The sequence below is a fragment of the Azohydromonas caseinilytica genome (genome assembly GCF_012927045.1).
Classification (GTDB): Bacteria; Pseudomonadota; Gammaproteobacteria; order Burkholderiales; family Burkholderiaceae_C; genus Azohydromonas; species Azohydromonas caseinilytica.
Window position 1 is genome coordinate 1 of sequence record NZ_JABBFW010000029.1, and the last position, 56,560, is coordinate 56,560.

47 protein-coding genes and 1 pseudogene (1 of these 48 cut by a window edge) are annotated in these 56,560 nt (G+C 69.1%); 17 read left to right on the forward strand and 31 right to left on the reverse strand.

From position 1 onward, the window contains the following. Positions 1-335 precede the first annotated feature (335 nt). Positions 336-785 (forward strand): carboxymuconolactone decarboxylase family protein, encoded by a 450-nt coding sequence (locus tag HHL10_RS24980; RefSeq protein WP_169163128.1) that lies wholly within the window; start codon positions 336-338, stop codon positions 783-785. A gap of 190 nt (positions 786-975) precedes the next feature. Here HHL10_RS24980 and HHL10_RS24985 read toward each other — a convergent pair whose 3' ends face one another. Then, the gene (locus HHL10_RS24985; RefSeq protein ID WP_169163129.1) at positions 976-1,527 is read right to left on the reverse strand and encodes a hypothetical protein; all 552 of its coding nucleotides are present in this window, start codon (positions 1,525-1,527) and stop codon (positions 976-978) included. A gap of 650 nt (positions 1,528-2,177) precedes the next feature. On the opposite strand from HHL10_RS24985, the gene HHL10_RS24995 reads away from it, so the two are divergent. Next, entirely contained in the window at positions 2,178-2,702 is a 525-nt protein-coding gene (locus HHL10_RS24995; RefSeq protein ID WP_169163130.1) for a hypothetical protein, read from the forward strand. A 193-nt stretch (positions 2,703-2,895) separates the two neighbouring features. Here HHL10_RS24995 and HHL10_RS25000 read toward each other — a convergent pair whose 3' ends face one another. Further along, positions 2,896-3,966, reverse strand: a complete 1,071-nt coding sequence (locus tag HHL10_RS25000) for a tartrate dehydrogenase (RefSeq protein ID WP_169163131.1) — start codon at positions 3,964-3,966, stop codon at positions 2,896-2,898. Between the two features lie 113 nt (positions 3,967-4,079). Between HHL10_RS25000 and HHL10_RS25005 the strand changes: the two genes are divergently transcribed. The 3 genes from HHL10_RS25005 (at position 4,080) to HHL10_RS25015 (ending at position 7,301) form a co-directional block, all read left to right on the forward strand. After that, positions 4,080-5,009: a LysR family transcriptional regulator gene (locus HHL10_RS25005; RefSeq protein WP_169163132.1), complete on the forward strand. Its 930-nt coding sequence runs from the start codon at positions 4,080-4,082 to the stop codon at positions 5,007-5,009. Positions 5,010-5,019: 10 nt separating this feature from the next. Next, positions 5,020-6,003, forward strand: a complete 984-nt coding sequence (locus HHL10_RS25010) for a LysR family transcriptional regulator (protein WP_169163133.1) — start codon at positions 5,020-5,022, stop codon at positions 6,001-6,003. Between the two features lie 98 nt (positions 6,004-6,101). After that, positions 6,102-7,301, forward strand: a complete 1,200-nt coding sequence (locus tag HHL10_RS25015; protein ID WP_169163134.1) for an MFS transporter — start codon at positions 6,102-6,104, stop codon at positions 7,299-7,301. A gap of 136 nt (positions 7,302-7,437) precedes the next feature. On the opposite strand, the gene HHL10_RS25020 is transcribed toward HHL10_RS25015, so the two are convergent. The 8 genes and pseudogenes from HHL10_RS25020 to HHL10_RS25050 all read right to left on the reverse strand — a co-directional run bounded on the left by HHL10_RS25020 (position 7,438) and on the right by HHL10_RS25050 (position 16,685). Further along, positions 7,438-7,923 carry an acyl-CoA thioesterase gene (locus tag HHL10_RS25020; RefSeq protein WP_169163135.1) on the reverse strand — a complete coding sequence of 162 codons (486 nt, stop codon included), beginning with the start codon at positions 7,921-7,923 and terminating at the stop codon, positions 7,438-7,440. Between the two features lie 114 nt (positions 7,924-8,037). Beyond that, entirely contained in the window at positions 8,038-8,517 is a 480-nt protein-coding gene (locus HHL10_RS30750; RefSeq protein ID WP_310734673.1) for a universal stress protein, read from the reverse strand. Further along, positions 8,509-9,192 (reverse strand): annotated as a pseudogene (locus tag HHL10_RS30755) (TerC family protein); the annotation flags it as partial. The gene HHL10_RS30750 and the pseudogene HHL10_RS30755, both read right to left, overlap by 9 nt. A 78-nt stretch (positions 9,193-9,270) precedes the next feature. Further along, complete coding sequence (locus tag HHL10_RS25030) at positions 9,271-11,982, reverse strand: CoA-binding protein (protein ID WP_169163137.1); 2,712 nt, start codon at positions 11,980-11,982, stop codon at positions 9,271-9,273. A 17-nt stretch (positions 11,983-11,999) separates the two neighbouring features. Beyond that, positions 12,000-13,280 (reverse strand): ATP-grasp domain-containing protein, encoded by a 1,281-nt coding sequence (locus HHL10_RS25035; RefSeq protein ID WP_169163138.1) that lies wholly within the window; start codon positions 13,278-13,280, stop codon positions 12,000-12,002. A gap of 488 nt (positions 13,281-13,768) precedes the next feature. Next, a complete protein-coding gene (locus tag HHL10_RS25040; RefSeq protein ID WP_235971788.1) occupies positions 13,769-14,845 on the reverse strand; it encodes a porin in 1,077 nt (358 codons plus the stop codon). A gap of 51 nt (positions 14,846-14,896) precedes the next feature. Beyond that, positions 14,897-15,694, reverse strand: coding sequence for a substrate-binding domain-containing protein (locus HHL10_RS25045; protein WP_169163139.1), 798 nt, complete (start codon positions 15,692-15,694; stop codon positions 14,897-14,899). 52 nt (positions 15,695-15,746) lie between these two features. Next, positions 15,747-16,685: a tripartite tricarboxylate transporter substrate binding protein gene (locus HHL10_RS25050; RefSeq protein WP_205833209.1), complete on the reverse strand. Its 939-nt coding sequence runs from the start codon at positions 16,683-16,685 to the stop codon at positions 15,747-15,749. Between the two features lie 132 nt (positions 16,686-16,817). On the opposite strand from HHL10_RS25050, the gene HHL10_RS25055 reads away from it, so the two are divergent. Beyond that, a complete protein-coding gene (locus HHL10_RS25055; RefSeq protein WP_169163141.1) occupies positions 16,818-17,747 on the forward strand; it encodes a LysR family transcriptional regulator in 930 nt (309 codons plus the stop codon). 141 nt (positions 17,748-17,888) lie between these two features. On the opposite strand, the gene HHL10_RS25060 is transcribed toward HHL10_RS25055, so the two are convergent. The 8 genes from HHL10_RS25060 to HHL10_RS25095 form a co-directional block, all read right to left on the reverse strand. Next, a complete protein-coding gene (locus HHL10_RS25060) occupies positions 17,889-18,668 on the reverse strand; it encodes a ZIP family metal transporter (protein ID WP_169163142.1) in 780 nt (259 codons plus the stop codon). A gap of 74 nt (positions 18,669-18,742) precedes the next feature. Further along, a complete protein-coding gene (locus tag HHL10_RS25065) occupies positions 18,743-19,852 on the reverse strand; it encodes a porin (RefSeq protein ID WP_169163143.1) in 1,110 nt (369 codons plus the stop codon). A 138-nt stretch (positions 19,853-19,990) separates the two neighbouring features. Continuing rightward, positions 19,991-20,962 (reverse strand): Bug family tripartite tricarboxylate transporter substrate binding protein, encoded by a 972-nt coding sequence (locus HHL10_RS25070; RefSeq protein ID WP_169163144.1) that lies wholly within the window; start codon positions 20,960-20,962, stop codon positions 19,991-19,993. 33 nt (positions 20,963-20,995) lie between these two features. Then, complete coding sequence (locus tag HHL10_RS25075) at positions 20,996-22,087, reverse strand: CobW family GTP-binding protein (protein WP_169163145.1); 1,092 nt, start codon at positions 22,085-22,087, stop codon at positions 20,996-20,998. A 4-nt stretch (positions 22,088-22,091) separates the two neighbouring features. Further along, complete coding sequence (locus HHL10_RS25080) at positions 22,092-22,460, reverse strand: hypothetical protein (RefSeq protein ID WP_169163146.1); 369 nt, start codon at positions 22,458-22,460, stop codon at positions 22,092-22,094. An 8-nt stretch (positions 22,461-22,468) separates the two neighbouring features. After that, entirely contained in the window at positions 22,469-24,277 is a 1,809-nt protein-coding gene (locus tag HHL10_RS25085; RefSeq protein WP_235971789.1) for a hydantoinase B/oxoprolinase family protein, read from the reverse strand. Next, on the reverse strand, positions 24,277-26,352 hold the full coding sequence (locus HHL10_RS25090; protein ID WP_169163147.1) for a hydantoinase/oxoprolinase family protein: 2,076 nt from the start codon (positions 26,350-26,352) through the stop codon (positions 24,277-24,279). Before HHL10_RS25090 ends, HHL10_RS25085 begins: the two co-directional genes overlap by 1 nt. Positions 26,353-26,380: 28 nt before the next feature. Beyond that, positions 26,381-27,232, reverse strand: coding sequence for a fumarylacetoacetate hydrolase family protein (locus tag HHL10_RS25095; RefSeq protein WP_169163148.1), 852 nt, complete (start codon positions 27,230-27,232; stop codon positions 26,381-26,383). Between the two features lie 157 nt (positions 27,233-27,389). Here HHL10_RS25095 and HHL10_RS25100 point away from each other — a divergent pair, with 157 nt between their 5' ends. Together HHL10_RS25100 and HHL10_RS25105 are read left to right on the forward strand one after the other, a co-directional pair. Further along, positions 27,390-28,388 (forward strand): LysR family transcriptional regulator, encoded by a 999-nt coding sequence (locus tag HHL10_RS25100; protein ID WP_169163149.1) that lies wholly within the window; start codon positions 27,390-27,392, stop codon positions 28,386-28,388. A 388-nt stretch (positions 28,389-28,776) separates the two neighbouring features. Beyond that, positions 28,777-29,844, forward strand: coding sequence for an NAD(P)-dependent alcohol dehydrogenase (locus tag HHL10_RS25105; RefSeq protein ID WP_169163150.1), 1,068 nt, complete (start codon positions 28,777-28,779; stop codon positions 29,842-29,844). A 43-nt stretch (positions 29,845-29,887) separates the two neighbouring features. Here HHL10_RS25105 and HHL10_RS25110 read toward each other — a convergent pair whose 3' ends face one another. The 6 genes from HHL10_RS25110 to HHL10_RS25135 form a co-directional block, all read right to left on the reverse strand. Then, positions 29,888-30,472, reverse strand: a complete 585-nt coding sequence (locus tag HHL10_RS25110) for a chromate transporter (protein WP_169163151.1) — start codon at positions 30,470-30,472, stop codon at positions 29,888-29,890. Then, the gene (locus HHL10_RS25115) at positions 30,469-31,065 is read right to left on the reverse strand and encodes a chromate transporter (protein WP_169163152.1); all 597 of its coding nucleotides are present in this window, start codon (positions 31,063-31,065) and stop codon (positions 30,469-30,471) included. The genes HHL10_RS25110 and HHL10_RS25115 overlap by 4 nt, the downstream gene beginning before the upstream one ends. Beyond that, positions 31,062-32,042, reverse strand: coding sequence for a Bug family tripartite tricarboxylate transporter substrate binding protein (locus HHL10_RS25120; RefSeq protein ID WP_169163153.1), 981 nt, complete (start codon positions 32,040-32,042; stop codon positions 31,062-31,064). The genes HHL10_RS25115 and HHL10_RS25120 overlap by 4 nt, the downstream gene beginning before the upstream one ends. 159 nt (positions 32,043-32,201) lie before the next feature. Continuing rightward, complete coding sequence (tcuB, locus tag HHL10_RS25125) at positions 32,202-33,368, reverse strand: tricarballylate utilization 4Fe-4S protein TcuB (protein WP_169163154.1); 1,167 nt, start codon at positions 33,366-33,368, stop codon at positions 32,202-32,204. Further along, entirely contained in the window at positions 33,355-34,767 is a 1,413-nt protein-coding gene (tcuA, locus tag HHL10_RS25130; protein WP_169163183.1) for an FAD-dependent tricarballylate dehydrogenase TcuA, read from the reverse strand. Before tcuA ends, tcuB begins: the two co-directional genes overlap by 14 nt. A gap of 75 nt (positions 34,768-34,842) precedes the next feature. Continuing rightward, positions 34,843-35,778, reverse strand: a complete 936-nt coding sequence (locus tag HHL10_RS25135; RefSeq protein ID WP_169163155.1) for a LysR family transcriptional regulator — start codon at positions 35,776-35,778, stop codon at positions 34,843-34,845. Positions 35,779-35,951: 173 nt separating this feature from the next. On the opposite strand from HHL10_RS25135, the gene HHL10_RS25140 reads away from it, so the two are divergent. Beyond that, on the forward strand, positions 35,952-36,494 hold the full coding sequence (locus HHL10_RS25140) for a DUF5625 family protein (RefSeq protein WP_169163156.1): 543 nt from the start codon (positions 35,952-35,954) through the stop codon (positions 36,492-36,494). Positions 36,495-36,557: 63 nt separating this feature from the next. On the opposite strand, the gene fliB is transcribed toward HHL10_RS25140, so the two are convergent. Next, a complete protein-coding gene (gene fliB / locus HHL10_RS25145) occupies positions 36,558-37,796 on the reverse strand; it encodes a flagellin lysine-N-methylase (protein ID WP_169163157.1) in 1,239 nt (412 codons plus the stop codon). Between the two features lie 909 nt (positions 37,797-38,705). On the opposite strand from fliB, the gene HHL10_RS25150 reads away from it, so the two are divergent. Then, positions 38,706-39,044: a hypothetical protein gene (locus tag HHL10_RS25150; RefSeq protein WP_169163158.1), complete on the forward strand. Its 339-nt coding sequence runs from the start codon at positions 38,706-38,708 to the stop codon at positions 39,042-39,044. Here HHL10_RS25150 and HHL10_RS25155 read toward each other — a convergent pair. Then, the gene (locus HHL10_RS25155) at positions 38,954-40,858 is read right to left on the reverse strand and encodes a SagB/ThcOx family dehydrogenase (protein WP_169163159.1); all 1,905 of its coding nucleotides are present in this window, start codon (positions 40,856-40,858) and stop codon (positions 38,954-38,956) included. The two genes, HHL10_RS25150 and HHL10_RS25155, sit on opposite strands and share 91 nt — an antisense overlap. Positions 40,859-41,164: 306 nt before the next feature. On the opposite strand from HHL10_RS25155, the gene HHL10_RS25160 reads away from it, so the two are divergent. Next, positions 41,165-41,536: a hypothetical protein gene (locus HHL10_RS25160; protein ID WP_169163160.1), complete on the forward strand. Its 372-nt coding sequence runs from the start codon at positions 41,165-41,167 to the stop codon at positions 41,534-41,536. 64 nt (positions 41,537-41,600) lie between these two features. Further along, entirely contained in the window at positions 41,601-41,921 is a 321-nt protein-coding gene (locus HHL10_RS25165; RefSeq protein ID WP_169163161.1) for an antibiotic biosynthesis monooxygenase family protein, read from the forward strand. Positions 41,922-41,930: 9 nt separating this feature from the next. Here the strand turns inward: HHL10_RS25165 and HHL10_RS25170 are convergent, their stop codons facing one another. The 5 genes from HHL10_RS25170 to HHL10_RS25190 all read right to left on the reverse strand — a co-directional run bounded on the left by HHL10_RS25170 (position 41,931) and on the right by HHL10_RS25190 (position 47,813). After that, entirely contained in the window at positions 41,931-43,025 is a 1,095-nt protein-coding gene (locus HHL10_RS25170; protein ID WP_169163162.1) for a hypothetical protein, read from the reverse strand. A gap of 70 nt (positions 43,026-43,095) precedes the next feature. Further along, complete coding sequence (locus tag HHL10_RS25175) at positions 43,096-44,166, reverse strand: hypothetical protein (RefSeq protein WP_169163163.1); 1,071 nt, start codon at positions 44,164-44,166, stop codon at positions 43,096-43,098. Between the two features lie 340 nt (positions 44,167-44,506). Continuing rightward, positions 44,507-45,490: a M48 family metalloprotease gene (locus HHL10_RS25180; protein ID WP_169163164.1), complete on the reverse strand. Its 984-nt coding sequence runs from the start codon at positions 45,488-45,490 to the stop codon at positions 44,507-44,509. Positions 45,491-45,502: 12 nt separating this feature from the next. Further along, the gene (locus tag HHL10_RS25185) at positions 45,503-46,243 is read right to left on the reverse strand and encodes a hypothetical protein (RefSeq protein ID WP_169163165.1); all 741 of its coding nucleotides are present in this window, start codon (positions 46,241-46,243) and stop codon (positions 45,503-45,505) included. Positions 46,244-46,451: 208 nt separating this feature from the next. Beyond that, a complete protein-coding gene (locus HHL10_RS25190; protein WP_169163166.1) occupies positions 46,452-47,813 on the reverse strand; it encodes a lytic murein transglycosylase in 1,362 nt (453 codons plus the stop codon). Positions 47,814-47,955: 142 nt separating this feature from the next. On the opposite strand from HHL10_RS25190, the gene tssJ reads away from it, so the two are divergent. From tssJ to HHL10_RS25215, 5 genes are all read left to right on the forward strand, one after another. After that, on the forward strand, positions 47,956-48,462 hold the full coding sequence (gene tssJ / locus HHL10_RS25195; RefSeq protein WP_169163167.1) for a type VI secretion system lipoprotein TssJ: 507 nt from the start codon (positions 47,956-47,958) through the stop codon (positions 48,460-48,462). Between the two features lie 61 nt (positions 48,463-48,523). Next, complete coding sequence (gene tssK / locus HHL10_RS25200) at positions 48,524-49,861, forward strand: type VI secretion system baseplate subunit TssK (protein WP_169163168.1); 1,338 nt, start codon at positions 48,524-48,526, stop codon at positions 49,859-49,861. 128 nt (positions 49,862-49,989) lie between these two features. Beyond that, positions 49,990-51,333: a DotU family type VI secretion system protein gene (locus tag HHL10_RS25205; protein ID WP_169163169.1), complete on the forward strand. Its 1,344-nt coding sequence runs from the start codon at positions 49,990-49,992 to the stop codon at positions 51,331-51,333. A 3-nt stretch (positions 51,334-51,336) separates the two neighbouring features. Continuing rightward, positions 51,337-54,915, forward strand: coding sequence for a type VI secretion system membrane subunit TssM (gene tssM / locus HHL10_RS25210; RefSeq protein WP_169163170.1), 3,579 nt, complete (start codon positions 51,337-51,339; stop codon positions 54,913-54,915). 153 nt (positions 54,916-55,068) lie between these two features. Next, positions 55,069-56,560 carry the 5' portion of a patatin-like phospholipase family protein gene (locus tag HHL10_RS25215; protein WP_169163171.1) on the forward strand. It continues 1,145 nt past the right edge of the window, so 1,492 of the gene's 2,637 nt are visible here — the first part of the coding sequence; its start codon is at positions 55,069-55,071; its stop codon lies off the right edge, out of view.

Sequence of the window (56,560 nt, forward strand, 5' to 3'; positions counted from 1 at the left end):
ATTGCAGCGTAGGCCCTCGGGCCGGCGAACACCGGCGGGGAAAAACCAAGTCGGTACAGCGGCGACCTCCATGCCGCACGTGGCCATGCCTCTTCAAGGCTACGTGGCGCTGTTTTCACACGGCCTCGGCTGAAATCGGGCATACCGCCCTAAAGACAGGATTGGAACGGATCAGGTGTTCGAGTTCGACGGCGATCGAATTCTGCGTGTGCGGATACAGCGCAATCCCGACAAGTTAGCGGCCCTGTCACAGCTTCATCGTTCCAAACGTCTTGTTGGTTGGGGAGGTCATGCCGGCCCCCTCGCAACCCCTTTCATCTAAGGAAACTCGACACATGGATCGCGCTGTTTGGTACCAAGCATCTCCCGAGGGCGGCAAGGCTATGACCAGCCTGCACCATTTCGTCACGAAAGGCACCGAACTGCCAAGTTTGCTGACGCACCTTGTATTTCTGCGCGTCTCTCAGATCAACGGCTGCGCCCACTGCATCGACATTCATACCCGCGACCTCATAGCTGAAGGGATGTCCGTCGACAAGCTCGTGCTCATTCCAGTATGGCGCGAAGCGGAATACCTGTTCTCCGAGCAAGAGCGCGCTGCGCTGGCTTGGTCCGAGGAAGTGACGCTTGTAAGCGAAACACACGCCTCCGATGCGGCCTATGCAGCTGCGTTGGCTGTATTCGGCGAGAAGGATCTGGTGGACCTAACGCTTACCGTCGCTGCCATGAACGCGATCAATCGCATGGGCATCAGCTTCCGCATGAAGCCGCGGGCTAAGGCTTGAGCTTGGGTGTTTCTGCAAGCGTACGGCTGAAAATCTGCCACCAGAAAGCGTCGGCATGATTCTTTGCTCCACGAAGAATCATGGGAGGAGACAGCGCGGCCTGTAATGTCTGCTTCCGCTGCAGAGCGGTCACAGAGTAATCATTCAGCGGCCGCGACCAGACGGCCAGCAGACCGCGGCTTAAAAGCAACTACCTAACATGCCCCCAATTCTTTTGGAAGTTTTCTCGGAATGTATTATATATTTTTTCATAGCGATCATTATCACTGATAGTTTTCGGTTGCGGCGCCATGGCAAAAACAATAGCCATATTTGCCTCTGACTCGCAAACCACTCCAATATGAGTTCCATCTTTTTCCCCTCTGGCTGATGTTTTTCTCTGAATTGACACCAGAGACAAACCTGATTCGTGCAATGTTTTAGATGAATAAGCAGCACACCGAAGATCCCACTCCTCATTCTCCTTGTCATTGCGCTTGCCAGGCGAGGTGGAGCCGGGCATCAACTCCATTTGGAAGAAAATATCGCTTCCTTTTATTTCTTGCAGCGGAGACTTCTGTTGTTCAGGTGATTTTTGTTGTGCATTTTGAGCGACGGACTCGTTTAATCTTGCCTTCAGTGGGGCAACCGCAACATAATACTGTGCCACACTTGTAATCAGTGCGGTTATTACTGTTGCGGCAGCCGGAATAGCTATTGAAACATAAGAGTTGTGTTGTTTCGCTTGTTGATCTTTTTCCATTTTGAGTTTTGATCCGTTTTAAGTCGACTGATGTGGTACCGAGCAGGTAGCTCGGCATTACAGGGGATCTCTCATCTTGCTCGTGGTCGCCTCGGCCTTCGGCCATGAAGTCCGGCGAAAATCAAGCGAATTTTCTCAGCACGCCAGAAAGCGAGCGGTGTGCAGGAAGAATGCAAAGTTTTTCGCCAACCTGCTCGATCTCAAGATCGATATCCGTGCACTCTTAGACCAGATCGAACGGAATTCGGACGGCTTGGGAATTGCCGTTCCTGGAACACCCGGGTTGTATGCATTGCGGCTCCAGCATGGATGTACAGCGTGTGTACTTTGGCGCCATCTTGATGCAGCCGCATGTCGTGCCGTCCCTGAGGCAGGACGCCGCCAGCGTCGTCTACAGCCGCGTCGATCTGGAGCTGCGGCTCCACAGAGTGGCAGCCGACACCCGGGATCGGACCTTGAAGGCCAGTGGTACCGCTGATCTGTCCGGCCGCCTCACCCAGGCCCGCACTGGCAACCGTGTCCTGCAACACAAGGCCGGGCACGCAACCATCCCGGCATCGTCGAGCACTTGGCTCGTTGGGTACATGACTTGCCAAATCCTCGCAGTCCCATCGTCATGGCGGGACACCCAACCAAGAAAGGAACATCCCATGAGCGCTCAGGACGACATTCGGAATCCAGCTGGCAAGGACGGCTCCCACCCGGTGGCCACGGGCACCGGAGCCGTGGTGGGTGGAGCGGCCGGTGGCATTGCCGGCGCGGCGGCCGCGGGCGCCGCGGTCGGCGGCATGACGGGTCCGGTGGGCGCGGCGGTTGGTGCCGTGGCGGGCGCGGTGGTGGGGGCCCTGGCCGGCAAGGGCATCGCGAACGCCGTCGACCCGGCAGCTGAAGACCAGTATTGGCGCGACAACTACTCGAGCCGCCCATACGCGAGCGGCGGGAGCTATGACGACTACGGGCCGGCCTACCGCTATGGCGTGGATGCGTATACCCGCTACCCCAACCGGTCCTTCGACGACGTGGAGAGCGACCTGAGCAGGGACTGGAGCACCAACCGCGGGAGTTCGAGTCTTGAGTGGGAACGCGCGAAACATGCCTCGCGCGACGCGTGGCACCGTGTGAGCAATGCGGCTGAGCGCGCCATGCCGGGCGACTCGGACCGCGACGGCCGCTGAACGAGCCAGGGCGCGGGCTCCCGCGCCATGCGCAGCGCCGAGCAGCCGGCGCTGGTGCAGGCCACCCTGGCGGTGGCCTGCAGCAAGTCCGTGACATGCCGCATGGCAAAGCCGGTGGCGTCCTGGCGGCGGAGGCCTTGCCGGCACCGCTGACCACCAGCCGGCCGATGGCGCCTCAGGCGTCAGGCGCGCGTCACGCCTTGGTGATCGCGTCGCACGCGGCCTGGGTCACCTGCGCGGTGGTGGCCTTGCCGCCGAGGTCGCCGGTGTGCAGCGCCGGGTTGGCCGTCACCTGTTCGATGGCCTTCATCACGCGCGCCGCGGCTTCATGCTCGCCCAGGTGCTCCAGCAGCATCACCACGGACCAGAAGGTGCCCACGGGGTTGGCGAGGCCCTTGCCCATGATGTCGAAGGCCGAGCCGTGGATGGGCTCGAACATCGACGGGTAGCGGTGCTCGGGGTCGATGTTGCCGGTGGGCGCGATGCCCAGGCTGCCGGCCAGCGCCGCGGCCAGGTCGCTGAGGATGTCGGCGTGCAGGTTGGTGGCGACTATGGTGTCGAGCGTGGCGGGCTTGTTGACCATGCGCGCCGTCATCGCGTCCACCAGCTCCTTGTCCCACTTCACGTCCGGGAACTCGGCGGCGATCTCGGCGGCGATCTGGTCCCACATCACCATGGCGTGGCGCTGGGCGTTGCTCTTGGTGACCACGGTGAGCTGCTTGCGCGGACGCGACTGCGCCAGCCTGAAGGCGAAGCGCAGGATGCGCTCCACGCCCACGCGGGTCATCAGGGTCACGTCGGTGGCGGCCTCGATGGGGTGGCCCTGGTGCACGCGGCCGCCCACGCCCGAGTACTCGCCTTCCGAGTTCTCGCGCACGATGACCCAGTTCAGGTCCTCGGGCTTGCAGCGCTTGAGCGGCGCGTCGATGCCGGGAAGGATGCGCGTGGGGCGCACGTTGGCGTACTGGTCGAAGCCCTGGCAGATCTTCAGGCGCAGGCCCCACAGCGTGATGTGGTCGGGGATGTCGGGGTCGCCGGCGGAGCCGAACAGGATCGCGTCCTTGTCGCGCAGCGCGTCCAGGCCGTCGGCGGGCATCATCACGCCGTGCCGGCGGTAGTGGTCGCCACCCCAGTCGAAGTTCTGGAATTCGAAGCGGAAGTTGCAGTTGGCCGCGGCGAGCGCTTCCAGCACCTGCTGGCCGGCCGGAACGACTTCCTTGCCGATGCCGTCTCCGGGAATGGTGGCAATGCGATAGGTCTTCATGGCTTGTCTTGCGTCGCGGATGGGTTGATGGCCGGACTGTAGGAACACGGACCCCACCGCGCACGGCGCTAAAGTGAAGCCAGCGTTAACCTGGGCTCAACAATCGAACCGCCATGGCCACAGACATCCTGCCCGAGGACCTGGGCTTCTTCTCGGCCCTGGCCTCGGCCGGCAGCCTGAGCGCCGCGGCGCGCGAGCTGGGCATCACCACCCCTGCCGTGAGCAAGCGCCTGGCGCAGATGGAAGCGCGGCTGGGCATCGCGCTGGTCATCCGCACCACGCGGCGCATGAGCCTCACGCCGGAGGGCGAGCTCTACCTGGAGCATGCCCGGCGCATCCTCAGCGAGATCGACGACATGCAGGAGCTGCTGGGCGTGTCCAAGGCCGTGCCCAAGGGGCTGCTGCGCGTCAATGCCACGCTGGGCTTTGGCCGCAGCCACGTGGCGCCGCTGATCTCGCGCTTCGTGCGCAAGTACCCGCAGGTCGAGGTGCAGCTGCAACTATCGGTGAACCCGCCACCGCTGACCGAGGATGCCTTCGACGTGTGCATCCGCTTCGGCGCGCCGCCGGACACGCGCGTGATCGCGCGGCGCATCGCGCCCAACCGGCGGCTGCTGTGCGCCTCGCCGGCCTACCTCGCCAAACACGGCACGCCCAAGGTGCCCAATGACCTGGCGCAGCACAACTGCATCGGCATCCGCCAGGGCGAGGAGGCCTACGGGGTGTGGCGGCTGCTGAGCGGGCGCGGCCGCAACGCCGTCACGGAGTCCGTGAAGATCCGCGGCAACCTCACCACCAACGACGGCGAGATCGCCGTGAACTGGGCGCTGGACGGCCACGGCATCCTGATGCGCGCCGAGTGGGACATCGGCCGCTACCTGCAAAGCGGGCGGCTGGTGCAGGTGCTGCCGCAGTACCACACGCCCGACGCCGACATCCACGCGGTCTATCCGCAGCGCCACCAGACGGCGGTGCGCGTGCGGGCCTTCGTGGACTTCATCGCCCTGTCGTTCGCGCAGCAGACGACGGCCGGCAAGCCCTGACTGCGGCGCCATGAAGACCACCCTCGACGAGCTCCAGGCCTTCACGGCGGTGCTGGACACCGGCTCGATCACGGCCGCGGCCGACCGGCTCGGCCAGACCGTCTCCGGCATCAGCCGCGCCCTGGGCCGGCTGGAGCGCAAGCTGGACACCACGCTGCTGCGGCGCACCACGCGCCGCATCGAGCTCACCGAGGAAGGCGCCACCTTCCTGAGCCACGCCCGGGCCATCCTGGCCGCCGTGGACCATGCCGAGGAGCAGATGGCCAGCCGCCAGCGCCAGCCCGCGGGCCGCCTGCGCGTCAATGCGGCAACGCCCTTCATGCTGCACGCCATCGTCCCGCTGCTGCCGGCCTTCGGCGCGCAGTTCCCCCAGATCCGGCTGGAGCTGGACACGGACGATCTCAACATCGACCTGCTGCAGCGGCGCACCGACGTGGCCGTCCGCATCGGCGCGCTGCAGGACTCGACGCTGCATGCCCGGCTGCTGGCCAGCAGCCGCATCCGCGTGCTGGCCAGCCCGGCCTACCTGGAGCGCCACGGCGCACCCGACAGCGTCGCCGACCTCGCGCGCCACGTGCTGCTGGGCTTCACGCAGCCCGAGTCGCTCAACCGCTGGCCGCTGCGCGGCGAGCATGGCGAGGAGTGGCCCATCGTGCCCACGCTCAGCGCCTCCAGCGGCGAGACGCTGCGCCAGCTGGCGCTGCAGGGCGCGGGCATCGTCTGCCTCTCGGACTTCATGACGCAAGCCGATCGCCGCGAGGGCCGCCTGGCGCAGGTGCTGGCGCCGCACACCGCGGAGGTGCGCCAGCCGATCCACGCCGTCTACTACCGCAACGTCCAGCTCGCCGCGCGCATTGCCTGCTTCCTGGACTTCGTGGCGGAACAGCTCTCGCGCAACGAGGAGCTGCGGCTCGGTCCTTCGGGCAGGCCCCGCGCCGCCGCGCCGCGCAGGACCACGGCTGCCGCCAGCACGCGCACGCGCCGCTCCGGCTGATTGTTGAGCGCCGGGCAAGAATCATCTGTCCGGCGACGGCTGTTTCCGCGACGCTGCGGCAAGCACAGTGGCGCCCAACTCGTTTGTTGGAGCTTTCCATGCCGCTTGCACTGCTCGCGCTCACCGTCAGCGCCTTCGCCATAGGCACGACGGAGTTCGTCATCGTCGGCCTCATCCCGACCATCGCCACCGACCTGGCGGTCAGCCTGCCCTCGGCCGGACTGCTGGTCAGCCTCTACGCCCTGGGCGTCGCCGTGGGTGCGCCCGTGCTCACCGCCCTGACCGGCCGCGTGCCGCGCAAGGCACTGCTGCTGGGCCTGATGGCGTTGTTCACCGCCGGCAACCTGCTGGCCTGGCAGGCGCCGGGCTACGGGCCGCTGATCGTGGCGCGCGTGCTCACCGGCCTGGCGCACGGCGTGTTCTTCTCCATCGGCTCGACCATCGCCACCAGCCTGGTGCCCAAGGACAAGGCCGCCGGCGCCATCGCCACCATGTTCACCGGCCTGACGGTGGCGCTGGTCACCGGCGTGCCGCTGGGCACCTTCATCGGCCAGCACTTCGGCTGGCGCGAGACCTTCCTGGCCGTGTCGGCGCTGGGCCTCGTCGCCTTCGTCGCCAGCCTCATTGCCGTGCCGCGCGGCATCCCCCACGCACCGCCAGCCTCGCTGCGCCAGCAGGCCCGGGTGCTGACGCAACCACGCCTGCTGCTGGTCTATGCGAAGACGGCCATCGGCTACGGCGGCTCGTTCATCCCCTTCACCTTCCTGGCGCCGATCCTTCAGGACGTGGCCGGCTTCAGCCAGGGCGCCGTGGCCTGGGTGCTGCTCGCCTATGGCGTGTCGGTGGCGGTCGGCAACGTCTGGGGCGGCCGGCTGGCCGACCGGCAAGGCCCGATCCCGGCGCTGCGCCTCATCTTCGCGGCGCTGGCCGGCGTGCTGTTCCTGCTCACCTTCACCGCGCACAGCCCCTGGCTGGTGGTGCTGACGGTGCTGGCCTGGGGCGCCGTGGCCTTCGGCAACGTGCCGGGCCTGCAGCTCTACGTGGTGCGGCAGGCCGAGCGCTTCGAGCCGCAGGCGGTGGACGTGGCCTCGGGCCTGAACATCGCCGCCTTCAACCTCGGCATCGCCGGCGCAGCCTGGGGCGGTGGGCTGATCGTGCAGCACCTGGGCCTGCTGCACACGCCGTGGATCGGCGCAGCCGTGGTGCTGCTGGCCCTGGCCCTCACGCAGCTCAGCGGGCGCCTGGACGGACGCGGCAGCCCGTCCCGCAGCGCGGTAACCGTGGCGTCGTCCTGCTGATTGCTTCCAGCACTGAAAGAGCCGCGCCCCGACGCTCCTGTGCAGGCCCGCCCGCGCGGCCATGAGGTGTGTGTGAGCCCGCAGCCATCGCGCGCTCTGGAATGAGGGCGGCGGTCCTGGAGCTGGAGCGGCGGCCCTACTCCAGCAGCAGCCGCATGCCCTGGTAGCGTTGCTCCAGCTCCTGGCGCAGTTGCCGCCGCACCTTGGCCTGTTCGTAACGGCGCTTCTCTTCCGGCGTGAACGGGCGCAGCGGCGGCACCGGTGCGGGCTTGCGCTCGTCGTCCACCGCCACCATCGTGAAGAAGCAGCTGTTGACGTGGCGCACCACCTGGGAGCGGATGTCTTCGGCGATGACCTTGATGCCCACCTCCATCGACGAGGTGCCGGTGTGGTTGACGCTGGCCAGGAACGTGACGAGCTCGCCGACATGGATGGGCTGGCGGAACATCACCTGGTCCACCGAGAGCGTGACCACGTAGCGCCCGGCGTAGCGGCTGGCACAGGCGTAGGCCACCTGGTCCAGCAGCTTCAAGATCGTGCCGCCATGCACGTTGCCGGAGAAGTTGGCGGTGTCGGGCGTCATCAGCACCGTCATCGTGAGCTGATGGGCGGGCAGGTCCATGAAACGGGTCCTTCGAGAAAGGTTGAGCATCGGCGGTCGCAACGGCCGTGGCCGCCGCGCCTGCCTGGAATTGAAAGGCTGAAGAAGGTGCCGCCGGTCTTGTCCCGGCGCCTCTCAGGAGCGCACCACCAGCACGGGCATGCGGGCCGTCTGCAGCGTGCGGGCCGCCACGGAGCCCAGCAGCCCGCCGGTGTGCGAGCCCAGGCCCTGGGCGCCCATGACGATCAGGTCGCAGCCGGTGGCCGAAGCAAGCTCGGCAATGGTCGGCCCCGGGTCGCCCACCCGCAGATGCTCCTGGAAGGGCATGCCCGCGGCCTTCAGGGCCTCGCGCGTGGACTGCAGCGCCTGCTCCGCACGCTCATGGTGGTAGTCCTCCAGCGAGGTCTTCGGCACGAACGAGGCCACGTCGCCGGACACCGGCCGCTGCACGTTCACCACGTGCAGCTCCAGCGCCGCCGGGTCACGCAGTTGCCCGCGCAACGCCAGCAGCCGCTGCAGCGCCAGCCCCGCGCCGGGCGAACCGTCCGAGGCCAGCAGGATGCGCTGCAGCGGCGCCGGGCCGCCGGCCGCCAGCGTCGGCGCCGCGGCGGGCACGGCCGGAGCCGCACGCGCCGCCAGCGCCTTGCCGATCAGCACCACCGCCACCGCGCCGGCCAGCGGCGCGGCGTAGTGCAGCCAGGCGGCGCGGGTGTGAATCCAGTCGGCCACCACGGGGTCGCTGATGGCCATCTCGCCGGCCACCCAGCCCAGCAGCGCGGCGCCCAGCGTGATGATCACCGGCCAGCGCTCCATCAGCGTCAGCAGCAGCCGGCTGGCGAAGACCACCAGCGGAATGGACACCGCCAGGCCGATGATGAGCAGGACGTTGTTGCCCTTGGCCGCCGCGGCCACGGCGATCACGTTGTCCAGGCTCATCACCAGGTCGGCCAGCAGGATGGTCTTGACCGCCGCGGCCATGCCGGTGACGGCCTCGCCATGGCCGCCCTCCTCGGCCTCGGGCAGCAGCAGCTGCACCGCGATCCACAGCAGCAGCCCCGCACCGACCAGCTTCAGGTAGGGCAGGCGCAGCAGCTCCACCGCCACCAGCGTCAGCACGATGCGCATCACCACCGCCGCGCCGCTGCCCCAGGCCACGGCGCGCTTCTGCTGCTCGGCCGGCAGGCCGCGCGCGGCCAGCGCGATCACCACGGCGTTGTCGCCCGAGAGCACGATGTTGACGCCGATGATCTGCAGCAACGCCACCCAGAAGCCGCTCGCGGCGATGTCCATGGTCATACCCTTTGTTGTCTGTGGCACCGCCGGGGCAGTGCCAGGTTTTGGGCTGGTATCGAGCTCAGCGTGGCCTGTTTACAGCACGTGCGCGCAGGCGGCTTCCGGCGTGCGGGTGTCCATGTTGCGGCCGCGGTTGAGGTGGTCGTCGATCTCGGCGGCGGCGCCGATCATGCGGCCGTACAGGAACACGGTGAAGGCCGCGTTCTCCAGGTCGCGCACATCCAGCGTACCGGCCTTGTAGTCGGTCCACAGCAGGCCCAGCAGCAGCGCGGCGATGACCGCGTCCACGTTCACGCAGAACACGTACGGCGTCGCCCCCACCTCGTACAGCGCCTGCGCCAGCTCGCGGTAGAAGGCATGGAAGACGTTGTACTTCCCCTGCTGCGCCATGAACTCGGCAATGAAGCGCTCGCGCGGATCGAAGTTCACCGGCTTGCCCTTGAACACCGGGTGGTGCACGCCAGGCAGCGCGCGCAGCTCCTGCCCCACTTCCTTGGCCGCCCGCTTTTCACTCTTGTAGGCGCGCGCGAAGGCGGTGGCCATGGCCTTCAGGTCCAGCCCGTGGTTCGGGTCGGACGGGTCCTTCAGCTCCAGCCCCTTGAACTGCTCCAGCAGGAAGGCCATGCCCTCGAAGCCGTTGCCGCCGTGGCTGTAGCCGGTGTGGGTGAGGAAGCCCACCATGGCCTTGTTGATCTGCACGCGCTGCGGCGTCTGCGGGCCGTCGGCCGACACCGCCCCCTTGGCGCCCTGCGCCGAGATCGAGCCGGGGCCGTTGGACACCAGCAGCCCGATGAGCATCTGCAGCGGCAGCGCCTGCTCCGCGGTGGGCTTGCGGCCGGTGATGGCCAGGCAGCACAAGTCCGCCATGGTCCAGCTGCCGTAGCGCTCGGCCTGCGAGATGCCCGCCAGCGAGCCCCACTGGTGCTTCTCCGCGGGAATGCTGGAGCCCACCATCACGCCGTAGAGGCGCAAATACCAGGGCAGCGTCTCGGCCGTGAGGCGGCTGATGCGCTTGCGCAGCAGCGGGCCCCAGGCGATGGTGGTGGCAATCGCCGCCAGGATGGCGTCGCGCGACAGCGGCATGTCCTGCGCCAGCAGGAAGTCCAGGAACACCGACTTCACCTTGCGCTTGCGCACCGCCTGCAGCATGGCCTTGGGATGCGAGTCCTTGGCCTCGTCCTCGCGCGGCTGGAACAGCGCGCGCGCGGCCGTGTCGAGCGTGATGCGGGAGAAGTCAAAGCCTTCCTGGCTGCCGTCCTTCAGGCCGGAGCCCAGGAACAGCTCGATGAGCGTGCGCGTGCAGGCCAGCGCGCGCTCCACGCGCTTGGGGCCGACGATGGCCGCCGCCGCCGCCATGATGGCGTTGGGCGCGTTGCCGGCGTCGCGCGCGGCCTGCGCCGCCACCAGCACCGGGTCGCCCACGAGGTTCACTTCGGCCGCCACCGCGATGTCGAGCAGCGCGCGCTCGTTCGGCCCGGCCACCTCGTGCACCAGCGGCAGTGCGAAGACCGCCTGCAGCGGCTGCTGAGCCAGGTCCAGCACCGGGTAGCCGTGCACCGAGGTCACCTGCGTGGCCGGGTCCATCACCGAGGCGCCGGACTTGTCCTTCATGTTCTGGCGCGCGATCACCGCGCCCACCTGCCGGCCCAGCGCCTCGATCTGGACAGCGTAGGGCTCGGGCGCGGGCACCGGCGGCAGCGCCAGCTCGGCGGGCAGGTTGAAACCCTGGTCATTGGCCAGCCAGGGCTTGAGGCTGAGGCTGCCGCGCGGGGCGAAGTCGGGCTTGGCGCCGCTGAGCGCCATCACCGCGGTCAGCGCCGCCGGGATGTGGGCGATGTTGGTCACCACCGCGCCCTTCCTCGACACCACCGGGTTCTCGGGCGTGAAGATGGCGTCCACGCCCAGCGACTCCATGAACCAGCGTTCCTTGTCCTGCGCGCTGTCGCCGGAGCCGGCCATGGCGCCGGCGTGGCCCACGGCGCGCGTGAGCTTGGACTTCCAGCGCCCCACCACGCAGGCCACCACCGGCTTGCCGAAGTCCAGCCCCTGCTCGTAGTAGCCGCCCGGCTCGGCGTACAGCACCGCGGCACGCGAGCGGCCGTCGTTGCGGAAGGCCTGCGCGAAATCGCGCGCGGCGTAGTGGATGTAGACGTCCTTGCCCGAAGACACCAGCGTGGTCGTGCCCCAGCCCTCGCTGGCGAGGTACTGCGCGATGGTGGTGGTGAAGCCGCCGGAGTTGGAGAAGATCGCCACCGAGCCCTGCAGCAGCGAGTCCTCCGGCAGGTCGCCGCCCAGCGCGCCGCCGATGCGCACGCGGTTCCAGGAGTCGGCCACGCCCAGGCAGTTGCCGCCGATGACGTCCACGCCCGCGCTCTGCGCCATGGCGCGGATCTCGCGCGCGTCGTGCACCGCGATCTTCTCGGTGACGATGACGATCTTGCGCAGGCCCGGGTTCACGCGGATGAGCTCGGCCACGCCGTCGCGCACGCCCGAAGGCGGCAGGTAGACCACGCCGGTGTTGAACTCCAGGCCGGCGTTGAGGCCCTCGCGCACGTTGTTGAAGACGGGGATGTCGCCCGCCGGTGTCTTGAGCACCTGGCCGCCGCGCCCGGGCGAGGTGCCGAACACCACGTTGCCGCCGGAGAAGGCGTGGCTGGTGGGCGTGACCTGGCGCGACTCGCCGCCGAGGATGTTGAGAACGCACACGCGGTCGCCGCGCGTAGCCAGGTCGGCCAGCGAGCCGATGCCCAGGTAGTACGGAAAGCCGGAAATGCCTCGTGCATGCATGGTTTGTGTCTCCTCGATCAGGCGGCGTTCTTGAGGCCCAGCTGGGCAGCGATGGCGGCACGGCCGCCGGCCTTCATCCACTCGTCGATGCGCTTGGCGTAGTTGACGACCTCGGAGATGGCGCTGTCGAAGCCGAAGAAGCGGTAGGGCAGCCCCAGCGCCTCGCAGGTGTCGGCCAGGGCGCCGAAGCCGCGCACGAGGTTGGGCCCGCCGCGGCCGACCACCACGTACAGCGGCGTGGGCCCGTGCGTGGCGAAGTGCTCGCGCAGCGCGTCGCCCATGGCGCGCAGCGTCTCGTGGATGTCGGTGTTGTTGGATTTGCCGCCGATGATGAACAGCACGTTGGACTGCGCCAGGAAGTGCCGGTAGCAGATGCGCGCGACCTGCTTCATCTTCTCGTAGGGCGGGTTGCCGCCGAAGTCGGAGGAGATGCTCGCCGCCTCGCCCAGCACCTCGGTCACCAGCGAGTTGGCGCCGCCGCCGAAGGTGGGCGCCAGGATGGTGCCGCGCTCGTTGATCACGAACACGTCGGACTGGCCCTGGTGGGTGCGCAGCTCGTTGACCTCCTGCTCGAAGGCGCCGACGTCGGCGGCGAACAGGTGCCGCGGCAGGTTCAGCCGCGCCACGCGCGGGTCGTCGCGGTCGAAGCCGCACTTGAAGTCGCAGGCCACCGGCGTGAGCTTGCCGTTGCCGTCCACGCGCATGCGGATGGGGTTGAGCTCCAGCGTGGTCATGCCGTAGTGGTGCATCAGCTCCCAGAGCTTGGGCAGGTGCTGCACCAGCGGCGAGATGATCTCCTTCGGAGCCCCGATGTCGGTGAGCGCGTTGGCGACCACGAAGGCCTTCAGGCCCGTGAGCGCGTCGAAGGGCACGGTGGCGATTTCCGACTTGTCCAGCTCCTCGATGTCCACGCCGCCGCGGTGCGTGAGCGTCATGGTCGGGGCGCGAAAGCGCGTGTCGTCGGTGATGGCGAAGTACACCTCGTGCTCGGCCGGCACGCCGCCCTCGAAGGTCACGCCGTTGGCCTTGGCCGTGGCGTTGCCGTGGCGGTGCTCGGCAAAGTACAGGCGCTCCTTCTCGGCCAGCGCGGTGCGCAGGTCGCTGGCGCGGCCGATCAGGCCGGACTTGCCCTTCTTGCCCACGCCGCCCTTGAACAGCGGCTTGATGAACACCTGCCCGTGGCGGCGGATCAGCGCCTGGATCTCGTCCTCCGACGCGTCGGGGCCGAGCACTTGCGCGGTCGGAAAATCGACGTGCCGCAGCAGCTGCGCGCCGTAAAGCATGCCGGTGAGTTGCATGGAATCTCCTTCAGGTTGAACCAGGGCGGCGAAGCTCAATTTGCTTCGCCAATTTCCGAGAACACGAAACTGCAATACGGGCGCTGCCGGAAGACGCGCACAAAATCAGCGGACAAAACCCTGCCCGGCGCCTGTCATTGCGACAGGCCGCTGGTTGTGGCTTGGTTCGCCCGGGCGGCTCGGACAGTGCAATAGTGCGCAGTATTCGGAGTTGCGCTGTCAGTCTGCTGTCAGGTTACCTAGGAAAACCCCCTAGGACCTGTCGTTGCGCACCGCGGTGATCGGGGCCGCCCGGAACCGAATTGAAGTGCCGGCAATTCTTGAAATTGCAATCTCTTGGCGTGCCGCAGTGAATTGCCACGCCCTGCGCCGGCCGCCAGAATAATCAGGGGTCTCAAAAGTCCGGGACGAAACGCCGAGCGGCGTCGTCAATTTTCGGACCGGCGCCCATGGCATGGGCCAGTGATTTTTCGCCAGTCCGGCGCCACTCAGAAACTGTGGCGCATGCCCATTTCGACACCGCGCGACGAGCCGCCCGCTGCAAGGCCACTGGGGCCTCCGGGCACCACGTAGGCCAGGCCACGGTTGTCGATGTGCGACAGCGTGCCGTACAGCGCCGTCCGCTTGGACAGGTTGTGCACGTAGCCCAGGCCAAGCTGGTGCGCGCGACGGCCTTCCAACGCCGTGGCGCCGACCCGGCCCGAGAACTTCGCGCGCACCCAGGAAGCCTTGATCTCGCCGTTGCCCACGGGAATCCAGGCGCCCACCAGCAGGTTGTTCTGCGTGGCGTTCGCCTGGTCGAAGCGGCGCAGCGCCAGCGACACGCGCACCGGGCCGAAGTCGTAGAGGCCGGCCACGACACGGTCGTCGAATCGGTCCGTGGTGGTGAGGTCGTTTCTCGTGCGCGTGACGGCGGCGGAAACCACCCCCGGCCCGGCGGCATAGCCCAGCCGCGCGCCGCGCACCTGGTGCTGGCCGTTGGCCGCGGTGCCGTTCTCATCCTCCGCGGCCATCACGCCACCTTCCAATCCGCCCCAGCCGGCGGGCAGCAGCCACTGCAGCGAGTTGCTGGTGCGCGTGGTGGTGTTCGGAGCCGAGCCGAAGGCCGAGCGGATGGGCCCTGTCGGCGTGGCCGAGACGAAGTTGTTGGAGCCGGCCACGCCGACGTGGCTGAACGGATCGAAGCGCACCCAGTTGACGTAGCTGGGCACGTAGTCCCGCCCGAGACGCAGCTCGCCCCAGGCCTTGCTCGCCAGGCTCAGCGTGGCGCGCCGGTCCCAGAAATTGGTGCTGGAAGTGCTGGCCCCGGTGTCCAGCGCAACGCCGCTTTCCAGGTGGAAGCCTGCCGACAGGTCGCCGCCCAGGTTCTCGGTGCCGCGCAGGACGATGCGGCTGGTTGCATTGGAACCGCTGACGAGCGAGCTCATCCCGCCCAGGCCTTCGTTGCGGACGTGACGGATCGCGGAATCGGCGATACCGCCGAGCGTGACACCCTGCGCCCAGGCAGCGGCAACAGGGATCGTCCCCAGCGCGAGGCCCAGCATCGCCTTCATGGGCTTGCTCATGACTTGTCTCCTTGGATGTTCTTGTTTGCGGCCCTGGTGTTGCCGCCTTTCTTATTTCTGCTGGGCCTTGGCCACCGGCTCCAGGCCCGAGGCCTTCACGATGGGCGCCGCCGCCGGCGAGGCCAGGAACTTCACCAGCTGCGCCGCCAGTTCCGGCTCCTTGCTGCCCACGGCCAGGCCGGCCGAGAAGAACACCTTCTGCTGCAATTCCTCGGGCAGCGGCCCGACGAACTCGATGTCCTTGAAGGGCAGCAGCTCGCTGACCTGCTGGAAGCCCAGGTCGGCGTCGCCGCGCGTGAGCACCGCACCCACGCGCTCGCTCATGATCTTGCGCGACTTGTCCTTGATCTGCTCCCACACGCCCAGCTTCGGGAACAGTTCGTTGGACAGGTAGGTGCCGCTGGCGCTGGCGGAGTAGGCGATGGACTTGGCGTCCAGCACCGCCTTCTTCACGCCCTCGACGGTCGAGATGTCCGGCTTGGGCAGGCCCTTGCGCACTGACACGCCGATGAGCGAGCGCCCCAGGTCCACGCGCGTGTTGGGCACCACCTTGCCCTGCTTCACCAGTGATTCCAGCGCCGAGTCGGCCAGGATCACGATGTCGAACTGCTCACCGCGGGCGAGGCGGCTGGGGATGGAGTCCTGCGCGTTGCCCATGGAGGCGCCGTAGGCCGTGACGACCTTGTGCCCGGTGGCGGCCTCGAACAGCGGCACCAGCTCGTTGTAGGCCGCGGTGAAGCCGCCGGAGCTGACGACGCGGATCTCGCCGGCAAAGGCCGATACCGCGGCGCCCAGCGCCAGGCCGGCCACCAGGAAGGCGCGGCGGGAGCCCTTGAGGAAGTTGCCCATGAAACTTGTCTCCGATGTCGTAGGTATTGGATCTGGCTGGACGGGCGAGAGCTCAGTCCTCGCGCATCTGCGCCGCCTTGGCGATGGGCGCCAGGCGCGCCTTTTCGGTGGCCAGGAACTTCTTGAAGTCCTCGCGGCTGCCGCCCACCGGATCGATGGCCATGGGAATGAGCTTGGCGCGCAACTCGGGCGACTTCAGCGCCGCGTTCACGGCGGCGTTGAGCTTGTCCAGGATCGCTTCGGGCGTGCCCTTGGGCGCGAACACGCCGGACCAGTGGCCGATCACGATGTCCTTGAAGCCCTGCTCCTCCGCCGTGGGCAGGTCCGGCAGCGCGGCGATGCGGCGGTTCCAGGTCGAGGCGATGGGCTTGAGCTTGTTGCCCTTGATCTGCGGCAGCACCACGGGGCTGGCCTCGGAGGTCACGTCCACCTGCTTGCCGACCACGGCCGCCATGCCTTCGGAGCCGCTCTTGTAGGGCACGATCTGCATCTTGGCGCCGGCCTTGAGGTTGAGCATCTCGGCCACGAAGTGCGGCGTGCTGCCCGTGCCGGCGGTGGAGAAGTTCAGGCCCTGGCCGCTCTTCGACGCGGCGACCAGGCCCTTGAGGTCCTTGATGGGCGAGTCCGCCGGCACCACGATCACCGAGGGGCTGACGGCCATCATCACGACGGGCACCAGGTCCTCCTCCTTGTAGGGCATGCGCGACTTGATCATCGCGTTGGTGATCACGCCGGCCGCCGGCGCCAGAAACGTGTAGCCGTCCGGCGCCGACTTGGCGACGAGATCGGCGCCCAGCATCGAGCCGGCGCCCGGCTTGTTCTCGATGATGATCGTCTGCCCCAGCTGCTTGGCGGCCTGCTCGGCCACGGTGCGCGCCACCAGGTCGTTGGCGCCGCCCGGGCCGAAGGGCACCACGAACTTGATGGGCTTGGTCGGCCAGGCCGGGGCCTGGGCCTGCGCGGCCTGGCCAGCCAGGGCGCAGCCGGCCATCGCGATCAAGGCCGCGCGCCGCGGCAGGGAAGTCAAAGCCATGAGGTGTCTCCTGGGAGTTGTGCAATCGATGCACTCATCCTAGAAAGTGCTCATTGATCTGTGAATTGCATTGTTTTTAAGATTCAATGCATGTCACGCATTAATTTTGGGCTGGAAGAGCTGCAGGCCTTCGTGGCCGTGGCGGACCGCAGCAGCTTCCGCATGGCGGCGGAGCACCTGTACATCTCGCAGCCGGCGCTGAGCCGGCGCATCGACAAGCTGGAAGCCGCGCTGGGCCTGCGCCTGCTGGAGCGCACCACGCGCCAGGTGGACCTGACCGCCGCCGGGCGCCAGTTCCTGGAGCGGGCGCGGCAGGCGCTGGAGGACCTGGAGGACGCCGTCACGCGGCTGTCGGACGACGCGCAGGCCCGGCGCGGGCAGGTGACGGTGGCCTGCGTGCCCTCGGTGGCGCAGCATGTGCTGCCCGGCATCGCCAAGGCCTTCGCGCAGAAGCAGCCGCATGTGCGCCTGCGCGTCATCGACGACAGCGCGCACCGCGTGCTGGCCAGCGTAGTCTCGGGCGAAGCCGATTTCGGGCTCAACTTCACCGGCGCGCAGGAGCCCGACGTGGAGTTCGAGGTGCTGGGCCGCGACGACTACGCCCTGGTGCTGCCGCATGACCACCCGCTGGCCACCCGCGCCGGCGTGGCCTGGGCTGACCTGGCGGACCAGAAGATGGTGGCGGTGTCGCGCCAGAGCGCCAACCGGCTGCTGGTGGACCATGCGCTGGCCGCCCTGCCCCGGCGCCCGGTGTGGTTCTACGAGACCGAGCACGTGGCCGGCGCGCTGGGCCTGGTGTCGGCCGGCCTGGGCCTGGCGGCGCTGCCCCGGCTGTCGGTGCCGCCGGACCATCCGAGCCTGCGCTGCGTCCCGCTGGTCGAGCCGGTGGTGAGCCGCGTGGTGGGCCTGGTCACGCGCCGCGGACGCACGCTGTCGCCCACCGCCTGCCAGCTGTGCGAGCTGGTGCGGCGGGATTTCGGGGCGGAGGCTGGGGGCTGCTCGTCACGGGCCGGGGGCTGAGGGCGGGTCGCGCCGGGGAGCCAGCGCTGCCCGCGGTGGCAGGACGGTCAGTCATCACCAGCGCTGGGTGAACGAAGGCAAGCGGCCCAGCCGAGTACCGCGGCAAAGGGCAGATTGCCTCGTCGCAGTGCGGGGGTCAGCTCAGTGAGACAGCGTGCCAGTGGCGACCAGCACGACGGTGAGACCCGAGCCCAGCCAGCCCAGTTGCGCGACCGTTTCGCGCAGGCTCAACCTGCGCTGCAGTTGCGGCAGCAGGTCCGCCACCGCCACGTAGAGAAAGCTGCCCGCGGCCACCACCAGCAGGTAGGGAAACAGCGGCTTCCACGGCTCCACCGCCAGGTAGCCCACCACGCCGCCCGCCACGCCGGCCAAGCCTGAGGCGGCGTTGTAGACGAGCGCGCGCCGGCGTGAAAACCCGGCGTTGAGCAGCACGATGTAGTCGCCGACCTCCTGCGGTATCTCGTGCAGGATCACGGCCAACGCCGTGGCGATGCCCAATTGCGTGTCCGCCAGGAAGGCCGCCGCGATGATGATGCCGTCGCAGAAGTTGTGGATGCTGTCGCCCAGCAGCACGCTCCAGCCGCCCTTGCCCGCCTGCTCGGCGTCGAAGCCGTGGTAGTGGCGGTGGTGCGGGTCGTCGCCTTCGTGGTGGTGGCCGTGGCGGTACAGCTCGGCCTTCTCCAGCAGGAAGAAAAACAGCAGGCCCCCGAGCAGCGCCAGGAACAGGCTGTGCGGGTCCGCCCCGCCCTCGAAGGCCTCGGGCAGCACGTTGAGCAGCGCCGTGCCCAGCAGCACGCCGGCCGAAAGGCTCACCAGGCTCTTGACCAGCCGGCCCAGCACGCCAAGCGTGAGCTGCGCGGCGAGCAGGACCGACAGCAGCCCGCCGAGGCCGGTGGCGGCAACGATGTAGGCAAGCGTCATGGGCTACTGGCAAGGCAGGGGCAGCCGCGCCCGGTGCGGCGGCTGCTGTTGCGAACGGCTACCTTGGATGCAGCTCAGAAATCGTGGCGCAGGCCGAATTCGTAGGCCGTCGAGCGTTGTCCGCCGAAGAAGTTGGGCGCCGCCGGGTTGCCGCTCACGGCCGGTCCGCCGGCAACGGCAAAACTGGCGGCGCCGTCGTTGGAGATGCGCGAGGCATGCGCATACAGCGCGGTGCGCTTGGACAAGCTGTAGACGTAGCCGGCCCCGATGAGATGGGCGTCGTTGTCGCTCAGCGCGGCGGTCGCGCCCTTCTGGTCGGCCCTCACGTAGGTGAGCTTGACCACGCCAGGTCCGGCTGGAATGGCGGCGGCCACCAGGGTGTTGACCGTGCGATCGCTGGCGTAGACCCAGCGCCGCTGCGCCAGGCTCAGCTTGACGACGCCGAAGTCGTAGGACGCACCGTAGACCTGGTCCTTGAAGTCCTCTCCCGCCGTCGCGTTGCGGGTGGTGAACTGGGCGGCCGCCACGTCGAGACCCTTGCCCTTCCACCCCAGGCGAAAGCCATTGCCCTTGGTGAAGCCTGCGGCCGTCGTGCCGCCTTCACCGGCCGTCACGATGAGCTGGCCGTAGAAGCCGCCGAGCTCCGCGGGCAGGAAATACTCCACCGCGTTGCTCACGCGCAGCGTGGGGTTGGCCTGCTGCGCTTCGGGCAGGGTGCCGAAGGCCTGGCCCAGGGCGCGCGAGGCCGCGAAGTTGCGAAAGCTGTTGGCGCCGGCGATGCCCAGCGTGGCGAAGGGATCGAAGCCACTCCACACCAGGTGCGTGGGCACCCAGTCGCGGCCCAGGCGCAACTCGCCCAGGCGCGAATGGGCCAGGCTCACGGTGGCGCGTCGGTCCCACAGCTGCCCAGCCGGCGTGCTGGCCCCGGCGGCGCCGGTGTCGGCCAGGATGGTGCCGTCCAGATAGAAGCCGGCGCTCAGCCCGTCGCCCAGTTGCTCGGTGCCACGGATGATCAGCTTGCTCGTCGAGTTGGCGCCGCTGGCCTCCGAGGTGATCGACCCGAGCGACCCGTTCTTGACATGGCGGACACTGAGGTCCACGGTGCCGCCGATCGTCACCGATGACTGGGCCAGTGCCGAAAGACAGGCCATGCCCAGGCCGGTCGCCCATATTGTTTTCAACATTTCCCGGTCTCCGTGGTTCCCGGCGTCGTGGCGCCGGGCTGATGGATGTGGCGAGACCCCTGTCCCCGCAGCGTGCGGAATGCCATCGGGGCTCGGGCACGCACCCGTGTGGCAAGCGTCGGGAGAAGGCTTCGCGCGCTATTCCGGCTTGAAGCCGGCGCTCTTGAGCAACTCGGCGCTCTGCGCCACGTCGCTGGCGATGTAGCGCTTGAACTGTTCGGTGCTCTCTGTCACGGGCTCGATACCAAGCTTGGCGTAGGCGCCCGACTTCCCGATTTCCGACACCGCCGCGTTGATCGTGGTGTTGAGGAACGCGATGCGCTCCGCCGGCGTGTCCTTCGGAGCCCACACGCCGTACCAGGAGGCGTAGGAGAAGTTCGGGATGCCGCTTTCCTGCACTGTCGGGATCTCGGGCGCGAGCGGGCTGCGCTTGGCGGACGTGATGGCGATAGGCTTGACCTTGCCCGACTTGGCCAGCGGCAGCACCGAGATCATCGAGTCCATCAACAGGTCCACATGGCCGCCCCCGACGTCGATCATGGCCGGCTGCGTGCCCTTGTAGGGCACGTAGGAGAAAGTGACGTTGCCCTGCTTGGCCAGCAACAGCGTGGCCAGGTGGCTCGGTGCACCGGTCGCGGGAATGGCGGCCGTCCACTTGCCGGGCTGCTGCTTGGCCGCGGCCAGCACCTCGCCGAGCTTTTGCTGTTCTTTCTGCGGCGCGATGACCAGCACCAGCGGCGCCTCGCCCACCCGGGCCACCGGCGCAAAGTCGGCCTGCGGGTCGTAGGGCGCGTTGCTGAGCACCTGCTTGGCCAGCACGTGGGTGGCGGCCGAGAACAGCAGCGTGTAGCCGTCGGCGGGCGCTGTCTGCACGGCCTTGCCGCCGAGCGTGCCGTTGGCTCCGGCGCGGTTTTCCACCAGCACCGTCATGCCGAGCTGCTTGCGCAACTGCTCGCCCAGCAGCCGCGCGGCGTTGTCCACGCCGCCGCCTGCGGCAAAGGGCACGATGATGCGGATCGTCTTGCCGCTCTCCGGGAACTTGGGCGCCTGGGCCCAGGCCGGCGCGACGAGCAGGGCCAGGCCTGCCGCCAGAAAACTCTGCAGCTTCATCTTGTCTCCTACGGGTTGTGAAAGGTCGCGGCACTAGGGTGTCGGGCGCCGTCGTCTCCTGTGGCGGGCCAGCAGCACGTCGAGCGTCTCCTCCAGCGCCTCGCGATCGACGCCGCGCGTGATGAACACGATGCGCGTGCGCCGGTCCCCGCTCGGCCAAGCGGGCAGCCACTGCGGCGGGTGGAAGAGGTGCTGCACGCCGTGGATGACCAGCGGCTGATCCGGCTGGTCGTCGAGATGGACAAGGCCCTTGACGCGCAGCAGGTCCTCGCCGCGGCTGGCCACGAGCAGGTCCATCCAGGCGAAGAAGGCCTCCCGCGGCAGCGGCTCCTCGCGCACCAGCACGAAGGCCGAGATGCCGTCGCGGTGCCGGGGCGCGTCCGCTGCCGGAGCAGCGGAGCCGACGGGCCTGTAGAACGGGGCGGCAGCCTGCGCACCCCGCTGCCAGGCAGCCGGCGTCTGCCCGCCCCGGTGCTGCATCAGGTCGCGCAGGGCATCGGGCAGGTGGTCGCGATCGAGGTGCAGCGTGGCGCTGGCGTTGAGGGATCGCAGCCGCTCCAGCAGCGCCGGCGCGGGCGGGCCGTCCAGCAGGTCCAGCTTGGTCAGGAGCAGCGCATCGGCCACCGCCACCTGCTGCACGGACTCGGGATGTGCGTCCAGCGTCTTGTCACCCAGCACCGCGTCCACCGTGCAGGCCACGCCGGCCAGCACGAAACGCTGCCGGATGGCAGCTTCGCCCATGAGCGTGCGCAGGATGGGCCCCGGGTCGGCCAGGCCGCTGGTCTCCAGCAGCACCTGGCGCAGCGGCTCTCCCGCCACTTCGCCCTGATCGGCCAGCCGCGTGAAGGCCTCGACCAGGTCGCCGCGCAGGGCGCAGCACAGGCAGCCGTTGGGCAGCAGGATGGTGTCGTCGCTGGCCTGGGCGATCAGGTCCTGGTCGATGCCCACGGTGCCGAACTCGTTGACGATGACGGCGGTGCCCTGCAGGTCGGGCAGCCTGAGCAGCCGGTTGAGCAGCGTCGTCTTGCCGCTGCCCAGGAAGCCGGTGAGCACCGTGACGGGCACGCGCTCGCCATGTTCCTCCCGGGCCCCGGCGGCCAGCAGCGAAGTGAAATGCCCGCTCATCGCTTCAGCCCTGGCCCTTGGGGCCGTGCAGCTCGGCGAAGGAACGCAAGGTGCGCTCCAGCCGCGGCAGCAGCCAGGCGGCCACCTCGCCCGGCAGCCGCTCCTGCTGCATGTCATGCAGCAGGGCCAGCAGCGGCTGCGAGGGCTGCGGTGCGGCCTGCAGCGCCTGGAAGAAGCCCACCACCGCCGCGACTTCACAGCGCAGGCCGGCGTCCTCCAGGTAGCCGACGATGTCGAGCTCGAAGTCCTCCAGCCGCAGGCTCACTCCGCCCACGCCGCAGGCGCAGCCCGAGCCCAGGACGACGTGGTGGGCCGAGAGCTGGCTCCACAGATCCAGCAGCGCGCCGGCCTTGTGCGCGAGGTCGTCGGCCACGGCGGTGCTCACTGGCCGGCCCAGGCAAGGTCGTCGGCGGCGCCGTCAGCGCTGGCAGGGCCTGCCTGGCGCAACGCGGCCGTCGCGTCATGGTCCACGTGGCCCTTGGGATCGAGGACAACCTTGTAGACCTCGCGCGCCACCTCCGGGCTCACGTAGCCCTCGCGCACGTCCTCGGCCACCTTGTCGAGCTCGCGCTCCAGCGGGTTGCCGAAGCCGCCGCCGCCGCCCGAGAGCATCTTGTAGGCGTCGCCGCGCTCCAGGCGCACGTTGAAGATCTTGGCGTTGGGGTGGTCGGTCTTCCACTCGCCCTTGTGGCGCACGGCCAGGCCGTTGCCCATGGCATCGCCGCCGCCTTCCAGGCCCCAGGGCTTGCAATGCACCCGGTCGATGCGGGTGGTGACGGTGAAGGGCGACAGCGCCTGCACCACCATCTCCGCGCCCAGGCCGCCGCGGTACTGGCCCGCGCCACCGCTGTCCTTGCGGATCTCGTACTTCTCCACCAGCACCGGGTATTTGGCCTCCAACTGCTCGGTGGGGCTGTTGTGGGTGTCGCCGTCGTTGATGCACACCGTCACCGACACGCCGTCCTCCCTGGACTTGGCACCCCAGCCACCGCCCAGCGGGCCGATGCCCACGATGAAGAGGCGCCCGTCCTCCGGCGAGATGCCGTGGATGTTGGGGAACACCAGGTCGGCGTGGTGGCCGGCAATGGAGCGGTCGGGGATGGCCGGCGCCAGCGCCTTGAAGATGGTGTCGATCACCGTCATCGGGAAGGTCATCCACACCCGCATCGGGTACGGGCGCTCCGCGCTGATGACGGTGCCCATGGGCATGACGACCTTCAGCGGCCTGAAACTGCCGTCGTTGACGGGGTAATCGGTGGGCGTGGTCAGGCACTTGTAGGCCACCTGCGCGCAGGCGATGCCGGTGGTGAAGCCCGAGTTGTAGAAGCCCCGCACCTGCTTGCTGACGTCGGAGAGGTCCACCGTCATCTCGTCGCCCTTGACGATGACCTTGACGCGGATCGGGATGCGCTTGCCGATCTCCAGGCCGTCGTCGTCCATGAAGGACTCGGCCTCGTAGGTGCCGTCGGGGATGGACAGCGTGTTCTTGCGGGCCACGGCCTCCGAGGAATCCATGATCTGGCGGATCGAGCCGTTCACGGCCTCGGCGCCGTAGCGCTGCAGCAGCTCCACGTAGCGCCGCTCGCCGGTGGTGATGGCGGTGATCTGCGCGCGCAGGTCGCCCAGGGCGCGCTCGGCCAGGCGCACGTTCATGGCGATGATGTCGATGAGGTCCTGGTTGACCACGCCCTCGCGCTGGTACTTCATGATGGGGATCTGAATCCCCTCGCTGAAGATGTCGGTGGTCACGTTGCCCAGCGTGCCGCCCACGTCCAGCCAGTGCGCCATGCAGCAGGTGAAGCCCTCCAGCTGGCCCTCATGGAACACCGGCATGGTGAAGGTGAAGTGGTTGAGGTGGCTGCCGGTGGTGTAGGCGTCGTTGGTGACCAGGATGTCGCCGGGCTTGATGTTCTCGTAGCCGAAGTGGCGGATCTTGGCCTTGACGGTCTCCGACATGCCGCGGATGAACATCGGCAGCCCCAGGCCGATGGAGACCGTGTCACCCTCCTTGGTGAACAGGCCCACCGTGAAGTCCAGTGCCTCGTAGATGATGAGGTTGTAGGCCGTGCGGGTCAGGTTGGTCTTCATCTCCTCCGTCACGGCGTAGAGGCCGTTGCGGATGATCTCGACGGTGACCGGATCGACGGTGGCCGCAGCGTTGGTGGCCATGGTGTTGGTGGCGGTGTTCATCAGCGGTCGCTCCCGATGGAGATTTGCAGGTTGCCGAGTTCATCCACGCGCAGCTCGTCGCCGGGCTGCACGACCGTGGTGGAGGCGTGTTCCTCGATCAGCGCCGGGCCGGCAATGACGTTGCCCGAGCGCAGGTTGTCGCGGATGTAGACCGGCGTGTCGGCCCAGCCGCCCTGGCGGAAATACACCGGCTTGACGGCGCGCACCGCGTTCTTCTCGGGCATTGCAGTGCCCGACTCCACGCTGTGCCTGGGCGGCTTCTTCATGGTGCCCAGCACCGTGACGCGCAGGCTCACCAGGTCGGCCGGCTCCTTGGGCGCCGAGGTGCCGTAGCGCACCTTGTGCAGCTCGTCGAACTGCTGCTTGATGGCCGAGCGGTCCCTGGACTCGAAGAAGGCCATCGGCAGGTCCACCGTGACGGCATGCTCCTGGCCGACGTAGCGCATGTCCGCGGCGCGCTCGATCACGACGCCGTCGGGCTTGACGCCGGACTGCGCCAGCGCCGCGCGCCCCTCGTCCTCCATCGTCCTGTAGGCGGCCTCGATCTCCTCGAACGAGACGTCGCCCAGCTTGCGGAACACCGAGCGCACGTAGTCATAGCGCAGGTCCGAGAACAGCATGCCGTAGGCCGAGAAATAGCCCGGCGCATACGGGATGAGCACCTTGCGGATGCCGATCTCGCGGGCGATGGCCGAGGCGTGCAGCGGGCCGGCGCCGCCGTACACCACCATCGTGAAGCTGCCCGCGTCCAGGCCGCGCTCGGTGGTCACGGCCTTCACGGCGTGCGACATCTGCGTCACGGCGATGCGCAGGATGCCGTCGGCGGCTTCCGTCGGGTCCAGGCCGAGGGGCTTGGCCACGCGCTCGCGCATCTGCTTCTGGCAGCCGTCGAGGTCGAGCTTGAGCTCACCGCCGAGGAAGTGGTCGGCGTCCAGGCGGCCCAGCAGCAGGTTGGCGTCGGTCACGGTCGGCTCGGTGCCGCCGCGGCCGTAGGCCACCGGGCCCGGGATGGAGCCGGCGCTTTGCGGACCCACGCGCAGCGCGTTGCCGGTCTCGACGCGGGCGATGGAGCCGCCGCCGGTGCCGACCTCGTGGATGTCCATCATCGGGATCTGGATCGGCAGCGCGCGCTCGTAGCCGCCGATCAGCGCCGACCCGGTGGTCAGCGGCCGGCCCTCGCTGATCACGCCGGCCTTGGCCGTGGTGCCGCCCATGTCGAAAGCGATGGCGTCGCCCATGCCCAGCTGCGCGCAGATGGCCTGCGCGCCGATCACGCCGGCCGCGGGGCCGGACTCCAGCATGCGCACGCAGCCGACCTTGGCATGCTCCACCGGGAAGAGCCCGCCGGTGGACTGCACGATGTAGAAGTCGCCGTCGAAACCCTTGCTGCCCAGGTGGCTCTCCAGCTGGCCCAGGTACTCCGAGACGCGCGGGCCGACGTAGGCGTTGGCCACGGCGGTGGAGACGCGCTCGAACTCGCGGTACTCCTGCGAGAGCTCGTGCGAGGCGCAGACGAAGGCGCCGGGAATCTCCTCCTGGATGATCTGCTTGACGCGCTGCTCGTGCGCCGGGTTGCGGTACGAGTGCAGCAGCAGCACGGCCACGGCCTCGACACCCTCGCCCTTGAGCTCGCGCGCGAGCTCGCGCACGGCGGCCTCGTCCAGCGGCTTGTGCGTGCTGCCGTCGGCGCGCAGCCGCTCGGCCACCTCGAAGCGCAGCGAGCGCTTGACCAGCGGCGTGTGCTTGTTGAAGAACAGGTTGTAGGCGTCGGGGCGGTTGACGCGGCCGATCTCGTAGATGTCGCGGAAGCCCTCGGTGATCAGCAGTGCCGTCCTGGCGCCGTTGCGCTCCAGCAGCGTGTTGATGGCGATGGTCGAGCCGTGCAGGAACAGGTGGCCGTCGCGCCAGTCGATGTCGGCGCTGTCGATGGTGGCCTGGATGCCGTTGACGAGCTCTCCATGCGTGGACAGCGCCTTGCCGAAGAGCAGCTTGCCGCTGGCCTCGTCGAATGCGGCCATGTCGGTGAAGGTGCCGCCGATGTCAACGGCGATGCGCAGTTGGGGCTTGTTTGCCATGGTGGTGAACCGGTTGCGTGGGAGTGCGTCAGGCGGCCGTGCCGACGGGGTTGCGGAGGATGCCCAGGCCGGTGATCTCGACCTCGACCACGTCGCCGTCCTTCATGTAGAGCGGGGGCTGGCGCTTGTCGCCCACGCCGCCGGGCGTGCCGGTGGCGATCACGTCGCCGGGGGACAGCGGCGTGAAGCGCGAGATGTATTCGATGACCACCGGGATGGTGAAGATCAGGTCCGACAACGAGGCCTTCTGCACGACTTCACCATTGAGGCGCGTCTGCAGCGTGAGCGCGTTGACGTCGCCAACCTCGTCGGCGGTGACCATGTACGGGCCAAAGGCGCCGGTGCCAGGGAAGTTCTTGCCCGGCGTCCACTGGTGGGTGTGGCGCTGCCAGTCACGCACCGACCCGTCGTTGAAGCAGGCATAGCCGGCGATGTGGTCGAAGGCGTCGGCCTGCGCGATGTGGCGGCCGCCCTTGCCGATGACGATGGCCAGCTCGCCCTCGTAGTCGAAGCGCTCGGAGAAGCTCGGGCGCAGCATCGTGTCGCCCGCGGCGATCAGGCTGTCGGCAAAGCGCACGAAGATGGCCGGGTAGTCCGCGTCGGCGCGCTTCATCTCCGCCACGTGGGTCTTGTAGTTCAGGCCCACGCAAAAGATCTTGCCCGGCGCCGGGATCACCGGCAGGGCCTGCACGGCGTCGAGCTGCACCTTGGTGCCGCTGCTGCGCACCGCAGCCTCCAGGTCAGCAAGCGCGCCGGCGCGCAGCACCGAGGCCAGATCAGGAAAGCGGTTCAGGAAGTCGGCCGCGGGAACAAGGTACTGGTCGCCATGGACCACGCCGTAAGCGACGCGACCTTGGTAGGTGAAGCTGGCGAGTTTCAAAAGTGGCTCCTCTTGTGGACCGCTGGGGTGTCGCGCCGGGGTGGGAGGGGCGCTGTCAGCGTATGGAGCGCACTGTAGAAATGCGGTGAGTTCTCGCCTAGATAGAATTCATAGGTTTCAGATATGCCCTGATTGGCATGGAACGTAGGTGTAAACCATGAACATTGCCAGCGTCCGACTATTCCTAGAGGTGGCCGAGGCAGGCAGCATCAGCAAGGTGGCCGCGCGCCGGCAGACCGTGCAGTCGCACATCAGCCGCCAGATCAGCGACTTCGAAGCGCAGTGCGGCAGCCAGCTGTTTCGGCGCACCGGGCGCGGCGTGGCGCTGACGGAAGTCGGCGAGTACACCGCCACGCGGCTGCGCCGCTGGCTGCAGGACACCGAGCAGCTCATGGACGAGCTGCGCGCGGATGCCGGCAAGGTGGTGGGCGAGGTGCGGCTGGGCATCGTGCCCACGGCCGCGCATCCGCTCATGACGCGGCTGTTCGAGCGGCTGCAGCTTGAGCATCCCGGCATCCGGCTCAACATCACGGAGGCGCAGGGCACGGAGCTCGACGCCCTGCTCGACACCGGCACGGTCGATCTGGCGATCCTGTTTCGCTTCCAGCGCCCGAGCGGGCGCGAGGAGAAGCTGCTGTGCGAGGCCCACACTTTCGTGGTATCCGCGCCGGGCGACGCGCTCACCAGCGCGCCCACGGTGGACTTCGCAAAGCTGGCCGGCCTCAGGCTGGTGTTGCCTCGGCGCCCCAGCCACTGGCGCCACGCCTTGGACGAGACGGCGCGCGGCCTGGGCTTCAAGCTCCAGACGGTGGTGGAAGCGGACTCGCTGACCGTGCAGAAGGAGCTCGTGATCCACACGCCCGGGCTGTACTCGGTGCTCGGCCCCTATTCGGTGAAGGCGGAGCTGGAACGTGGCCAGTTGCAGGCCAGCCGGCTGGTGAAGCCGGACCTGGTTCGTCACGTGACCTTGGGATTTCCCAGGCAGGGCAAGCTTTTTCCGGCATCCCGGGTGGTGGCGGAGACGGTGCAGCAGCTGGTGGAGTCCTGGGGGAACCAGCTCATGGAGCCCTCGACGGATATCGCGGTGGACCAGCGGCTTTCCACACCAGCGGGCACGACCCGCCGGCGTCGAGATGCCAGGACGGGCACCGCCTGAAAGTTGCCAGGCAAACCGGCTCGCCAGTTCTTCCCCGCAGCGGTTGCCCAGGTACAGGGCATCGAAGAAGCCCTTGGCATCGCGCGCCGCGATGGCGGACTCCACCGCGCGGTAGCGGTCCTCGATGGCGTTGGAAAAGTCGTCCGCGGCCATCGCGGCCGGCAGCCAGGCGGCGCCAAGGGCCAGGCCCGCGGCACCAGCAGGTGGCAGCGTGCGCCCGGCCGCGTGCGCAGGACGTCGGCGCAGCAGGTCATGGCGGTCTGGATCTCGGCGTTCTCCAGCTCGGAGCCCTGCGCGCGCAGCTCGGCGCCGACGGCGCCGGGCCGGCCGGGCCAGCCGTTTGCCGCCCCCACCCACCGCTTCAACCCCTCAGCAAGGACGCCCCACGATGATCCCCACCCGAGGCTATGCCGCCGTCTCCGCCAGCTCGCCGCTGCGCCTGTTCGGCTTCGAGCGCCGCGACCCCGGTCCGAATGACGTGCAGATCGAGATCCTGTACTGCGGCGTGCGCCACTCCGACCTGCACACCGCGCGCAACGAGTGGCAGAACACGCTGTACCCCTCGGTGCCCGGCCACGAGATCGTCGGCCGCGTGGTGGCGACCGGTGCGCTGGTCACGCGCTTCCGGGCCGGCGACCTCGCCGGCGTGGGCTGCATGGTGGACAGCTGCCGCCGCTGCGGCGCCTGCCTCGAAGGCCTGGAGCAGTATTGCGAGCCCGGCTTCACCGGCACCTACAACGGCCCCGAGCAGGGCACGGGCGCCAACACCTATGGCGGCTACGCCGAGAGCATCGTGGTGGACGAGGCCTTCGTGCTGCGCGTCACCCACGGCCTGGAGCACCTGAGCGCCGTCGCGCCGTTGATGTGCGCGGGCATCACCACCTACTCGCCGCTGCGCCAGTGGGGCGCCGGGCCGGGCAAGAAGGTGGGCATCGTCGGCCTGGGCGGGCTGGGCCACATGGGCGTGAAGATCGCGCACGCGCTGGGCGCGCAGGTGGTGCTGTTCACCACCTCGCCGGGCAAGAGCGAGGACGCCAGGCGACTGGGCGCCGACGAGGTCATCGTTTCCAGGGAGCCGGAGCAGATGGCCGCGCACGCCGACAGCTTCGACCTGATCGTGGACACCGTGGCCGCGCCGCATGACCTCGACGCCCTGCTGCTGACGCTGCGCCGCGACGGCACCCTGGTGCTGGTGGGCGCGCCGCCCACGCCGCACCCCTCGCCGCAGGTCTTCAACCTCATCTTCCGGCGCCGCCGCCTGGCGGGCTCGCTCATCGGCGGCATCGCCGAGACCCAGGAAATGCTGGACTTCTGCGGCCAGCACGGCCTCACCGCGGACATCGAGATGATCCGCATGGACCAGATCAACGAGGCCTACGAGCGCATGCTGCGCTCGGACGTGAAGTACCGCTTCGTCATCGACATGGCCTCGCTGCGCGAGCAGCCCGCGGCCTGAGCCGCGGCCGCCCGGGCCGGCACCGGGCGGACGGCCCCGTCCGCTACACCCAGCCCAGTCCGCCCAGCAGCGCCCCGCCGGCCAGCAGCCACAGCAGGTGGATGCGTGTGCGCCACACCAGCAGCGTGACCACGGCCGACAGGCCCCAGAGCCGGGCGTCGCGCGACCAGTCGCCCGAAGCCCGGCCGAGCAGCCAGGCGGTGGACAGCAGCACGCCGACCACGATGGGCGCCATGCCCTGGCGGAAGGCGCGCACCGACAGCCGCTCGCGGTTGCGGTGCCCCCAGCGCGTGGCCAGCAGCGTCAGCAGCGAGCTCGGCGCCAGGATGCCCACCGTGCACACCGCCACGCCCAGCGCTGCCAGCGCCAGGCTCCAGGCCGTGCCGGCGCCCGGCCCGGCGGCGTTCAGGCCCAGGTTCCAGCCCAGCAGGGCGACGAAAAGCATGTTGGGCCCCGGCGCGGCCTGCGCCAGGGTGATGGAGGCGCTGAACTGCGCCTCGCTCAGCCAGCCCTGCCCCTGCACCAGGAACCGGTGCAGGTCCGGCGCCAGCGTCACCGCGCCGCCCACGGCCAGCAGCGACAGCGACAGCTGGTACAGCAGCAAGTGCACCCAATCGAGCAGGCTCATGAGGCCTCCCCGCGCCGCAGCCGCCGCCAGGTCAGCGCGCAGGCCACGCCGCCCAGCCCCAGCACGACCGCCACCAGCGGCAGATGCAGCAGCACCAGGGCGGCAAAGGCACCGGTGGCCACCGCGACCACCAGCGCCAGCCCCAGCGGGTGCCGGCGCAGTTGCGCCAGCAGCTTCAGGCTGGTGCCGCCAATCAGCCCGGCCGCCACCGCGCCCATGCCGCGCAGCGCACCGACCGCGGCGGCGTGGCCGGCGAGCTGGCCGTAGAGGGTGGCCGCGGACAACAGCAGCACCAGCGGCAGCGCCAGCAGCCCGGCCAGCGCCGTGGCGGCACCGCGCCAGCCGAAATGCCGGTCGCCGAACATCAGCGCCAGGTTGCAGACGTTGGGGCCCGGCATGACCTGGGCCACGGCCCAGTCCTCCACGAACTCCTCGTTGCCGAGCCAGCCGCGCTTCTCGACCAGCTCGCGCTGCACCACCGCCAGCACGCCGCCGAAGCCCTGCAGCGACAGCCACGAGAAGGCCCAGAACAGCTCCGGCAGCGAGCGCGGGCCGGCACGGGCCGCGAGCTGCGCAGCGGCGCGCCCGGTCATTGGAGGGTGATCTTGCGCTCGCGGATCACGCGGCCCCAGGTGGCGGACTCGCGCGCGATCTCCTGCGCCAGCGCCTCGCGCGTGCCCGGTTGCGGCGTCAACCCGTGCACGTCCAGCTCCTTCACCACCTCGGGTGCCTTGAGCACCTTCACCAGCTCGGTGTTCCAGCGCTCCAGCACCGGCTTGGGCACCTTGGACGAGGCCACGAACGCGTACCAGTTGGTGGCGCTGTAGCCGGGGTAGCCGGACTCGGCGATGGTCGGCACCTTGGGCAGCGCCGGCAGCCGCTGGGGACCGGTGCTGGCCAGCGGAATGAGCCGGCCCGACTCGATGTGCGGCAACGCCGTGGACAGCGTCGAGTAGTACGCCGCCACGCGCCCGCCCAGCAGGTCCTGCAGCGCCGGCGCACCGCCCTTGTAGGGAATGTGCGTGGTGCTGATCTTGGCCATGTCGTCCAGCAGCTCGCCGGCCATGTGCGCGGCCGAGCCCGGGCCGGTGGAGGCGTAGTCCAGCTTGCCGGGGTTCTTCTTGGCGTAGGCCACGAACTCGGCAAAGGTCTTGATGCCCAGCCCCGAATGCACCACCAGCACGTTCGGGAAGTTCACGCCCATGGTGATGGGCGCCAGGTCCTTGGCCGGGTCGTAGGGCACCTTCATCAGGTGCGGCGCGATGGTCAGCGGACCGACCGAGCCGAACAGGATCACGCTGCCGTCGGCCGGGCCCTGCGCCGCGTACTGGTGGGCGATGTTGCCGCCCGCGCCCGGCCGGTTGTCGATCACCACCGGCACGCCCAGGTTCTCGCCCAGCTTCTTGCCGATGATGCGCGCCGCCGTGTCGGCCGCCCCGCCGGCCGCGAAGCCGACCACGATGGTCACGTTCTTCTTGGGCGGGAAGTCCTGGGCCTGCGCCCAGGCCGGCATGAGCACAGCGGCAGCGGCGCAGGCGCCGGTAACGCGCAGCAGGTCGCGCTTGTTCATGAGGTGTCTCCTGTTCAGTGGTGTCGTGGGCCGGCCATGGCGTGGCCATGCTAGGAAGCGCGCATTGATCCGTGAAGTGCTTTGTTTCGATGAACCAATGCGTGAGGCGCATCAATGCGGTGCGCCGGGTCCCGGGAAAGGCTGGCCGTGCCGCGGACCTCAGTCGGCCCCAAGGCCGATCGGATTGGGCTGCCGCTTCTCGACCGCGTGGCGCAGCAGCGCGGCGCCGCGGTAGACGGCATGGGCGAACTTGCCGTAGGGCAGCGTGACGAACAGCGCCATCACCGCGCCCAGGTGCAGGCACAGCAGCAGCGCCAGCGCCGGGGTGCCGCGGCCCAGCCACAGCGCCAGCCCGCTGGCGCTGGTGAGGAACAGCAGCGCGATGAAGCCGAGGTCCATGGGCTTCTGCGCCACGTCGCCCTGCCGCGGATGGCGGCGCCGGCGCAACTGCCACAGCCCGGCCGTGCCGATGCACAGGCTCACCCCACCGGCCACGCCCAGCAGCTTGGGCAGCGACGGCAGCTCATGAGGCGCCACCCAGCCGAAGAAGTAGTGGTAGATGGTCGCCACGCTGGTGGCGGCGAAGCACAGCATGAAGCCGTAGAAGGTGAAGTGGTGGAAGCGCCGGCGCCACAGGGTGTAGGCGTCGTCCTCGTTGTTGCAGCCCTGGCCGTGCCCGCCGTCCAGGTATTTCAAGCGCAGCACGTCGTGCGTGGCCTCGGCGATGGCGGGCGCGCTGGCCGGCTGCCCGCTGGTGGCCGGCGTCACGTTGCGCCAGAAGTTGCGCGCGCCCATGCCCAGCGCCAGCACCACGAAGGCGAACACCGGCCCGAACAGGCTCACCAGCAGCCCATGCTGGAACAGCTCGTGGAAGCTGCCGCCCACGCCCCACAGCGCGCCCCGGGTCGCCAGCATCAGCCCCAGGAAGGCCGAGAAGGCCAGCACCAGCGCCAGGCCCAGCGTGAGCCCGTTGCGCTTGTAGAGCGCGCCCAGCGCCGGCGGCCAGGCGTAGTCGGCGTAGGTCTGGCCGCGCACCTTGGCCATGGCCTGCGGCACGTTGATGGCGAACTCGTGCGGCGGCGCGTACTGGCAGGCGTGCAGGCAGGCGCCGCAGTTGTGGCAGAGGTTGGCCAGGAAATGCACGTCGGCCTTGCCGAACTCCAGCCGCCGCGTCATGGCCGGGAACACCGCGCAGAAGCCCTCGCAGTAGCGGCAGGCGTTGCACACGGTCATCTGCCGCGCCACCTCGGCCTCGGGCGCGGTGATGACGATCTCGCCCTCGGCCAGGGCCCGGGCCTCGCGGGTGAGCAGCTCAAGCGACTGCATGGTCTTGTCCTTGCGTCAGGGCGGCGCGTGCCGCGTTGGTGCCGGCGATGCGGCCGAAGGCGGTGCCGATGGACATGCCCACCCCGGCGGTGTAGCCCTTGCCCAGCACGTTGCCGGCCATCATTTCGCCCGCAACGAAGAGGTTGGCGCTGGGCACGCCGCCGAAGCGCACGGCCGCCGTGTCGTCGGTGCGCAGCCCCAGGTACGTGAAGGTCACGCCGGGCCGCACCGCGTAGGCGTGGAAGGGCGGCGTGTCGATGGGCCGCGCCCAGTGCGTCTTGGGCGGCGCCAGGCCCTCGGTGCGGCAGTCGTCGAGCCGGGTGTGGTCGAAGCTGCCCGGCCGGCACGCCGCGTTGTAGTCCTGCAGCGTGCGCATGAAGGTGCCCACGTCCAGGCCGAGCTTGGCCGCCAGCTCCGGCAGGCTGCCGGCCTGCACGCCGGGGAACACCGGCGGCATGAAGCGGCCGATGGCCTTGGCGTCGATGATCGAGTAGGCGATCTGCCCGGGCTGCTGCGCCACCAGCCGGCCCCAGATGGCGTAGCGCTTGGGCCAGAAGTCCTCGCCCTCGTCGTAGAAGCGCTCGCCCTGGCGGTTCACCACCACGCCCAGCGACACGCAGTCGATGCGGGTGCAGATGCCGCCGTCGTACAGCGGCGCGCGGGCGTCGATGGCCACCATGTGCGCCTGGGTCGGATCGCCGATGCGGTCGGCGCCATGGTCATCCAGCAGGTGCTTCAACAGCACGCCCTGGTTGAAGCGCGTGCCGCGGATCAGGAAATTGTCGGCCGGCCACTCGCCGCGCTCGTTGCGGCCCCAGGCCTCGCGCAGCCACTCGCGGTTCGATTCGAAGCCGCCGGCAGCCAGCACGCAGGCCCGGGCGCTGATGCGCTCGCCCTTGACCCAGGCCGCGACGAAGCGGCGCTCGCCGTCGAGCTCGATGCGCTCCACCGGCGCCTCGTAGCGCACCCGCACGCCCAGCTTCTCGGCGCTGCGGTAGTAGGCGTTGACCAGCGCCTTGCCGCCGCCCATGAAGAAGGCGTTGGTGCGCGCCACGTGCAGCGCACCCGAGAGCGGCGGCTGGAAGTGCACGCCGTGCTTGCGCATCCAGTCGCGGCAGGTGCTGGAGGCGCGGATGGTCAGCCGCGCCAGGTGCTCGTCGGTGAGCCCGCCCGTGACCTTGAGCAGGTCCTGCCAGAACTCCTCCTCGGGGTAGGCCTCGACCAGCACGTCCTGCGGCGCGTCGTGCATGCAGCGCAGGTTGCGCGTGTGCTGCGAGTTGCCGCCGCGCCACTCGCGCGGCGAGGCTTCGAGCAGCAGCACCGAGGCGCCCGCCTCGGCGGCCATCAGCGCCGCGCACAGGGCGGCGTTGCCGCCGCCGATGACCAGCACATCCACCATGTCACTTGTCTCCATGGCGGTGGACTGTAGGCAGCGGGCCGCGGGCCCGGTAGCCGTCCCCGGGGCAAGAGGTGTTCAGGAATCGTGAAGGGTGGCGCCCGGCCACTGCCCCGCGGCCACCAGCGCGGCGGCCACGTCGCGCAGCACCACGCGCGCGGCGAGGGCGGCCGGCGCCAGCTCGTCGTCGCACAGGCTGGCCAGCAGGTTCGGGCGCCGCGCGTCCTGGTCGGCGATCTCGATGCGCAGCATCGCCTCGGACGCCACCCGGGCCGTGGCGGCACCGGGCTGGATGGTCGCGCCGATGCCGCCGCACACCGCGTCCATCAGCACCGCCAGGCCGTCCACTTCCAGCACGACGGCGGACGGGCATTTCGCGCGCGCGAAGGCGGCATCGACGATGGCGCGCAGCCCGTGCGAGCCGCTGGGCAGCACCAGCGGCACGCCGGCCAGCCGGGCGATGCGCACGCGGCGGCCAGGCTGCAGCTCGGCCATGCCCGGCGTGTCGCGCAGGCCGATGAGGAACAGCCGCTCGTGCAGCAGCGGCAGCACGCTCCAGCGCCGGTCCACGCCGGTGTCGAACAGCACGGCGATGTCGAGCTGCCGCGTGTTGAGCAGGTCCGCGAGGTTGCCCGACAGGCTCTCCACCAGGCGCAGCCGGATGTCGGGGTAGCGCTCGCGCATGGCGCGCAGGAAGGGCAGCGCCAGCACGGCCGAGGTGGACGGCGCCAGCCCGACGCTGACATGGCCCGACAGCCGCGCCTGCTGCGCCGCCTGCACCGCGTCGTCGGCGTGGCGCAGCGCGAGCTGGGCCTGCTTGAAGAAGGCCAGCCCGGCGTCGGTGGCGCGCGCCCCGCCGGCGGAACGCTGCAGCAGCCGGGTGGAGAGCTCGCCTTCAAGGCGGCTGATCTGCTGGCTCAGCGCCGAGGTCACCACGCCCAGGTCCTGGGCCGCCTTGCCCATGCTGCCCAATTCGACGACGCGGACGAAATAGCGGAGCTGGCGCAGTTCCATGGGAGTCTCAGGTTCGGCAAGGACAAGCGCGCCATGGTGGCATGCGCTGGGCGAATCGCCGGGCGGCCTGCGCCGCGATCCGCGCCCGGACGGCTCAAGTCTTCCCGGCCGTTGCCGATTCCCTGCCTGGGAGCGGCGTCACGCGGCGATCAGGAAAGAACCAATATTCTCAAATGGGCCCCACCACCTACGCGCTGTGCCAGAAACCCGTCATCGGCATCGTGATGTGGATCACCGCGCTGTGCGGCTTTCCGCCGCTGTTCGCAGATGAACCCATCGCGTTGTCCCGCGAAGGATCGACCATCACGCGGGAGTTCGAGGCGCCCGTGGACCTGAAATACCCGTTGAACATCGATTTCGAGTTCGAATCGACACAGGCCCGGTTGGACGATTCCATCGTCGGATACCGATTCGATGCAAACTGCTGGGGCAACAAGCGTTATGACGATATTCCCGAGCGGCAGCGCGAAGGCCTGGGCCGCCCCATGCCCTTCCGGGTGATGATCCGCCATGCCGCCGACCGTGCCGTCGTGCTGGACCGGGTATTTGACTCACTGTGCATCACCTCGCACCGGGACAACCTGAAAACCCGGACCATCGGCTGGCTGGAATTGCGGCGCGGCCAATACACCGCCGAGGTCACGAACCTCGAAGCCCAGGCGGGGCTTGAGCATGTGGTGACGCGTGTTTCACTGGTTGGTGGACGATTCAAGTGAGCATCGGCACCTCGTGCCCATGCCGCGGCACCAATTCCGTCGACGCAATGCCCACAGCCGCCTTCAGCTCCTGAGAAACCGGTACAGCTTCTCCAGCTTGCCCCAGCCGCTGTTGTTGAGGACTTGGCTCACCTGCTGCGCGAAGTTCGGGTCATGCTGGAAACGCCTGCAATACACCTGCACGGTATTCGACAAGGCAACCGCATCCGGCAGGGTCGCGTTGGCATTGCACTGGGCTGCCAGCATCAGGCGGAGCAAGCCAAAGCGGGAAATCAGCTTCAGATAATCTTCATAAGGCGAAGCCCCACCGAAAGGAAATAATTCCAGGAACATCTCGTTGAGAATATAGTGCTCCAGAAGCCGTGGGGTCGCCTCCAGAGCCTTGTGCAGGCGCTCGATGCCGCGGCTGTAGTTTTCAACCAACCGCTCCGAGCCGAGTTGTCCGGTTTCGCCGTTCGCGCCCAAGCCTTGGGAAACGGCCTCGGATACCGATTTCTGTACCGCGGACCCCGTCGCCGTTGCCTTGAATTGCCAGAGGAGCGCAAAAATTTGGGCTTGCGCGGCATAGTCGGGCTGCAGCTTGGCGAGCGCGTCCCCCACAAGCCCCTGTTCCACGATGGCGACGTACTCCTCCATGAGGGCAGGAACGGCGGCATTTCCGCTCTCCGCCAAGGTGGCGGTCAAGCCCTCGCAAAAACCCCCGAGCACCGCCAGCTTTTCCCACAGCGCCAGTCCTTGGGTCTGCAGCAATTGAATGCAGAAGATCCGCACTTCGTTCATCAGCTCGAGCGGCATTCCCAGCCTGGGCGCGACCTCCGCCACCACGTTATCCCGCAACTTGACCGGCGCCTCCACGAATTCAAAGGCATCTTCCACCAGCAGCGCTTGGCGCGCCGCTTCTGGGCAGGACAGCGTCAGCGCCAATTCATACTGCCCCGCGAATTTCCTCGAAACGCGCGGATACGTGAAGCAGGTATTGGACAAGTAACTCTCGCCGAGATTTTTCTGAACGGCGCAGAGATTGTCACGCATCAACGGACACGCCTTGGTTTCGGCATGAAGCTGGATGCGCGCATAATCCGCGTTGGTTTCCTGGCTTCTCCGGCGCTGCACATTTTCGGAAAGGCTGTTGCCCAACTCCTTGTTTTTTACCTGCCGGTAGGCCTTGAAAGTCTTCTTGTCGATACTGACCGCCCAGCCCGTGCAGCAGTTGTCCTCGCACGCGGCGCCAATGCAGCCGAAGCGACTGACGTAGCGGGGAATCAATGCCGTGGTGACGCGTGCGGAGTGAAGTTCGCTCATGAGAAGTGCTTGATGGCCTCGCCAGGAATCGTCCTGTCCGTTGAAGTTGCGAACAGGACGGCGGAAATACCAGAGAGCCGGTAGGGTCCCCAGGAGCGGGCAGGGCCGACTGGTACTCCTATTCTCGCGATGCTCTTCGCATGGCGGCCTTGCGGCACGCTCCCCAGAGTGCCTTACGAGACGACCCCATCTGCCCGCTTCTGAGGATGCCGCCAATATTTCCCGACCATTCCCCGAACAAGGGCCGGTTTACACGCCTGATTTGCTTGGTGTCTCACTGCGCCGCCCGCCGGACCGGCACGGCAGCGAGCGGCTTCAAAAAACACCGCCGGGTGGCGGGCGGCAAATGGCCGTCAAGCCTTCGGCCCATGTTCCAGGCGCACCGACACCCGCTCACCCCAGCGCTCCTGCGCGACGTGAGACTCGTAGGCCAGCACCATGTTGGCAAAGGCCGTGTCGCCGCCGCCGGCCGGCAGCTTCGTGACGCATGGGAACGAGCCCCGGATCGGCGCGGCATCGCAGGATTCGCCGGGGTGCCGGCCTTCTCATTGAGCGGGCAACGAAGTTCACGAGGCGTCGTTCCCGCAGGCACGCGCGCCTCGACGCCGTCGAGGCCGGTCTGCCGCTCCCGCTTTTGGCGCCGTCCGTCCGGTGCTGTTGACCACGACGCCATCGCGCGCAATTTAAGATTCACAACATTTGCCAAGCAGGCGTGAAAATCCCGCCCAAAACACATTTTAGTGACAGCCGAAATGCCGGATTCCCAGCCCGGCGCGTCCCATCCAGGATGAATTAAGCCGGGCACGCGGCGCTTTTGATGCGGGACACCGCGGCGCCCGCCTGATTCGAATACCGGGCTGCGCGCCGGCATTTCTCCGCACGCACGGAAATCCTGTTGGAGACGCGCCAATGAAACTCTTCCTCACGACCTCGCTGGCCGCCCCGGCGCTGGCCGGCGTCGGCTCCAGCGCCAGCCTCACCGGGCTGCGCTACGAGCTGGTGGACCTCGACCCCAACGACGGCGTCACGCCCTACGTCCGGTTCACCGGGCAGTCGCAGGCGCTGTCCCTCCTGGGCCCGCGCTGCGCCGGCGTCTGCGACAACCAGACCGGCAGCTTCACGCTACCGGCCTTCGCCTCCCGCATCGACAGCGACACTCAAGGCGCCGGCACCCCCAGCGCCGCGAAGTGCAGCACCCACTCCCGTGCCGGGTCCACGTCCACCAGCGCGGCGGCCTCCTCGTCGTAGAAGGCGCCCACGGCGCAGGCGCCGAGGCCGCGTGCGGCGGCCTCCAGGTAGATGCGCTCGCCCACCAGCCCGGCCTCCAGGAAGGCGTGGCGGTAGCCGCGCGCGGCGCCCCAGGGGTCGGCCGCCAGCGCCGCGCGCTGCGCCGACAGCACCAGCACGGCGTGCGCGTCGCCGATCACGTCCTGGTCCAGCGCCGCGGCGCGGGCCTGCGCGCGCAGCTCGCGCACCCGGCGCGGCAGCAGCGCATGCCGCACGGGCTCGTAGCGATAGGCACCGGGCGCAAGGCCCGCCACCGCATGCGCCACCAGGTCCACGCGCAGCGCAGGCGACAGCAGCGGCGCCTGCAGCCCCAGGCCCGCCAGCAGGCCCGAGAGCGCCTCCAGCGGCAGCGGCGTGTCGCCGAAACGCCGCAGCGAGCGCCGCGTGGCGATCAGGCGCAGCACGTCGCGCCGGGGTGCCGGCGCGCGCGGCAGCTCGATGGCCTGGGCACCGGGCCGGGAGACGACGGCCGGCGGCGGCATCTGCCCATCGAGGCTGCCCCCGCGCCGCGGCACGCTGCCCAGCGACGTGGCCCGGTGCACGGCCCCGGTCACGCCCAGGGGCGGCAACTCGCGCGGCAGCGGTGGCGTCGAAAAGGCTGCCGCGGCGGGAACGGCGCCCTGCGGCGGCGGCCCGCCGCGGCGCAGGGCCAGCAGGGCCAGCACGCCCTCTTCCTCCTCGTCCACGCCCAGCGTGGCCGCCAGGCGCGGACCGTCGAAGGCGGCCATGAGCTGCGCCTGCAGGCCCACCGCCGCGGCGGCGGCGCGCAGGTTCTCCAGCGCATGGCCGAGGTCGGCCAGCACGTAGCGGTAGCTGCGATCCCGGTACTTGCGCCCGGTGCGGCGGAACACGGCGGTGGCGATGACGCAGGCCACGGCGCCGTCCAGCCCGGTTGTGCCGGGCAGTCCGAGCGCGTCGGATGAAGGCGCCCCGGATCGCAGCCGCTCCAGCGCATGCGTTTGGGCGTCGTAGTGCCACAGGCCCGGCGCCAGCCCGCGCGCCGACAGCGCCGCGACGTAGAGCTCGGTGGAGAACAGCGCTCCCGACGAGGGCGAGGCGCGCAAGTTGAAACCCGCGCGCCGCTCGGTGACGCCGGCCGTGTGCCACAGCGCCGTGCCCAGGGCCACCGGGTCGCCGGGCTGCGGGCCCGACGCCCGTGCCGGCGCAGGCAAGGGCAGGCGCGGCGCCTGCGGGTAGCGCTTGAAGGCCGGCGGCGCGTCGCCCCAGTTCACGGCCGGCAAGCCGGTGAAGGAGGCGCGCCGCGACTGCGCGGAGTGGGCGTGGAAGCGCTCCACCACGGCCATGGCCGCCTCTGCCCCCGTGGCGGTATCGGCAGCCGCATTGCCCGCGATCACGCCGCGCTCGTTGCGTCCCAGCCGCAGCCCGGCCAGGAAGGCGGCGCCCACGGCCAGCACGCCCAGTCCGGCCAGCCCCGAGCCCAGCACCCAGCGCCGCCCGGCCGCCACCTCGCGCACCGCCGGCGGCGGGCGGCGCGTCAGGGTGCGCCAGGCGCTGCCGAAGTTCAGCGACAGGTGCAGCGCCAGCAGCAGCAGCGTCGCGTAGCCGAACAGGTAATGCCAGTCGAACACCGGCAGTTGCTGCTGCGCCACCCAGAACAGGCCAAGCGCCGCGGTGGCGGCGAGGTAGATCAGCAGCAGCACGCTGGTCCAGGCATTGAGCGCCCGCCGCGCCGGCATGCGCCCGCGCAGCACCTGCCAGGCCAGGCCACCCAGCGCCAGCAGCAGGGGCAGCAGCACCCAGACCAGTTTCGGCATCGCACGGCACTCCAACCACGGGAGCCGGCAGGCACTGGACCCGGTTTGGCCCCCCTGAGGCGTTGACTCGATAACGGCCCTACGGTCAAGCCCAAGGTGTGTCGATCTGAAACCCGAGTCGGCAGGGGGCGCCTAAATTGCTGCATTGCAGCAAAATCAAAGCAGCCGCCCCGGACACCCAGGAGACAAAGGGGCCGCGCCCGGTGCCACGGTGCCGGCGCAGCCGATGGACGCTCGTCGATCCAGAACCGGGGCGGAGCCCATCGCCGAGCACTTTCCGCAACCCGTCTGTCACCAGGAGCTCACATGCCTACCGACGCCTTTGAAACCCTGCTCGCCCCGTACAGCAAGCTGGCCCGGGCCAACATGGAACTGTTCGCCAGGTTCTCCTCGTCCCCGGAGATCCTGAACCAGACCCTGGGCACGGCCCAGAAGCTGGCCACCGAGGGCCGCGATCCGAACGCCGGCCTGCCCGGCGCCAATGCCTACATGGACTTCGTGATGGGCCTGGTCAAGAACTGGCTGGACTTCTGGACCGACCTGGGCCAGAGCGCGCTGGGCCTGATGGACCAGGGCCAGGACCTGTTCAAGAAAGCCCCGGGTTTTGCGGCTGACGCGGCCCGCGCCGTCACGGATATCCAGCCCAAACCGCCGCGCACGCGCCCGGCCGCAGCCTGACGCGCCCTTAAGATCCGCTCCCTCGCGCCGGGCCTTTGCCCGGCGCATTCATTTGAAGCGGCCCATGTACACCTCGACCTTCATTTTCGCCAAGGGCGATGACGACGACGAATTCCATCGCCTCGACGCCGCCATCGCGGACGCGGCCAAGTCCATCCCCGGCTACCTGGGCGAGGAATCCTGGGAGAACCCGGCCACCGGCCTCATTTCCAACGTCTATTACTGGGATTCGCTGGAAGCGCTGCAGGCGCTGATGCAGCTCCCGAGCCACCTGGAAGCCAAGGCGCGGCAGGACAAATGGCTCAACGGCTACCAGGTGGTGGTGGCGCAGGTGCTGCGGGCTTATGGGGACGGCAAGGTGCCGCATCCCACCGCCGGTATTTGACGGGCCGGCTCAGGCCCGGCTGGGCTGAATATCGCGCCGGCCGTGGCCGCGCCGGCGCCGCCACGTCACGGTGCCTACCAGCCCCAGCCCGCACAGCAGCAGCGCCTGGCTCTCCAATTCAGGAACCGGGGTGGCGATATAGGAAATCCGGCCCAGACCCTGCTTCCAGCCATAGCCGAAAACCTGGCCGCTGTCGTTGATTTCCAGGGCCGCCTGCAGCCGCACTCCTTGCGGAGCATGGACCAGCAGATCGGCAAGGTCATGCACCCGGCCGCCCCGGAACAGTTGCGCTTCGAATCCACCCGTGTCCCCATCGCGATAACCGGCCACCCAGCCCCGGTCATTGAGGTCGCTGCCGTAAAAGCCATCCAGCGTGCGCAGGGAGCCGTCGCTGTCGCGGATCACCGTCCGGACGGGCCTGAAAATGCTCTGCCTGATCCCTCCCAGTACCTGATCGGCATTGTTGATGTCCCTGGGCATCAGTCGGTCCAGGTACGTCACCTGGCCATGGTCATAAATGAACCCGCCACTTCTTCCCGCGGGGTCGTTGATGTTCCCGACGATGACGCCCGCGTCGTTCAAACCCCAGGCCAGCACATCCGCGTTTTCACTCGCCCCCACATCCACGAAACGACTCCGTTGTCCGTCATAAAAGAACGTCTTTCCCCCGTAATAACCCACCACCTGGGCTGATTCATTGATATCTTTGACCATACCCGGAAAGAACGGACGATTTGCCGCGCCTTCGGGCGTGATGTCGATCAACTGCCCGTCTTTCAGCACATAAGGCCGCTCCCTGTCGCTGGCCCCATCATTGAGGGTCAGCGCGATATCCCGCTTGTTGTTCATGGCAGTCAGCCAGACGCCGCCGACCTTGCTCGGGTCCAGGGCATCGACGGGACGGTAACTGCCCTGGCTGTATATGACCGGCCCACTGTTCCCTCGCCCCAGCACCTCGCCGTGGTCGTTCATGTCGTAGGAATCAAAAGTTACCCAACGGTCCGGAAGTGGCGGCAGGATTTCGACCCGGTATTTCGGAGCCGCCTGCGCCTGGCCGGCCAGCAGTACCGCCATGGTGAGCACCATGCATGGGGTCGGCTTCATTTCTTCTCCTGCACTGGAAAACCACGAATATCAACGGGCACCGTCTGGATTTCAGGCCGGTTTGGACGGCCTATAGCGCCGGAGTCCGGCCATGCCGCCGCGCCACGGCGCCCACCATGCCCAGGCCGCACAGCAGCAGGGCCCAGCTCTGCGATTCCGGCACCGGCGTCGCCAAGAACCACTCGTCACCGCTGCCTCCCAGGCGCGAGCCGATGCCGAGAATCTGGCCGGCATCGTTCATTTCATAACTCAGGCGCAAGGTCCAGCGCTGCTGCTGGGATTCGAGCAGCAGGTGATTCAAATCCATGCTCTGGCCGTCCCGGTACAAGAAGGCGCGGGCATCGTCGGCATAAGGCGGGAAGGTCCAGCCGGTGGCCCAGCCGACGTTATTGAAATCGCTGATGAAAAATCCCGGCTCATTCAGGGTGTCGTCGGCATTGCGAATCACCATCGCGCCGGCCTGCGTGATGGCCAGGATCTGGTGGCGGTTGTTGATGCCCAGCGGGCGCAAGCCCTGCAGGAAAGTTATCTGGCCTCGGTCGTACATGAATCCATTCCAGTTCAGGCGCGGGTCGCGAATGCTGCCGACGATCACGTCCGCGTCATTCATGCCCCGCGCCAGAGCCACTTCGCCGTCGTTGAGGCCCAGGTCCAGATAACGGCTGCGCGTGCCGTCATAAAAGAACAGGCCATCCCGGTAATTCCCCACCACATGGCCCGAGCGGCTCAGCCCGGCCACGTCGGTGGAACCATCTTCGGAACCCACGGCGCCCTCGGGCGTGAGGTCTTTCAAAATACCGTCGGTGTAGAGCCAGGGCCGCGGACCGCCCTGGCCGAAAATGGTCATGGCAATCTGCCCGCGGTCATTGAGATAGCGGGGGTTGACAGAGAAACCGTTGGCGGCGGAGGTGTCGATTTCGCGGTAGCGGCCCTCGCCGAGCACGAAGGCGCGGTATTGCTCGCTGCCCGGCGGGGCACCGTAGCCCAATATCTCGCCCCGGTTGTTGATGTCCTGGTAATCGACCGACTGCAGGCTCTGCGGCAGAAGCGGCAGCGCCTCGACGCGGTATTTGACCGCCGCCTGCGCATGAGTTGCCGCCAGCGCAGCCGCCGCCATCACCAGCCACCTGATTTGCCGCATGCCGTTCTCCTGGGCCAGGAAATCGCGGGAACCAGGCGCACGACGAGATTTATCAGCTCAATCCAGGCCAGCACCCCGGCGGAAGCTTAGGCCCGGGCTTCGGCAGCAGTGCCGAATATCCCTGTTCAACAGCATTGGGGTATCCAGATTGTTTCAATGTCCTCAAAACCCGGTTGCCGACCGCCCGCCTTTCGGGGAGGAGCATGGCAAGGAAAGCGGCTCGATGGCTGCCTGGCCGCCGTGCCGCGCGGCTGGAAGCGCCACCGGGCACGGCGCGCCCATAAGGGAATGCGAAATATCCCTCGCCGCGAAGCGCACACGAAAATTGGAATGCCGGCGGTTACCGGCAGGAAAGACTGGACCTGATTTTTTTGGCAAGCTCCACATACTGCAGCGCGAAATCTTTGGCCACCTTCTCAATCGGCTGCCTCTTCACGCTTTCCATGACGTAAATATACCTGTTTATGATATTTTCCGCCCTCGCGACCCCATTGGTATGGCTATCCGCCGGCTGAGAGCCACAATCTATGCCGGTATAAACGACGAATGAATTGATGAGGGTCGGATTGACGATGTCAAACGTGGTGGCTCCCAGGACAATGGCCTTGTCCGTGGCCCACAAATCGGCCTCGTCTTCCTGCTGCCGGGATCTGGTATTCAGGCGCAGGAACTCGTCCATCCGCCGCTTGTCGTCGCTGATGGCTCTCAGCGTCAACTCATAGTCAACGGGCTGGTGCCCCAGCGCGATATGTCCCATTTCGTGCAGCACGCCTAGAATCAGCACCGAGGACAGATTTTTGTCCCGCACGTTACGCAGGCGCTCCTCGATGGGAAAGTATTTGTGGAAATCCTGGCAGATGGCCCGCTGGCCTAAGGAAAATTCTTCCGGCGCGGTCAACCGCCCACCCGGCCCGCCTGAGGCAAGGCTGCCCTTGATCTGCGACAGTTGCCGGGTGAGGTGCAATTGGTACTGCATGGCGCAGTCCTGGTATCCAGGCCTTGTCGAGGCGACCAGGGCAGCGTCCGCCAGATAATTGACCAGCAAATAGTATTCCGCCGACACGAATACGGTGTGCCCCGAACCGTCCTTGGACACCGACAGATTTGCAAAGCCGTGGGGACCGATGTTGAACCTGGTATTGTTGAAAATATTGCGCAGCTGCAGGTCCCCTCTGGCTGAAATCATGCGCCCCAAGCGAGATATTGAGCTTCGCGCCATAAAATCGCTCCACCGCAGGTCTTCCTCGTAGCTGCCGGCCCGGGCCGGAAACGCCCCAATGAGCAGGGCGCCGATCATGGCCCCGGAAAACAAATACTTTTTCATGGCCGACTCCTGTCAATCTTCAAGCATTTTCAGCATGTCGTCATACCGCGCTCTCTCCGGAGGGCTCATGTCCTGGTAGACCTTGCTGTTTTGCAGAATACGGCCTCTAGTTTCCCTGAATTTTTCTATTTCCGCCGCGCCGTACAGTTCTTCCTGCAGCAACGATTCGATCTGGCCGATACGCTCGCCGGCAAGGTTCTTGGAGTTCTGGTCCATGACCGAATTCTCCAGGATCTCCTTTTTCAGGAACTTCGCGCCGAACAAGGCATCCCTGAGCCTGGTCTCGCGCCCAGAAATGATGCCGCCGCGGGCATAGATTGAAGTACTCTGGAATGCCTGGCCATTGGCCACGGTATTCTGCTGCTCCGCACCGGAATTGTCTTTGCCTTCCACTACTCTTTTCAGAGGATAGCTCAGGCTGGTGACCAGGATGAGCATGCCAAAGGAGGCAAAGAATACGCCGGGGCCTACCCTCTTGATGGAGAGCTTGTTTCCGGCAGCTTCAGCCGTCAATTCCCCAAACTCCTGATATGCCTTCTCGAACAATTTATAGCCAAAGTATATGGAGGCACCACCAAAAAGCACCACGATAAGGCGCTCCACGCCCCTGAATATCTCTATACCTTCCATTGCGACCCTTTCGTCAGGAGTTGCGGTCCCGCGCTCCGACGCGGCGGCACCGGCCATGGCTGCTGAAAATAGCCATGGCGCGGCCTGGACGACATGGAGTTTTCCAGTGAGCAGTCCACGCATTGAAGGCTCTCCCCTGTCAGGCGTTGCATGAGCCGGATCGCCCGTCACGGCGACAGGAACAAGGGAGCAGGGGCCACGTCCCGCACTGTGGTCCCGCGTCCGAAAGCGAAGCACTGACCAAAGGCCCATTGCATCCACGGCCGATGCCTGCCGGGCGCGGCCGCTCAAGGGTGAAGCCGCGTCCCGGCGACGGCCTTGCGGCGCCTCCTCAGCGCGGCGCCGACGCCGCCTCCGCCGCCCTGTCGCAGTCCGGCGCTTCCTCGCTCCCGCGCGGGCTGTCCTTTAGCCGCGCCAGGATGCGCGTCCCGGAGCGTCCGGTTTCCGGCAGCTCCAGCCGGAATTCCTCGGCGCGGATCGCCGCGGCGGTGCGCGGGCCGTCGCGGCCGTCGGGCGTGACCTCGCAGTGGCCGCGCCGGCGCAGCAGCGCCTGCAGCTCCTTCAGGTCGCGGCGCGAGAGTATCGGGTCGTCGGTGGGCCAGGCTCTCCTCGGCGGCGGCGCGCCGCGCAGCGCGTCGGCCAGCAGCCCGATGGCCAGGCCGTAGGCATCGGCGCGGTTGTAGCGCCAGATCGCCTGGTAGTTGGGCGTCACCAGCCAGGCCGGCCCGTCACTCCCGACGGGCATCAGCAGCGCGGTGCGCAGCTCGCCGCTCCAGCCCGGCGCCGCGCCCTCGCCCAGCAGGGGCCGGCCGTCGGCACGCTTGACGCCGTCCGCCGCCCACTGCGCCAGCGTGCGGCAGTTGCCCGCCGGCTGCCCGCGCTCCAGGCAGCGGTGGCCGGACTCCGGGGCGTTGAAGCGCTCCAGCGCCGCGTCGGGCAGCGTCACTTCCACGCCCCAGGGCAGGCCGCTGCGCCAGCCCAGCCCGGCCAGGTAGCGCGCGGTGGTGGCCAGCGCGTCGGGCGTGCTGCCCACGATGTCCACCGTGCGCGCGCCCTCGACGGCGCCGTCCATGTAAGCCACGAAGGTGGCCGGCATGAACTGCGTCTGCCCGAAGGCGCCGGCCCAGGAGCCCAGGAAGGTGTCGGGCTGCACGTGCCCTTCCTGCAGCAGCCACAACGCGGCGAAGAAGTTGCGCCGCCGCTCGGCGCTGTCTAGGTTCAGGCAGGCGCGGCTCAGCGTGGCGTCCACCACCGGGTAGCGGCCCTGCACGCGGCCGTAGTCGGTCTCGATGCCGAACACCGCCACGTTGGTGGCCGCGTCCACGCCGTGGCGCTTGTCGATGGCGGCCAGCGCCGCGGCTTCGCGCGCCAGCAGCGCGCGGCCGTCGGCGATGCGCTCCTCGTCCACGCGCCGCATCAGGTAGTCCCAGATCGGCACCTGGAACTCCGGCTGCGCGGCGGTGGCGGCCTCGATCACCGGGCGCAGGTCCTGCGCCGCGCGCGTGTAGCGCTCGAAGGTGCGCACGCTCACCTGCGGCTGCTGTTCGGGCAGCCGCTTGCGCAGCGCCGCGATGCACGGCGCCAGGCCGTTGTCGGCGCTCTCAGGCTCGGCCTCGGGCTCGGCCGCCACGGCGCCCAGGGCCGCGAGGCTCAGCGTCGCCAGCAGGGCGGCGCGTCCGGGAAAGGATTTCAAAGGGGGCTCCTTCTCAAGGCGGGTGATGGATGAAGTCATGGCTCGCGAGCCAGGGGACAAGGATCGTGCAAGCACGCCGGTGACCTTGGTCACGAGGCAGGCCGCGCGCGGCTGCCTATGCTGGGCCGCACAGGAGGTCCGCATGGTGTCCAACGGCGTCGCTCCGGTCGTGGCGGTGAGTGTGGCCCTGGCGCTGGGCGGTTGCGCCGGCAAGCCCCCTCCGCCGCCGCCGCCCACGCTGGTCGTGGGCAGCATCGAGGCCGCGGCCGACCTCAATCCGAGCATCTCGCGGCGGCCCTCGCCGCTGCTGGTGCGCGTCTACGAGCTGAAGTCGGCCACGGCCTTCAACAACGCCGATTTCGTCTCGCTCTACCAGCGCGACCAGGCCGAGCTGGGTGCGGACCTCGTCGCGCGCGAGGAGTTCATGCTCGCGCCCGGCAGCTCGCGCCCCATCGAGCGCACGCTGGCGCCGGAGGTGCGCTTCATCGGCGTGCTGGGCGCCTTCCGCGACCTGGAGCACGCCACCTGGCGCAGCGTGCTGCCGGTGGAGCCCAACCGCACGCAGCAGGTGCGCATCCAGGCCCAGGGCCTGCGCCTGGCGGCCACCGTGCAGGTGCAGCCGCCGCAGCCGCAGGGGAAGAAGCGATGAGCCGGGTCCGGCGCCTTGCGGCTCACGGCGGTGCCGCGGTGGCGTTGGAGCGCGTGCGCCCATGAGCCGCCACAGCCCGGTCGTGTGGTCGCAGGGCATGTTCCTGCTGCCGCACCACTTCCAGCAGCAGGCGCGCCATGTCGAGTACCTGGTGGACATGCGCGCCCAGGCCGTGGGCTCCGCCTACGGCTGGGGCTTCTTCGAGCTGGTGCTGGACGAGGCGCTGCTGGCCGTGGGCCGCGTCGGCGTGGTGCGCGCCAGCGGCGTGCTGCCCGACGGCACGCCGGTGCGCATCCCGCAGACCGACGCACCGCCGCCGCCCCTGGACATCCCGCCCGACATGAAGGACGAGCTGGTCTGCCTGGCCGTGCCGCTGGCGCGCGAGGGCGTCAACGAGGTGGATTTCGACGAGTCCGCCTCGCCGCGCCCGGCGCGCTGGCTGGCGGTGGAGGAACCGCTGCGCGACCACACGCATGCCGAGGACGAGCCCGAGGCGGTGCAGACCGGCGCCTTGCGGCTGCGGCTGCTGCGCGCACGCGACGCCGCGGCGGGGCATGCGGCGCTGGGCCTGGCGCGCGTGCGCGAGCTGCGCAGCGACCGCCAGGTGGTGCTGGACCGCGGCTACATCGCGCCGCAGACGCGGCTGGACGCCACCGCGCAGCTCTCGGCCATGGCCACGCTGCTGCACGGCCTGATGCGCCAGCAGGCGCAGCAGCTGGTGCAGGGCATGGGGCAGCTCAGCCACGGCGTGTCGGAGATGGCCGGCTTCATGACGCTGCAGTCGCTCAATCGCGCCGAGCCGGTGTTCCGCCAGCTGGCGCTGGCGCCGCAGGTGCACCCCTTCCTGCTGCACCAGGCCTGCCTGCAGCTCGCCGGCGATCTCGCAACGCTGTTGAGCCCGGCGCGCCGCCCGCCCGACTACCCGCTGTACCGGCACGACGACCTGCAGGGCTCCTTCGCGCCGCTGGTGGAGGAGCTGCGCCGGCTGCTGACGCTGGCGCCGGAGCGCCATGCGCTGCAGATCGAGCTGGTCGAGCGCACCCACAGCGTGCGCACCGCGCTCATTCCCGACCCGGATCTGGCGCGCAAGGCCGGCTTCGTGCTGGCGGTCAACGCGCAGGTGGCCAGCGAGCAGCTGCGCCAGCGCTTCCCGGCGCAGTCCACGCTGGGGCCGGCGGACCGCATCCGCGATCTCGTGAACCTGCACCTGCCCGGCGTGCCGCTGCGGCTGCTGCCGGTGGCGCCGCGCCAGCTGCCCTTCCACGCCGGCTTCCACTACTTCGAGCTGGAGCGCGGCGGCGAGCTGTGGAAGCACATCGAGCGCAGCGGCAGCCTGGCGCTGCACGTGGCCGGGGACTTCCCCGGGCTGGAGCTGGAGCTGTGGGCGATCCGGCCATGAGGGGGCGCAGCGCGCTACGCAGAGGCTTGCCGGACCTGCGTCGCGAGCCGAGCCGCTTCGCGCGTCCCCTCGTCGCTTCCGCACAGCGGTAGCCCCAGCCTGCGCCCTACGTCGATCGGAGCGACCCCATGACCGACCGCGCCGCCTTCACCGACCCCTTCGCCGCCGGCGACGAGCAGCCGACCTTCATCCGGCCGAACCCGGGCGGACGCGGCGCGCCGCCGCGTCCGACGCCCTCGCCAGCCGACGGTGCCGCGCCGGAGGCCGCCGAGGCCGCGCTGCCCGACAGCGGCCTGAACCCGCTGGTGGCGCTGGCCAACCCGCTGCTGCTGGCGGTGCCCCAATTGCGCGCCACGCGCCGCATGGATGACCCGGCGGCGCTGCGCGCGTCGCTGGCCCAGGGCGTGCGCGACTTCGCCACCCGCGCCGCGTCCGCCGGCGTGCCGGCCGAGCGCGTGATGGCCGCGCGCTACGTGCTGTGCACCATGCTCGACGAGGCCGCGGCCGACACGCCCTGGGGCGGCAGCGGCGCGTGGGCAGGCCAGAGCCTGCTGGCGCTGTTCCACAACGAGGTGCAGGGCGGCGAGAAGGTGTTCCAGCTCATGGCGCGGCTGGCCGAGAAGCCCGCCGAGCACCGCGACCTGCTGGAGCTCATCTACTGCGCCCTGGCGCTGGGCTTCGAAGGCCGCTACCGCCTCATTCCCAACGGCCGCGCCCAGTTGGAGGCGGTGCGCGACAAGCTGGCGCAGATCCTGCGCCGCGAGCGCGGCGACTACCCGGCGCCGCTGGCGCAGCACTGGCAGGTGCAGGCCGCGCCGCGCCGCGCGCTGCACAGCAGCCTGCCGCTGGCCGCCGCGGCGGCCGTGGCGGCGCTGGCGCTGGCCGGCACCTACCTGGGCCTGTCGGCCTCGCTGGGCCGGCGCTCGGACGCGGTCTTTGCCGACATCCAGCGCCTGCGCCTGTCGCCGCCCGCGCTGGCGCTGCCCGCCGTGGCGGCCCCGGCGGCGCCGCCCCCCGTGCGCCCCGCCGCGCCGCCGCGGCTGGCGGGCTTCCTGCAGCCGGAAATCCAGGCCGGGCTGGTGGCGGTGCGCGACGACGTGGACCGCAGCATCGTGACGCTGCGCGGCGACGGCCTGTTCCCGCCCGGCAGCGCCACGCCCGCCGCGGCGCGCGAGGCCCTGCTGCAGCGCATCGGCGACGCGCTGGCGCAGGCGGGCGGCGCGGTGCTGGTCACCGGCCACACCGACAGCGAGCCGATCCGCACTGCGCGCTTCCCTTCCAACTGGCACCTGTCCGAGGCGCGGGCGCAGGCCGTGCGCGAGCGCCTGATCGCGCGCGGCGTGCCGGCCGGGCGCGTGCGCGCCGAAGGGCGCGCCGCCGGCGAGCCGGTGGCGCCCAATGACTCGGACATCAACCGCGCACGCAACCGCCGGGTGGAGATCACGCTGTTCGTGCCGGGCGGCAAGGGGTGAGACATGTTCAGGAAGCTGCTGGGCCTGGTCTTCAACCGCTGGGTGCTGCTGGCGGTGCTGCTGCTGGCGGCGGCACTGGTGCTGTGGATCGTCGGGCCGCTGCTGGCCATCGGCGAGCACCGACCGCTGGAAACCGAGCGCGAGCGCTGGATCGCCATCGCCGCCCTGGCCGGCGCCACGGCGCTGATGCTGGCCTGGAAGGCCTGGCGCGCGCGCCGGGGCAACCAGGCCGTGGTCGATCAGCTGCTGGCCGCGCCGCCCACGCCGGCCGAGGTGGAAAGCCCCGACCTCGCCGCCGTGCGCGAGCGCTTCGAGCGCGCGCTGCTGACGCTGCGCCGCGCGCGCTTCGGCGCCGCCGGGCTGCTCTCGGGCTGGGCCGCGCGCCTGAACGGACGCTACCTCTACGAGCTGCCCTGGTACCTCATCATCGGCGCGCCGGGCTCGGGCAAGACCACGGCGCTGCGCAATTGCGGGCTCAACTTCCCGCTGGCGCAGGCCATGGGGCAGGACGTGCTGCGCGGCGTGGGTGGCACGCGCAACTGCGACTGGTGGTTCACCGACCGCGCCGTGCTCATCGACACCGCCGGGCGCTTCACCACGCAGGACAGCGACCGCGACAACGACCGCACCACCTGGGGCGGCTTTCTCAAGCTGCTCAAGCAGGCGCGCCCGCGCCAGCCGCTCAACGGCGTGCTGGTGACGGTGTCGGTGCCGGACCTGCTCACGCGCGGCGCCATCGACCGCGCCGAGTACGCCGCGCATGTGCGCCAGCGCGTGCAGGAGCTGCACGAGCAGCTGGGCCTGCGGCTGCCGATCTACCTGCTGGTCACCAAGTGCGACCTGATGGCCGGCTTCGCCGAAACCTTCAGCCACCTGGGCAAGGCCGAGCGCGCCGAGCCCTGGGGCTTCACCTTCGATCTCGCAGGCAAGACGCAGGAGCACCTGCAGCGCTTCGGGCCGGAGCTCGACGCGCTGCAGCAGCGGCTCGGCGACGGGCTGATCGACCGGCTGCAGGACGAGCGCGACGCCGCCCGGCGCGCGCGCGTCTACGGCTTCCCCGGGCAGTTCGCGGCGCTGCGCGCGCCGCTGCAGGAGTTCGTCGACGCCGCCTTCTCGCCCTCGCCCTACGAGGTCGAGCCGCTGCTGCGCGGCGTGTACTTCGTCAGCGGCACGCAGGAGGGCACGCCCATCGACCGCGTGCTCGCCGCCGTGGCACGCAGCCACCGGCTGGAGCACGCCATTCCCGCGCCGCAGGCGGGCACGGGCAAGAGCTTCTTCCTGTCCCGGCTGATCACCGAGGTGGTGTTCGCCGAAAGCGGCGTGGCCGGCACCAACCTGGCCTGGGAGCGGCGCCGCGGCCTGCTCATGCTGGGCGGCTACGCCGCGCTGGCGCTGGTGACCACGCTGGCGCTGGCGGCCTGGATCAGCAGTTACGCCGGCAACCGCCGCTACCTGGACGGCGTGGCCGCGCGCGTGGACGCGGTACAGCGCCTGGTGCAGGGCACGCCCAACCGGGCCTCGGCCGAGCTGCAGCCCATCGTCCCGGCGCTGGAGGCCACGCGCGCCCTGGCCCGCGCCGGGCAGGACGACGAGGTGCCCTGGCTGGGCTTCGGACTGGATCAGGGCCGCAAAATGGACAGCGCCGCGCAGGCCGCCTACGAGCGCATGCTGGTGGACGCGCTGCTGCCGCGGCTGGCGCTGCGCATCGAGGCCCAGCTGCGCGGCACGAGCAGTGCGCCGGAGGCCGACTACGAGGCGCTCAAGGCCTACCTGATGCTGTACGACCCGACGCACTACGACGCCGCGGCGCTCAAGCGTCATGTCGAGGCGCTGTGGGACGCGGACTTCGGCCGCTCGCTCGACGCCGAGCGGCGCGCGGCGCTGTCGGTGCACCTGGAGGCGCTGCTGGCGCAGCGCATGGTGGTGTCGCCGCTGCCCCGCGACGACGCGCTGGTGCAGCAGGCGCGGCTGCGGCTGGCGGCGGTGCCGCTGCCGCAGCGCGTGTACCGGCGGCTGCGGCACCAGGGGCTGGGGCGCGAGTTCCCGGAGTTCACCATTGCGCGCGCCGCCGGCGCCAATGCCGCGCTGGTGTTCCAGCGCGCCAGCGGCGCACCGCTGACACGCGGCGTGCCAGGGCTGTTCTCCTACGACGGCTACCACCGCGGCTTCCAGAAGCAGGTGGCCCAGGTGGCCGAGGAGCTGGCCCAGGAGCAGGGTTGGGTGCTGGGCGTCGAGGAGGCCGCGGGCGGCGCAGCAGCACGGCTGACGGCCACCCCGGCGCTGGTGGACGAGGTGCGGCGCCTGTACCTGAACGATTACGCCTCGGCCTGGGAAGGCTTCATTGCCGACATCCGGCTGCAGCCGCCGGGCAACCTAACGCAGGCCATCCAGCTGGCGCGGCTGCTGTCGGTGCCCGATAACCCGCTGGCGCCGCTGCTCAGGGCCATCTCGCGCGAGACCACACTGGGCGCGCCGGACAAGGCGGCCGGCGTGATCGGCAAGACCGGGCAACAGGCGGGGCAGACCGTGGACAAGCTGCGCGGCCAGATCCTGGGCACGCTCACCGGCGGCACCACGCCAGCGAGCGACGGGCCGGGGCTGGAGGTGCAGCTGGTGGACGAGCGCTTTGCCGGGCTGCGCCAGCTCGTCACCGCGCCGGAGGGTGGCAAGGCGCCGCTGGAGGACACGATGGGCCTGATCGCGGAGCTGCACCTGCAGCTCACCGCCGCCGACATGGCGCTCAAGGGCGGCTCCGCCCCGCCGCCCTCGCCCGTGCCCGCCAAGGCGCGGGCCGAGGCCGCGCGCATGCCGCAGCCGCTGCGCGGGCTGCTCGACACCCTGGCCGCGAGCAGCGCGCAAGTCTCGCAGACCGTGCTGCGCCAGAGCCTGTCCAACGAGGTGCGCTCGGCGGTGGGCGAGTTCTGCCGTCAGGCCGTGGCCGGGCGCTACCCGCTGGACCGCCATGCCGCGCGCGACGTGACGCAGGCCGACTTCGCGCTGCTGTTCGGCCCGGGCGGCAAGATCGACCAGCTGTTCCAGCAGAAGCTCGCCGCCTACGTGGACACCACCACGCGGCCCTGGCGCTTCCGCGCCGTGGAAGGCACGCCGCTGGGTGGCGACAGCGGCTCGCTGCCGCAGTTCCAGCGCGCCGCCGCGATCCGCGAGACTTTCTTTGCCGGCGGGCCCACACCCTCGCTGCGGCTGGAGTTCAAGCCGCTGGAGATGGACCCGGGCATCTCGCAGTTCACGCTGGACGTGGACGGCCAGCTGGTGCGCTATGCCCACGGCCCGGCCATCCCGATGGCGGTGCAGTGGCCCGGGCCGCGCGGCAGCTCCCAGGTGCGGGTGCAGCTCATGCCGCCCAGCCCCACCGGCGCCTCGGGACTGGTCAAGGAAGGGCCGTGGGCGCTGTTCCGGCTCTTCGACAGCGTGCGCATCGACCCGGGCGGCGCGCCCGAGCGCTTCAAGGCGACTTTCGACATCGACGGCCGCCGCGCGGTGTTCGAGGTCACGGCCAGCAGCGTGCGCAACCCGTTCCGGCTGAACGAGCTGGCGGAGTTTTCCTGTCCGGCGGGGCTGTGAGCTCGCACATCGCGTGGGTGCCGCCGCCCCGGGCACGGCGCGATCGTGCCGCCACGTCGGCCTCCAGTGCCGGCGAGCGGTCCGAGGCGCCGGCCCAGTGTTGGAATCGACGCTGAACCGCGGCACCGTCCGCCCATCGCCGAGGAGAAAAAGATGACAAATGACCTTGAGCAGTCAGTCCAGCAGGCCCGCGACATCATCGCGGGACGGGACGTCTCGCCATCCGACGCCTTGTCGCTGGCGCAACGGTTGATGAAAGGCCGGCGCATCGGCCTGGCCCGCAAGGTGCTCGCCCGGGCCGCCGCGCATGACAGCCTGCGCCAGGACGCCGCGCTGCGGCTGCGCGTGGCGCAGAGGCAGGCCCTGTGCACCTACAAGGACCCGGACCTGCAGGAGGAGATCAAGCTCGACGCGGCGCAGAGCATCCTCAGCGAGGTCGAGGACCTGGAAACCACGGTCAACCAGGAAACGCTGGGCCTGGCCGGCGCGATCTACAAGCGCCGATGGGAGCAGACCGCGCAAGTACGCGAACTCGAAACGGCGCTGACCTACTACTACCGCGGGCTGGAGCAAGGCATCGCCGGCGATGTGGGCTACACGGCGATCAACGCGGCGTTCGTGCTGGATCAGCTGGCCGACCAGCAACGCATCGCCGGCCAGCCCGAAGCGCTGCAGTCCCTGGCCGCGCATCGCCAGGCGCTGGCGCGTGGCATCCGGGAGCAGATCGTCGAGATCCTGCCCGGCCTGCCCGCGCAGCCCGGCAAGGCCGAGCTGTCGGGCACCTGGTGGTACCTCGTGACGCTGGGCGAAGCCTTCTTTGGCCTGGGCCGCTTCGAGGAGGCGCGCCAATGGCTGCTGCGCGCCGCCGCACTCGGCGGCGTGCCCGACTGGGAGCGCGAGAGCACCGCGCGGCAGCTCGGCGCGCTGCTGCTCATGCGGCAGCGCGCCGGCGGCACACCGGACGAGCCAGCCCACGCGGAGGCGGTGGCCGTGCTCCGGGAGTTCCTCGGCCAGGACGCCGCCGCGCTGGAGTCGGTGTTGCGCGGCCGGGTGGGCCTGGCACTGTCAGGCGGCGGCTTCCGCGCCTCGCTCTACCACATCGGCGTGCTGGCCCGGCTGGCCGAGCTCGACCTGCTGCGCCATGTCGAGTACCTGTCCTGCGTGTCGGGTGGCTCGATCATCGGCGCGCACTACTACCTGGAGGTGCAGCGCCTGCTGCAGAGCAAGAAAGACGAGGAGATCGGCCGCGACGACTACATCAAGATCGTCAAGGACATCGAGCGGGAGTTCGTGGCCGGTGTCGGCACCAACATCCGCACGCGCATCGCCGCGGAGTGGTGGACCAATCTCAAGCTGATCTTCAAGCCCTCGTACTCCCGCACGCTGCGCGCGGGCGAGCTCTACGAGGAAAAGATCTTCTCGCGCGTGGCCGACGAGCGCGGCAACGAGCCGCGCCACCTGTCCGACCTGATGTTCACCCCCAAGGGGGCCGACGACGATTTCTCGCCCAAGGACTGCAACTGGCGGCGCTCGGCCAAGGTACCGATCCTGGTGCTGAACGCGACCTCGCTCAACACCGGCCACAACTGGCAGTTCACGGCCAGCTGGATGGGCGAGCCGCCGGCGGGCATCAACGCCGAGGTGG

Excerpts from the sequence above, each read along its gene's own strand:
- HHL10_RS25030 (WP_169163137.1), bottom strand. The coding sequence starts at position 11,982 with ATGCATGCACGAGGCATTTCCGGCTTTCCGTACTACCTGGGCATCGGC.
- HHL10_RS25090 (WP_169163147.1), bottom strand. The coding sequence starts at position 26,352 with ATGGCAAACAAGCCCCAACTGCGCATCGCCGTTGACATCGGCGGCACC.
- tssK (WP_169163168.1), top strand. The coding sequence starts at position 48,524 with ATGAGCCGCCACAGCCCGGTCGTGTGGTCGCAGGGCATGTTCCTGCTG.
- HHL10_RS25135 (WP_169163155.1), bottom strand. The coding sequence starts at position 35,778 with ATGGAACTGCGCCAGCTCCGCTATTTCGTCCGCGTCGTCGAATTGGGC.
- HHL10_RS25110 (WP_169163151.1), bottom strand. The coding sequence starts at position 30,472 with ATGAGCCTGCTCGATTGGGTGCACTTGCTGCTGTACCAGCTGTCGCTG.
- HHL10_RS25065 (WP_169163143.1), bottom strand. The coding sequence starts at position 19,852 with ATGTTGAAAACAATATGGGCGACCGGCCTGGGCATGGCCTGTCTTTCG.
- fliB (WP_169163157.1), bottom strand. The coding sequence starts at position 37,796 with ATGAGCGAACTTCACTCCGCACGCGTCACCACGGCATTGATTCCCCGC.
- HHL10_RS25015 (WP_169163134.1), top strand. The coding sequence starts at position 6,102 with ATGCCGCTTGCACTGCTCGCGCTCACCGTCAGCGCCTTCGCCATAGGC.
- HHL10_RS25075 (WP_169163145.1), bottom strand. The coding sequence starts at position 22,087 with ATGAGCGGGCATTTCACTTCGCTGCTGGCCGCCGGGGCCCGGGAGGAA.
- HHL10_RS25070 (WP_169163144.1), bottom strand. The coding sequence starts at position 20,962 with ATGAAGCTGCAGAGTTTTCTGGCGGCAGGCCTGGCCCTGCTCGTCGCG.
- HHL10_RS25140 (WP_169163156.1), top strand. The coding sequence starts at position 35,952 with ATGGGCCCCACCACCTACGCGCTGTGCCAGAAACCCGTCATCGGCATC.
- HHL10_RS25005 (WP_169163132.1), top strand. The coding sequence starts at position 4,080 with ATGGCCACAGACATCCTGCCCGAGGACCTGGGCTTCTTCTCGGCCCTG.
- HHL10_RS25055 (WP_169163141.1), top strand. The coding sequence starts at position 16,818 with ATGTCACGCATTAATTTTGGGCTGGAAGAGCTGCAGGCCTTCGTGGCC.
- HHL10_RS25115 (WP_169163152.1), bottom strand. The coding sequence starts at position 31,065 with ATGACCGGGCGCGCCGCTGCGCAGCTCGCGGCCCGTGCCGGCCCGCGC.
- tssJ (WP_169163167.1), top strand. The coding sequence starts at position 47,956 with ATGGTGTCCAACGGCGTCGCTCCGGTCGTGGCGGTGAGTGTGGCCCTG.
- HHL10_RS25155 (WP_169163159.1), bottom strand. The coding sequence starts at position 40,858 with ATGCCGAAACTGGTCTGGGTGCTGCTGCCCCTGCTGCTGGCGCTGGGT.
- HHL10_RS25050 (WP_205833209.1), bottom strand. The coding sequence starts at position 16,685 with ATGGCCGGCTGCGCCCTGGCTGGCCAGGCCGCGCAGGCCCAGGCCCCG.
- HHL10_RS25175 (WP_169163163.1), bottom strand. The coding sequence starts at position 44,166 with ATGCGGCAAATCAGGTGGCTGGTGATGGCGGCGGCTGCGCTGGCGGCA.
- HHL10_RS25170 (WP_169163162.1), bottom strand. The coding sequence starts at position 43,025 with ATGAAGCCGACCCCATGCATGGTGCTCACCATGGCGGTACTGCTGGCC.
- HHL10_RS24995 (WP_169163130.1), top strand. The coding sequence starts at position 2,178 with ATGAGCGCTCAGGACGACATTCGGAATCCAGCTGGCAAGGACGGCTCC.
- HHL10_RS25180 (WP_169163164.1), bottom strand. The coding sequence starts at position 45,490 with ATGAAAAAGTATTTGTTTTCCGGGGCCATGATCGGCGCCCTGCTCATT.
- HHL10_RS25010 (WP_169163133.1), top strand. The coding sequence starts at position 5,020 with ATGAAGACCACCCTCGACGAGCTCCAGGCCTTCACGGCGGTGCTGGAC.
- HHL10_RS25100 (WP_169163149.1), top strand. The coding sequence starts at position 27,390 with ATGAACATTGCCAGCGTCCGACTATTCCTAGAGGTGGCCGAGGCAGGC.
- HHL10_RS25165 (WP_169163161.1), top strand. The coding sequence starts at position 41,601 with ATGTACACCTCGACCTTCATTTTCGCCAAGGGCGATGACGACGACGAA.
- HHL10_RS25085 (WP_235971789.1), bottom strand. The coding sequence starts at position 24,277 with ATGAACACCGCCACCAACACCATGGCCACCAACGCTGCGGCCACCGTC.
- HHL10_RS24985 (WP_169163129.1), bottom strand. The coding sequence starts at position 1,527 with ATGGAAAAAGATCAACAAGCGAAACAACACAACTCTTATGTTTCAATA.
- HHL10_RS25000 (WP_169163131.1), bottom strand. The coding sequence starts at position 3,966 with ATGAAGACCTATCGCATTGCCACCATTCCCGGAGACGGCATCGGCAAG.
- tcuB (WP_169163154.1), bottom strand. The coding sequence starts at position 33,368 with ATGCAGTCGCTTGAGCTGCTCACCCGCGAGGCCCGGGCCCTGGCCGAG.
- HHL10_RS25205 (WP_169163169.1), top strand. The coding sequence starts at position 49,990 with ATGACCGACCGCGCCGCCTTCACCGACCCCTTCGCCGCCGGCGACGAG.
- HHL10_RS25185 (WP_169163165.1), bottom strand. The coding sequence starts at position 46,243 with ATGCGTGGACTGCTCACTGGAAAACTCCATGTCGTCCAGGCCGCGCCA.
- HHL10_RS25045 (WP_169163139.1), bottom strand. The coding sequence starts at position 15,694 with ATGGGCAACTTCCTCAAGGGCTCCCGCCGCGCCTTCCTGGTGGCCGGC.
- HHL10_RS25035 (WP_169163138.1), bottom strand. The coding sequence starts at position 13,280 with ATGCAACTCACCGGCATGCTTTACGGCGCGCAGCTGCTGCGGCACGTC.
- HHL10_RS25040 (WP_235971788.1), bottom strand. The coding sequence starts at position 14,845 with ATGAGCAAGCCCATGAAGGCGATGCTGGGCCTCGCGCTGGGGACGATC.
- HHL10_RS24980 (WP_169163128.1), top strand. The coding sequence starts at position 336 with ATGGATCGCGCTGTTTGGTACCAAGCATCTCCCGAGGGCGGCAAGGCT.
- HHL10_RS25020 (WP_169163135.1), bottom strand. The coding sequence starts at position 7,923 with ATGGACCTGCCCGCCCATCAGCTCACGATGACGGTGCTGATGACGCCC.
- tcuA (WP_169163183.1), bottom strand. The coding sequence starts at position 34,767 with ATGGTGGATGTGCTGGTCATCGGCGGCGGCAACGCCGCCCTGTGCGCG.
- HHL10_RS25105 (WP_169163150.1), top strand. The coding sequence starts at position 28,777 with ATGATCCCCACCCGAGGCTATGCCGCCGTCTCCGCCAGCTCGCCGCTG.
- HHL10_RS25060 (WP_169163142.1), bottom strand. The coding sequence starts at position 18,668 with ATGACGCTTGCCTACATCGTTGCCGCCACCGGCCTCGGCGGGCTGCTG.
- tssM (WP_169163170.1), top strand. The coding sequence starts at position 51,337 with ATGTTCAGGAAGCTGCTGGGCCTGGTCTTCAACCGCTGGGTGCTGCTG.
- HHL10_RS25150 (WP_169163158.1), top strand. The coding sequence starts at position 38,706 with ATGAAACTCTTCCTCACGACCTCGCTGGCCGCCCCGGCGCTGGCCGGC.
- HHL10_RS25160 (WP_169163160.1), top strand. The coding sequence starts at position 41,165 with ATGCCTACCGACGCCTTTGAAACCCTGCTCGCCCCGTACAGCAAGCTG.
- HHL10_RS25120 (WP_169163153.1), bottom strand. The coding sequence starts at position 32,042 with ATGAACAAGCGCGACCTGCTGCGCGTTACCGGCGCCTGCGCCGCTGCC.